Raw genomic sequence first — 56,191 nt, forward strand, 5'->3', positions numbered from 1 at the left:
GTGTCAGCGAGGCCGCCTGGCAATTGTCGGCATGAAATGAAGACGCCACCCGGCTTGCCGGGTGGCGTCTTTCCATGAGTGAGCGCTACCTGCTGGTGGCGCAGCGCAGGCGTCAGGGCAGCTGTTCTTCCTCGTCGTCCGCCTCCTTTTTCGGCGGGATCAAGTCCTCGCGGTCTAGATGCACGGTCAACAGCAGGGCTGAGGCCACGTAGATGGACGAGAAGGTACCGACCACCACGCCGATGATCAGCGCGATCGCGAAGCCCTCGATCATGTCGCCACCCAGCAGCAGCAGCGCCAGGAGGACCAGCAGGGTGGTGCCGGAGGTCGCCAGGGTGCGCGACAGGGTCATGTTGATCGCTTCGTTGAAGATCGCCGGCATGTCGTCGATGCGTGACTTGCGGATGGTCTCGCGGATGCGGTCGTAGACCACGATGGTGTCGTTGAGCGAATAGCCGATCACCGCCAGCAAGGCCGCCAGCACCGTCAGGTCGAACTCCCACTGGAACAGCGCGAAGGCGCCGAGCACGATGATCACGTCATGCATGAGCGCGAGCAGTGCACCGATGGCGAACTTGTACTGGAAACGGAATGCCACGTAGAGCATCACCACGCCCAGGGCCACCAGCAGGCCCATGCCGCTCTGGTCGCGCAGCTGATCGCCCACCTGGGCGCCGACGAACTCGGCGCGCACCAGCTCCACCTGCTCGCCGGCATCGCGCAGCATGCTGACCACCTGCTCGCCGACATCGGGGTCGAAGGCCTGCTGCAGGCGAATCAGCACCTCGGTGGAGGCACCGAAGGTCTGCACCGAGACATCACGGAAGCCGGCATTTTCCAGCAACTGACGAACTGCATCCAGACTCGGCGCTGTCGCATATTGCACTTCGACAAGGGTGCCGCCGGTGAAGTCCAGACCGAGGTTGAGCGTCTGGAACAGCAGCGCGGCGAAGGCCACCAGCAACATCAGACCCGATACCGCGAAGGCGATGCGGCGCTTGCCCATGAAATCGAACTGTCGAGTCACGAGGGTTTTCATTACCACCTCTTATATCCAGAGCTTCTTGACCGGCTTGCCACCGTAGGTCAGGTTCACCATCGCCCGGGTCACCATCAGGGCGGTGAACAGCGAGGTGAGAATCCCGATGGACAGGGTCACCGCGAAGCCCTTGACCGGCCCGGTGCCGATCGAGAACAGGATCACCGCCACAAGCAGGGTGGTGATGTTGGCATCGACGATCGAGGTGAAGGCACGCTCGTAGCCGGCTTGAATCGCCTGCTGGACCGACAGGCCGGTGCGCAACTCCTCGCGTATTCGCTCGAAGATCAGCACGTTGGCGTCGACCGCCATGCCCAGCGTCAACACAATACCGGCGATGCCGGGCAGCGTCAGGGTCGCACCGAGCATCGACATGACCGCGATCAGCAGCGTCAGGTTGAGGCCGAGCGCGACCGTCGCGAACGCACCGAACACCTTGTAGCGCACCAGCATGAACGCCACGACCAGCAGCAGGCCGATCTGCACCGAGAGCAGGCCGCGCTCGATGTTCTCGGCGCCGAGGCTTGGCCCGATGGTGCGTTCCTGGGCGAAGTAGATCGGCGCGGCCAGCGAGCCCGAACGCAGCAGCAGCGCGAGTTCGGCGGCTTCGGTGGGCGAGTCCAGCCCGGTGATGCGAAAGCTGTTGCCCAGCGCGCTCTGGATGGTCGCCAGGCTGATGATCCCGCGCTCGGTATAGGTCTCGCGCTCGACGACCGGCTCGCCATCCTCCATCACCGTGCGGTCGCGGCTCTTGTGCTCGATGAACAGCACCGCCATGTTACGGCCGATGTTGGTGCGCGTGGCACGGTTCATCAGGGTGCCGCCGGTGCCGTCCAGATCGATGTTGACCTGGGGGCGACCGTTCTCGTCGAAGCTGTGATTGGCGCTGGAGACGCTGTCGCCGGTGATGATCACATCGCGCATCAGATCGGCGCTGCGCGATTCGTCGTTGCGAAAGGGAAAGCTCTGGGTCTCGTTGTCCGGCGTGTCGGGACGCGCCTCGAGGCGAAACTCCAGGTTGGCGGTCGCGCCCACGATGCGCTTGGCGGCGGTGGTATCCTGAACGCCGGGCAGCTCGACCACGATGCGATCCGGGCCCTGACGCTGGACCAGTGGCTCGGCCACCCCCAACTCGTTGACACGGTTGCGCAGGGTGGTGAGGTTCTGGTTGATGGCGTAGTCCTGCAGCTCATTCACCGCCTGATCGGTCATGGTCATCACCAGTCGGGCGCCGCGGTCCTCGCCCTCATTGGCGTAGTCGAAGTCGGGAAATTCGTGGCTGATCAGGCTGCGTGCCTGGCCGCGGTCCTCGGCATTGGTAAAGACCATGGAAATGGTGCGGTCGTCGATCTCGGTGTCACGATAGCGAATCCGCTCGCTGCGCAGCGTTTCGCGCATGGCGCTAGCGTTGACTTCGAGGCGTTGCTCGAGGGCGGCCGCCATGTCGACTTCGAGCAAGAAATGTACGCCACCGCGCAGGTCCAGGCCCAGGGTCATCGGCGAGGCGGAGAGGCCCTCGAGCCAGGAGGGCGTCGATTCGGCCAGGTTCAGGGCCACCACGAAGTCCTCGTCGAGGATCTCGGCGATACGGTCGCGGGCGTCGAGCTGGTCATCGTCATCTTCCAGACGCACCAGTAACCGGCCTTCCTCGGCATCCATGGCCTTGATAGCGATGTCCGCGTCTTCCAGCGCGGAGCGGATGCGTTCGACCTGGCGCTCGTCGATACGCGCGTCGCCCTGAGCGCTGCTGACCTGCACCGCTGGGTCCTGGGGAAAGAGGTTGGGCAGGGAGTAGATCAGGCCGGTAAGAAGGACAACGAGTATCAGCAGATACTTCCACAGGGGATAACGGTTAAGCATGCAAGGCCTGCCTTGTAGCTAGCGTGGTGCGCTCGCAGGGAATAGGGGCTCGAGACCATCCGCGGATGGTCTCGTTCCGGATTCGTGCACCGTCAGGGGGGCGCACGGCGTAGCCAGCGTGCGTCAGATGGACTTGATGGTGCCCTTGGGCAGCACTTGAGCAACGGCGGCTTTCTGCACACTGATTTCGGTGCCCTCGGCGATTTCCATGGTCAGGAACTCGCTGTCGTCGGAAACCTTGGTGATCCGGCCCAGCATGCCGCCGCCGATGACGACTTCGTCACCCTTGGAGAGGCTAGCGATCAGCTGTTTGTGCTGCTTGGCGCGCTTGGCCTGGGGACGCCACAGCAGAAAGTAGAAGATCGCGACGAAGCCGACCAGCATGACAATCTGAGCGATACCGCCGCCCGCGGCGCCCGCGTCCTGGGCCATGGCCGGTGAGATGAAGAAGTCCAGCATGAAGGTGTGTCTCCTGATGGTTTGACGGAAAGTGGCGTGAGAGGGCCAAGGTAGGCGCGACAGGAACGCGGTTCGTGTTCACGCCGGCCGGTGCCATCCAGGATGGCACCGGCTCTTAAATCAGTTCGGTGCGGGAGGAACCGGCAGCCCACGCTGCGCATAGAAGCCTTCCACGAAGTTGGCCAATGTACCCGCTTCAATGGCACCGCGCAAACCGGCCATAAGCCGCTGGTAATGGCGTAGATTGTGGACCGTGTTGAGCATCGAGCCGAGCATCTCCCCGCAACGCTCCAGGTGATGCAGATAACCGCGCGAAAAATGCTGACAGGTATAACAGTCGCAGCCGGCCTCCAGCGGCCGGGTGTCGTGGCGGTGCTTGGCGTTGCGGATCTTCACGGTGCCATCGAAGGTGAACAGGTGCGCGTTGCGTGCGTTGCGGGTGGGCATCACGCAGTCGAACATGTCGATGCCGCGGCGCACGCCCTCCACCAGATCCTCGGGCTTGCCCACGCCCATCAAGTAGCGCGGATATTGTGCGGGCATCCAGTCGGGCAGGTAGTCCAATGTGGCGATCATCTCGTGCTTGGGCTCGCCGACCGACAGGCCGCCGATGGCCAGGCCATCGAAGCCGATCTCCAGCAGGCCCTCGAGCGAGCGGCGGCGCAGCTCGGGATACATGCCGCCCTGGATGATCCCGAACAGCGCCGAGGACGAGTCACCATGGGCCTCGCGGGAGCGCTTCGCCCAGCGCAGCGAGCGCTCCATCGACACCTCGGCCTCCTGCTCGGTGGCCGGGTAGGGCGTGCATTCGTCGAAGATCATCACCACGTCGGAGCCCAGCGCGCGCTGCACCGCCATGGATTCCTCGGGACCCATGAACACCTTGGCGCCGTCCACCGGCGAGCGGAAATGCACGCCCTGCTCCGTGATCTTGCGCGTCTCGCCGAGGGAAAAAACCTGGAAGCCACCGGAGTCGGTGAGGATCGGTTTCTGCCATTGTGCGAAATCGTGCAGGTCGCCGTGGGCCTCGATGACCTCGGTCCCGGGACGCAGCCACAGGTGAAAGGTGTTGCCGAGAATGATCTCGGCCCCGATCTCCTCCACCGCGGCGGGCGTCATGCCCTTGACCGTGCCGTAGGTACCCACCGGCATGAAGGCCGGCGTCTCTACGCTGCCACGGGGAAAGGTCAGGCGGCCGCGACGGGCACGCCCATCGCTTGCCAGGTGTTCGAAGGTCATGAAGCTTTCGTCACGCATGTATGTCTCGTGTCAGGAACGCTGGCGGGTTAGGAACATCGCATCGCCGTAGCTGAAGAAGGCGTAGCGTTCGGTCACGGCTTCGCGGTAGGCCACCATCGTGGTCTCGAAGCCGATGAAGGACGCCACCAGCATCATCAGGGTCGATTCCGGCAGGTGGAAGTTGGTCACCAGCGCATCGACGCAGCGCCACGCGTAGCCTGGATAGATGAAGATATCGGTCTCGCCGCGAAGGGGGGCGATGTCACCGCTGTCGCTCATCAGGCAGGCGCTTTCCAGGCAGCGCACGCTGGTCGTGCCGACGGCCACCACCCGACGTCCCGCCGCCTGGGTGGCGCGCACCTGCTCGCAGGCTTTCTCGTCGACCTCGATCCATTCGCTGTGCATCTGATGCTCGCGGATATCGTCGACGCGCATTGGCTGGAAGGTGCCGGCCCCCACGTGGAGGGTGACGAAGGCGCTATTGACGCCCTTGGCGGCGAGCGCCTCGAGCAGCGGTTCGTCGAAGTGCAGCCCCGCCGTGGGGGCGGCCACGGCGCCGTCGCGGCGGGCGTAGACGGTCTGGTAGCGCTCGCGGTCGGCAAGCTCGTCGGCTCGGTCGATGTAAGGCGGAAGCGGCATGTGGCCGTATCGCTCCAGCAGCTCGATCAGCGGTGTCTCGCCGAAAAAGCGCAGCTCGAACAGCGCATCGCGGCGGCCTTCGACCACGGCGAGAACGTCGCCCTCGAAGCGGATCTCGGTGCCTGGCTTCGGCGTCTTGCTGCTGCGCAGGTGGGCCAGGCCGCGATGGGCGTCCAGAGGGCGCTCGAGCAGCATCTCGACCTTACCTCCGCTGGCCTTGTGCCCGTGCAGCCGGGCCGGGATCACGCGAGTATCGTTGAACACCAGCAGGTCGCCGGGCTCGAGCAGCTCGAGCAGGTCGGTGAAGCGGCGATGCGCCAGGGCACCGCGCTCGCCCTCGACGCACAGCAGGCGGCAGTCACTGCGCTGCTGCGAGGGGTAACGGGCGATCAGCTCGTCGGGGAGATCGAAGTGAAAATCGGCACGCTGCATGAGAGGCGTTTCGGTCCGGTTGAGAAGATTGAGTTTGCAGCCGGGTCGCATGGCGATGAGCGGCGAAAGCCGGCAAGGATACCGTCTCAGGCCGATGAAGTCAGCCGAACGATTGACCTGGCACGCGTGCCACGTATAATGCGTTCGCGCTGCCGGCGTGGCGGAATTGGTAGACGCAGCGGATTCAAAATCCGCCGCTGGAGACAGTGTGTCGGTTCGAGTCCGACCGCCGGCACCATTAAAAATCAAGCTCTTAGCGGTTCCTTCCGAGCTTGATTCCTTGCGTTTTTTCTAACGTGGCAACCGAGAGCCCACCAATTTTTGGGCAGTTTTCCCGTGTCCGCTTGGTTTTCAGGTGCGGCGTGGCTACCTCACCGCTGTCCAGGATGCTTCGTCATTTCCCTCAACCCTTATTGACGGTTATAGTTGGTTTTCCGCATGTTTCATCGTCTCTCAGCGAGACGTGCTCTGCTAAATGGATGTGCCATGCGGGCAGACAAACTCGGAGATGAGAGAAGCCGCGTAAGACGCTCAAGCAGATGGGAACGGATACAGAATAACCAAACAAGTCGTGGATAGATGGTATCTGGGAGGTAGGGGTTAGAATTAGAGGATGGGATGATGGGTATTCAAGACAGGGATTATTACTGGAGGAAATCAGGGAGAAGAGAGCCTCGGTTTAAGAAGGTCAATGGTGCGTGGGTAAGAGTTGAGAAGAATAATAGGCCAAGAATAAAGAGGCTAAACAATAAAGCGACTATTAAGTTGGTTGTTGTGGGTATTTTAGTTATTGGTGCATTATTTTTTGCCGTATTGAGTTACCTTGGTTATAGCTAATAGTTTGGGGTCTATAAATTATAAATACAAATAGTGCTTTAGACTTCAGAGAAGAGGATGTATGAAGTTTTCGAAAACGTATGGCGTTAAAAGCGAAAGGTATGTAGATTTTTATGACGCAAAATATATGCTTGTAACTTGTGGTGTATTTGTAAACCATGTTGAAGAAAAGGTAAGTTAAAACTACCTGTCAATTAAGTTATGTTTTATTACCTTGCCGTCACAGATAAGGGCGTAGTGATGGCCGCTAGAAAACCTTGGATTATACCAGCGAAATTGCTTGCATTCGTCTCTTTTAAGTCGCTGTGATGCATAGTTGTTGGGATAGCCAAGGATGGAAATGGTGTCGGTCTCGGACATGCCAACAGCGAGTTGGCCGCGCCCACGAGCCTTAACGATATTGTTACGCTTGTTGATGCGCTCCAGGTAGGTTAAGCCGTCAGAAGCAGCCATCTCGGATTGGGGCTTAGTGTTGGACCTAGAGCGTGAGCGTAACGGCCGGGTATGCGCAGCAGGTGGCTGGTAAGTCGTGAGGGAGTCCTGACTGACTCGGGTCGAATTCTCACCGCAGGGGCTATCCTGGAAGATCGTTCGACCGTCGACATCACATCGATACACCTGAGCCTGGGCGGCAAGCGGGAGAAGCAGCAGCGCAGCCAGAAGTCGTTTCATTGCCCCTAATTCCTGTGTTTTTTAGCTATATTACTAATATACTTTATCAAGTACCAGTGTCCACAAGTTGACGACAAAAACGCAGGTAAAGGCGGATAGAGGCAATGCGGAGCTTCGTAAGCTGTTGCTAGGAAAGCCAAAGGCAAAAAATGGCATGATGCCGCCTCGATTCAAAATCCGCCGCTGGAGACAGTGTGTCGGTTCGAGTCCGACCGCCGGCACCATTAAAAATCAAGCTCTTAGCGGTTCCTTCCAAGCTTGATTCCTTGTGATGAACCTTCTAGGGGTGTTTCCTATCTGGTGAAACTGGACTGATGGCGCGGGCCGGAGGGTTCGGTGCTATCGGGTCAGTCTATGGTGGTGTCCCGGAAAGCGGCATTGATCAGGCAGTAAAGGCCGTAGCTGAATAGCCCCAGGGCGACTGCACCCAGTAACCAGGGGCCAAAGGGTTGTGCGGCAAGTACGTTCAGGGCGCCACCCAATCCTTCCGCCTGATTGGGGTCGGCATGCCAGGCCGCAAGGCATAGCAACCCGCCGATGATTTGAAAGACCAGACCGCGTGCCGTTAACCCCCAGCGGGTGACGACTTCCGCCAGGCGTCGTAATGTCGTGCTCATATCCTTGCGATACCAGTTGTCGAGATAGCTGCGCTTGTAGGCACGCACAAATTGCCGGAACCCGACGCCGATCAGCACGAGCCCGACAAGGGCGATGAGATAGATGCCTCCCTGATGCCCCATCAACTGCGCGGTACGATCCTCTGGTGAGCTGTTGCCGGAGGACATCGCCAGGCTACTCAGCAGGTCGACACAATAGACCCCAAGGCTTGCGTGCGTCAGGCTGCTGACCAAAAAGGCCAGGCGCGACACGATACCCTTGAGCCCCGCACCGAGATTTTCGGTATCCATCAATGCCTGGAGCAGACGCCACAAGGCATAGGCGAACAGGCCTACTCCCAACAAACCCAGCATGATATCGCCGAAAGGTTTCGTGATGAGCTGATTGATGGCCCCTTTCGAACCGACATTGTCGCCACCCAGACCCATGGCGGCCATGAAGGCGAATCCTCCGATCAATAGATAGACGACGCCCTTGGCCACGTAACCCGCCCGCGCCGCCAAGCTAACGCCTTGTCGCAGTGAGGCTATGGGTCTTGTCATGCGTTTTCCTTTATGTTGATCAGGCCAAGCTGGTCACCACGACTGCCAGGGTGCCGCCTGTCAACATATAAGCGAACAGCGCCATTAACCCATCATCGGCGAGCAGGGCGAGGCCGAACAGGGTCAGCGCCAGGCCGGCGCCGTTGGCGGTGAAGGGCACGAACTCCATGGGGGGCATGGCCATGGCGATCAGCAGACAGGTCAGCGCCACGGGCAGGTGGGCCGGCGGGCGCGTCAATCGCGAGAGCCGCGGCTTGAGCAGGCGGTCGACCCAGCTCGCCGGACGCTTCATCCACCCCATGGCTTTTTGAAAGCGCTCCCGCGATACCTGGCGCGTCAGTAGCCAGCGGGGAAACCAGACGTGCTTGCGTCCGGCGAGCAGTTGACCGGCTGACAGCACCACTAGAGTGGCCATCAGCGTGGGCACGCCGGGAAGATCGCCAATCAGCGGGGCCAGGGTAATCAGCCCTGCGATCAGCAGGAACGGTGCGAAGGAGCGCTGGCCGACGCTATCGAGGATGGCCTCCAGGCTTACCCTTTCCTCGCCTTCCCCGGCATGCTGTATCTGTTCGAGCAGGGCCGTCAGATCGGTAGGCGGGACTTCCGGCTCCATCCCGGGAGAGTCATCGACCATTCGACCTCCGAGTGAAAAAGAGGATGCCGCCAAGCAGCATCAGCGCCGGGCCCACGAAGCCGACGGGACTGGCGCCCTGCCAACCAATAATGATCAGCAGTATGCCGAGGAATTCCAGGGCGAGGGCGAAGGTCCGAACCGTCATGGCAGCGTCTCTGTCAAGGTTTGCCGCATAGTGTAGCGTCATGCGCAAGCGGGCTGCAGCCCTGCGGGGCTGTCGCCTTGTCTGGGGATGGCGTAAGGTAGTGGTAACATAGTCCTTTGCCCGTTCACGGGCGGAGGGCTTTTTTCGTTGGTTACCCCGAAAGCGTGAAATCATCGTTGACGATGTTCAGGAGGTTCCATGGCAACGCGCCCCACCATCATTATCAACCGACTCGATGCCGATCGGTTGCAACGGCTCATTGACGAGGCCGACGACAAGGACCAGGCAGTGGCCCGCTCGCTGGAAGAGGAGCTGGCGCGCGGCGAAGTGATTGATCCGGAGCAGATCCCTGCAGACGTGGTGAGCATGTGCAGTCAGGTGCAGTTCACCGACCTGGAGCGTGACCGGCAGATCATTCGTACGCTGGTCTATCCCCATGCACTGGCCACCACCGAGGACGGTATCTCCGTGATGGCGCCCGTGGGCGCGGCCTTGCTCGGCCTGCGCATCGGCGACACCATCGACTGGCCGCTGCCTGGCGGGCGTGAGGTGCGGCTACGCATCGATGCCATTCTCTGGCAGCCCGAGCGGGAAGGGCAGTTCCACCGCTGAGTCTTTACCAACCTCGACGTCTGGAGCTGCCTGCATGCCCCTCTCGCTCTGGCTGTCGCTGGCCATGATCTGCGCCCTGGGCGCCATGTCGCCGGGACCGAGCCTGGCACTGGTGCTGCGTCACACCTTGGGTGGTGGTCGAGCGCCGGGCGTCACGGCGGCGCTGTCTCATGCGCTGGGCGTGGGCTTTTATGCCCTGCTCACCGTCTGGGGGCTGGGGGCGATGATCGTGCGCCTGCCCGGGGTATTTCAGGTCATCACCTGGCTCGGTGCCGCTTACCTGGCATGGCTGGGCATCAAAGCGCTGCGCGCCGGGCGAGCCGGTGCCTTCGCGGCGACGACGCTGACCACCACCCGACGCCAGGCGGCGCGTGAGGGCATGCTGGTGGCGCTGGGCAATCCCAAATTGATCCTGTTCTTCGTGGCCTTGCTCAGCCAGTTCGTGACGCCGGACATGCGTATGTCGGACCGGGCGATCATCGTGCTGACGGCGATGGTCATCGACGGCGGCTGGTACGTGCTGGTGGCGCTGAGTCTTTCCCACTCGCGGGTGTTGCCGTGGCTGCAGGCCCGGGCGCACTGGATCAATCGCATTACTGGCGTGCTGCTGCTGGCGCTGGCCACGCGGGTGATGATCGGCCCCCTGACCGGCCAGGAACTGGTTGGGTGATGATGTCGTCTAATTGATACAGAGATTGGCCATTGGCCACTCGTGCTGGTGCTATCCTCAAGGTGTCTTCTGTAGCGGAAATCGTGGTCGATGCACGATCCATTACACAGAACGCGAGCGCTGGTGCTGGAGACCGACCTGGAAGTCGCCGCCGAGCTTTCCCTGCAACTCCGCGTGCTTGGTATGGAAAGCTGTCATTTCTACCAGGCCGCGGCCCTACTGGAAGAAGTCGCCCTCTATCCGCCGCCGCTGGTGATCATGACGCTCGAGTTCGGTGAGCAGGACGGCATCGCCTTGCTGCATCGGCTCGCCGAGGCCGATTACCGGGGCCGCGTGCTGCTGATCAGCGGGGTGGAGCGCAAGGTGTCGCAGATCGCCGAGCGGGTGGGTCAGACGCTGGGCTTGCAGATGCTCGGTTCACTGGAAAAGCCCATGCGGCTGGCCGAGTTGCGCCAACGTCTCGGCCGGTGGCGTGCCGTCCGCGAGACGCCTCCCCGCCCCGAGACAGAGCCGGTAGTGAGCACGCAGGAGCTCGCAATAGCTCTCGCCGGCAATGAGCTGACGCTCTACTACCAGCCTCAGTACGAGCTCGCCAGCGACCGCCTGAGCGGCGTCGAGGCGCTGGTGCGCTGGGACCATCCGCGCCTGGGTCTGCTTGGCCCGGACAGCTTCCTGCCCCTGCTGACTCGTGCCCAGGGCAAGCGCCTCACTCGCTACGTGCTGAAGCGTGCACTGGACGATGCCGAGCAGTGGCGTGAAGAAGGGGTTGTGCTGTCGCTGTCGGTCAACGTGACCGCCGACGACCTGACGAGCCCCGATTTGCTGGACATGGCACGCCACGCGGTGCCCGACAGCCCACAGCTGGTGGTGCTGGAAATCACCGAGAGTGCCGCGATGGAAGACGAACTATTGGGCAGCGAAGTGGCGGCCCGGCTGCATCTTGGCGGGCTGGAAATGTCGGTGGACGATTTCGGCGTGGGCTTCTCGTCGCTGTCACGCTTGCAGGTGCTGCCGATCAGCGAGGTCAAGATCGACCGCAGTTTCGTCAGCCACTTGCATGAAAACCCCCAGGATTCGGCGATCGTCGAGGCAGTGGCGCTGCTCGGCCGGCGGCTGGGCATCCGCGTGGTGGCCGAGGGCATCGAGGAGCTGCGTATCCTGCCACTGCTGGAGCATTTCGGCTGCACGCACGTGCAGGGCTTCGGCCTGTCGCGACCGGTACCCGCGAACGCCATTCCCGCGCTGGCGCGGTATCAGTTGCCGATTCGCTCGAGGATGGCGGCAAGCGGCGCGTCGCTCGGCAATATGCCGTAGGCCGGACTCGCCTCGCTGCCGAGACGGGCGCGACAGAAGGTCTCGGCGACGGCATTCGGCGCGTGGTGTAACAGCAGCGCGGCCTGGGTACACTGCGCCAGGCGCTGAGCCAACCAGCGGGCGCGCGGTTCGAGGTCTTCCACTGGCTGGCCGAATTCGCGCTCCAGTTCATTGAGTGCGGCATCGAAATTCGCCTGTTGCCCCCGCGCCTTCCCCAGCAGCTGGCGCAGGGCGTCGAGCGCCTCGGGGTGACGCGCAAGCACCCGCAGCACATCCAGGCAGATCACGTTGCCCGAGCCTTCCCAGATCGAGTTGACCGGCGCTTCGCGGTAAAGACGCGCCAAAGGCAGCTCCTCGACATAGCCGATTCCGCCCAGGCACTCCATGGCCTCGGCCATGAAGCCCGGCCCGCGCTTGTTGTGCCAGTATTTGGCCAGCGCCGGCAGTAGCCTGGCCAGCGCGGCTTCGTCCTGCTCGCCACGGGCCGCGGCGTCGAAGGCGCGCGCGGTACGCATCACCAGCGCCAGGCCGGCTTCTACTTCCAGCGCCAGGTCGGCGATTACCCCGCGCATCAGTGGCTGGTCGGCCAGCGGTCGGCCGAAGGCGTGGCGCTGGCGGGCATGGCGCCATACCTCGTCCAGTGCCTGACGCATCATGCCCACCGGGGCGGTGGCGGTATCCAGGCGCGTCTGCTGGACCATTTCGAGCAGGGTGGCGATGCCGCGGCCCGGCTCGCCGATCGGTTCCGCCCAGGCGCCGCGATATTCGATCTCCGCCGAGGCATTGGCACGATTGCCGCACTTGTCCTTTAGGCGTTGCAGTTCGATGGGGTTGCGCTGGCCATCCGGCGTGAAGCGCGGGACCAGAAAACAGCCAAGTCCGGCATCGCTCCGGGCAAGCGTCAGGAAAGCATCGGACATCGGCGCGCTGCAGAACCACTTGTGGCCGATGAGTCGCCAGCCGTCGCTGTCCGGTTCGGCACGCGTGCTGATGGCCCGCAGATCGCTGCCGCCCTGCTTCTCGGTCATCGCCATGCCGAAGGTCAGGCCGCTCTTGTCGCTGGCGGGAATTGCGCGGGGGTCATAGTCCCAGGCCAGCAGCCCTGGCGCCCAGCGGGCATGCACGACGGTCGAATGGCGAAGCACCGGCATGGCAGCGTGGGTCATGGTGATCGGGCAGCAGAAGCCCGGTTCGGCCTGGGTGAGCAGGTAGAGCGCGGCGACGTGGGCCTGGTGGCCGCCGCAGCCCTCTTCCTGCCAGGCCACGGCGTGCCAGCCATGGTCGATGGCCAGGTGCATCAGCTCATGGTAGGCGGGGTGATAGCTCACTTCGTCGAGTCGCCGGCCATAAGCGTCGAAGGCCCTCAGCACCGGCGGGTGGCGGTCGGCTGCCTGGCCAAGTTCGCGCACGCGGGCGCTGCCGGCCTCCTCGCCGAGGGCGGCGAGTCGCTGGGCGACCCACTGCGGGGCGTCGCGGGCGAGCGCTTCCTGCAGGGGCAGGTCCGCTGCCAGCAGGTCGCGGTCGCCGCTGACATCGGGCTGGTTATCCACCTCATGCGTGCCCTGGCGTGAGCGGGGCGCCTGGTCGGCCATGGGGAAACCTCCGACGGTGGTGCGCTTGTCTGAGCATGGTCGGCGCTATCCCAACGGTCAACGTAGCCAGCGGTCAACGTGGCAAACCAACGTGGAGAGCGGGGCAGGAGACGCACTAGGTGACGTGCCAGGCGCGACTGGTTAGGCTGAAGGCCTTTTACCGGGAGGCTCTCATGACCGCCGACATCTCCTTGCCCGCGTCGCTGCCGCGCCCGCATATCGCCGATGAACGCATCCAGCTGGTGGACGCGCGCAATCGCCCCTGCGGCAGCGCCATGCGGGCGACGATGCGGCGTTTTCGGTGCTGGCATCGCGCCACCTATATCGTGGTGCGCAACCGGCGGGGCGAGCTCTGTGTGCAGCGACGCACCTTGACCAAGGAAGTCTTCCCCGGTGGCCTCGATCTGGCTGCTGGTGGCGTGGTGGGGGCTGGCGAAGCGGTGCACGTGGCGGCGCGCCGCGAGCTTGCCGAGGAGCTCGGCGTCAACCATGCCCCGCTGCGCCACGTGCTGGAATTCGTGCATGCCGAGGGCGGCCATCACATCTTCGGCAGCGTCTTTGTGGTCGAGCATGACGGGCCGCTCGTACTGCAGGCGGAAGAGGTGGCCGAGGCCTTCTGGCTGTCGCCGGAAGACGCCCTGGCGCTTGAAGGCGTGACGCCGGATACCCGCCAGGCCGTGATGGCGCTGGACGAGACCGGCGCTCTCGCGGTGGCGCCATGAATCGCCAGGCGAAGGGGGAGAGCACGTTGCGGCAGCAGAGCAGGGCGCGAGATGAGGATCCAGCACGGCTCGAGAGTCTGGCACCAGTAGTGGCCGCGCTCGAGGCGGTGGTGCTCGGCAAGCCGCATGAAGTACGCCTGGCGCTGTGCTGCCTGCTGTGTCGCGGGCATCTGTTGATCGAGGACCTGCCGGGACTCGGCAAGACCACGCTGGCCCAGGCGCTGGCGAGAGTCACCGGGCTGGACATGCAGCGCCTGCAGTTCACCAGCGACCTCCTGCCCGCCGACGTGCTGGGCGTTTCAGTGTTCGATCCCCGCGAGGTGTGCTTCCGCTTTCATCCCGGGCCGGTCTTCCACGGCTTGGTGCTGGCCGACGAGATCAACCGCGCCACCCCCAAGACCCAGAGCGCGCTGCTCGAGGCCATGGAGGAGGGCAAGGTGACGGTGGAAGGCGAGACCCGGGCGCTTCCCGACCCCTTCTTCGTCATCGCCACCCAGAACCCGCAAGAGCAGGCGGGCACGTTCGCCTTGCCGGAGTCGCAACTCGACCGCTTCCTGATGCGTCTGTCGCTGGGCTACCCCAACCCGGCGGCGGAGCGCGAGATACTGCGCGGCAATGCCGGCCGGGTGAAGCTCGAGTCGCTGCCGGCGCTGTTCAATGCCGAGCGCATGCGGGCCTGGCAAGCGCGGCTGGCCGGGGTTCATGTCGCCGAGGCGCTGCTCGATTACGTGCAGGCGCTGGCGGCGGCCAGCCGGGAACATCCCGAGCTGGCCTGGGGCCTCTCCACCCGCGGCGTGCTGGCGCTGCTTCAGGCCGCGCGGGGCTGGGCGTTGCTGGCGGGGCGCGACCATGTGCTGCCGGAGGATGTCCAGGCGGTCTGGGTGCCGGTCACCGGGCATCGCCTGAGCAGTGGCCCGCGCGAGGAAGGCGAGGCGCTGGCGCGCCATCTGCTCGCCCGCGTGTCGGTAATGTCGGGATGATGGCGTGGGCTTTTTATGTCGCGTAGTAAGGCGCGTACTGAGGCCCATGCCGGGACCGACGCGGCGCCCGGTAAGCGCCTGCGTCGGCGCCTGTTCCGCCGCCTGACGGCGCCAATGGCCAGACCGCTTCCCCAGCGCCGGCTGTTCCTGCTGCCGACCCGCTTCGGGCTGGGCTGGATGGTGCTGGTCGTGGTGCTGCTGCTGTTCGGGATCAATTACCAGAACAGCCTGGCCTACGGGCTGGCCTTCTGGCTGTTTGCCCTCGGCGCGGTGGCGTTGCTGCGCGGCTGGCGTAACCTGCTTGGTGTGAAGATGACACTGCGCCTGCCCCGCGAGGTGTTCGCCGGCGGCGAGGCGCGGCTCGGGGTGATTCTCGAGGCCAGCCGGCCGCGCACCGCCCTCGAGGTGCATGGCGCCGCTGCGATGGCTAGTGTCGACCTGCCCGACGGCCGTGGCGAGACCGTCCTGGCGTTGCCCGCTCCCCGGCGCGGTCGGCAGCGCCTGCCGATGCTGCGCTTGCAGAGTCGCTGGCCGCTGGGGCTGGTGCGCGTGGTGGCCTGGCTCGAAACCGCCGAGACGCTATGGGTCTATCCGCAGCCGCTGGAGCTCGAGGCCGCGCATTATCGTCAGGCGGGGCAGGGCCGCGAGGAGAGCGACTTCGCCGGGCTGCGCCGTGCAGTACCCGGCGACAGCCCCACGCGGCTGGCCTGGAAACAATGGAGCCGCACCGGCGTGCTGGCCGCCAAGACATTCCAAGCGCCGCCGCGCCAGCAGCTCTGGCTTGACTACGCTACCTGCCGGGGCGACCTCGAGCGCCGCCTGTCGGTGCTCTGCGCTCGCGTGCTGGCGCATCATCGCGCCGGCGACCGCTTCGGCCTACGCCTGCCGGGCTTGACCCTGCCCCAGGGTGAAGGCGCGAGCCAGCGCCGCGCCGCCCTCGACGCACTGGCCCGCTTCCCGCCGTCCGACGCCATCCGTCAGGGTTTGCCCACGTGATCGGGCGGCGTATCGAGTTGCGTGCCATTCCGGAGCCGGCGGTACTGGCCGACGGCCGGGCGCTGGGCAACGCCATGCTGCGCCAGCTGTTTATCGGCCAGTGCCTGATCCTGGCGCTGCACCTGGCGTGGATGCCGCTCTGGCTGATCGCGCTTGCCGCCGCCGTGGCGGGCCATCGCTACCTGCAGTTGTGCGGCCGCTTGCCGCGGGCGGGGCTCGTGCTGCGCCTGACGGCGGTGGCTGGGCTGCTGGCGGCGTTGTGGCTGGAGTACGGCATCCTGTATGGCATGCAGGGGCTGATCGGGCTGTTGATCGGGGTCTACCTGCTCAAGCTGCTCGAGACCCACGACCGCCGCGATGCCCGGGTGGTGGTGCTGATCGGCATGGTCGCGACCGCCTCGGCGTTTCTGCATGACCAGGGCATTCCCATGGCGGTGGGCGCCTTGCTGATGCTGGGCTGGCAGGTGCAATCGCTGGTCCGGCTGGCCGGGGCGGGCAGTGCGGCCAGCGCCTGGCGCGAGACGGCCTGGCTGCTGGGGCTTTCGGCGCCGCTGATGGTGGCGCTGTTCGTCGGCGTGCCGAGGCTCGGGCCGCTGTGGGCGATGCCGCAGCTGGACAGGGCCTCCACTGGGCTGACCGACGAGATCGCACCGGGCGACATCGCCGCGCTCTCGCGCAGCGACGCCCGCGCCTTCCGGGCGCGTTTCAGGGGGCGCGAGCCCACGGTCAGCGAGCGCTACTGGCGGGTCTACACGCTGACGCACTTCGATGGCGTGCGCTGGTCGCGGGTCACGCCCCAGGCGCTGTCGGCGACCCTGGCACGCCCCCTCGCGGATTTCATGCGCGAGGGGCGGCGTTCCCCCTGGCAGGACGAAAACGACCCGCCGCGCTTTACCGCCGAGCTGTTGCTCGAGCCCGACAGCCGTCCCTGGCGCCCCTCGCTGGGCACGCCGCTGGCCACCGACAGCCGCCAGCGTTATCTGGCCGACGGCACGCTGGAGGGACGCGCGCCGCTGTCGTCGCGCACTCTGCTGACGGTCGAAAGCAGCGGGCAGGCGCCGGCCCACGCCGACCCCGCCGGAGCGGCCTTTCATGCCATGCTGCCGCCGCGGGGCAACCCGCGCACCCGCGAACTCGCCGAGCGGCTGTGGCGCGAAAGCGGCGGTGATACACGTGTTTATCTCGGGCGGGTGATGGCGCGCTTCGGCGAGGCGCCGTTTCGCTACACACTCTCGCCCCCGCGGCTGGGTTCCCGCGATCGCGTCGACGAATTCCTCTTCGAGAGCCGCGCCGGCTACTGTACCCACTACGCCTCTGCCGCGGCGGTGATGGCCAGGGCGGTGGGCATTCCGGCGCGTATCGTGGCCGGCTTTCTGGGCGGCGAGCGACACCCGGATGGCCATTTTACGGTGCGCGACTACGATGCCCATGCCTGGGTCGAGGTGTGGCTCGAGGGTGGCTGGCAGCGCCTTGACCCAACCGCAGCGATCGCCCCTGAGCGCATCGAGCAGGGCCCCCAGGCAGTTCGCGATGGTCGGGAGCGATTCCTGGCCGATGCGCCTTTCTCGCCACTGCGCCTGCGCGAGCTGGGCTGGGCCAACCCGCTGCGATTGGCGTGGGAGCGGCTGGAATATCGCTGGCAGCGCGGTGTGATCGGCTATCAGCGCGGTGCCCGCGGCGAGCTCCTGGCGCGCCTGGCGAATGGTTGGCAGGCGGTTCGGGCCTGGCTCGTCGAGGTGGCATCGGGGCGGGGCCTGGCGGCGAGCCTGCTGGGTCTTATGAACATCGCAGCAGGCACGGTGGCAGCGGCGTGGCTGGGCAGGCGGATGTGGCGTCGCTGGCGGCTCGATCGTGACGCGCGGGCCCAGTTGCTGGCGCTCCAAGCCTGGCTGGAACGGCGCGGCCTCGAGTCGCTGCCGGGGGAGTCGCCGGCGAGCCACCTGCGGCGGCTGGCGCCCCGCGCCGGGGCGGCGGGTCCGGCACTCGAGGACTGCGCCCATCACGCCGAGCGGCTGCTTTATGCGCCGCTAGACGAGGCCGAACGCCGCCAGCGCCACCGCCAACTGGCCGTGCGTGTCGCCGAGGTGCAACGACGGCTGCGAAGGCGTCGGGCATGACGATGCATCGCCTCGGACTGGCGTCCGGCGCGACAGCGTGGCATCTTGAAGTAAAACGACTATGAAGGCGCGCGCATGTCCATTCACGATCACCAATGCCGCACCGCCCAGGGTGAACCCTTCAACTTCGGCGCGCTGCGCGGCCAGGTACTGCTCATCGTCAACGTCGCCAGCCGTTGCGGCTTTACCCCTCAGCTCAAGGACCTCGAGCGGCTCTATGTGCGCTATCGTGACCGTGGCTTCACCGTGCTGGGGTTCCCTTGCAATCAGTTCGCCCGCCAGTCGCCGGAGTCGGCGCTGGATTTCTGCGATTTCAGCGTGCGGGAGTACCGCGTCACGTTTCCGCTGATGGAAAAGGTCAAGGTCAACGGACCGGGCGCACATCCGCTGTTTGAAGAACTCAAGCGTGAGGCGCCGGGCGTGCTGGGTACCGGCATGATCAAGTGGAACTTTACCAAGTTTCTGGTTGGGCGCGACGGGCGGGTAATCCGCCGCTTCTCGCCGCGTGACGGCGAGCTGGAACTGCGCGAGGCGCTGGAGCTTGCCCTCGACGAGACTTGAGCGCCGGACTTCAGGGCATCTCGCCGCGTTCCACCATCAGGCGGGCCATCAGCTCGTTCCAGCGATGCCGGGTCATCATGGTGGTCAATCCCGAGAACAGCATCCAGCTCTTGCGACGCCAGCCCTTGAGGCGCAGGTTGTGGGCTACCAACTGCTTCATCAGCTTGTAGTCGTCGAAGGCTCGCCATTCCCCCGCCACCGACATCTGCTGGCGTGACAGCACCGGCGCGAGCTCCAGGCGAAACACCCATTCGAGTTGCTGCAGGGTAAGATCGTGACGCTGGATGACCGCGATCATGCGGGCGTAGTCGGTCTCTCGCGGTTCGCGTTCAAGCCATAGTGGGGCAAGGGCCAGCCAGAGATCGCCGCGTTCATCGACCAGGCGTTGAGCGTTCATCGGGGTCTCCTGCCGTTGGTGGATATCGTCTGTGTGTCTCGAGCGCAAGGGCGGACAGTGCGCTCGTCCCTCGCTAGAATGGCACGCACGCTCATGGTAAAGCATCGGAGCACGCCGAAACATTTGAACGGGCCGCCTGCGGCCCGATCCCCAATAGTGAGGTCTGTCGTGATCATCAAACCCAAGGTTCGCGGATTCATCTGCACCACCACCCACCCCGTCGGCTGCGAGAAGAACGTGCTCGAGCAGATCGAGGCGACCCGTGCCCGCGGCCTGGACAAGGCGCTGACTGACGAGCAACAGCGACCGAAGAAAGTGCTGGTGATCGGGGCCTCCAGCGGTTACGGCCTGGCGGCGCGCATCACCGCGGCCTTCGGTTATGGCGCCGATACCCTGGGGGTGTTCTTCGAAAAGCCCTCGACCGAGACCAAGCCCGGCACCGCCGGCTGGTACAACTCGGCGGCCTTCGACAAGTTTGCCAAGGCCGAGGGGCGCTACAGCAAGTCGATCAACGGCGACGCCTTCTCTCACGCGGCGCGCGACAAGGCCATCGAGCTGATCCAGCAGGATCTTGGCCAGATCGACCTGGTGGTCTACTCGCTGGCCTCGCCGGTGCGCAAACTGCCGGACAGCGGCGAGCTCAAGCGCTCGGCGCTCAAGCCGATCGGCGAAACCTACCGCGCCACGGCCATCGACACCAACAAGGACGCCATCATCGAGGCCGAGGTCGAGCCCGCCACCGAGCAGGAGATCGAGGACACCAAGGCGGTGATGGGCGGTGAGGACTGGGAGCTGTGGATCGATGCCCTGGACCGCGCCGGCGTGCTGGCGCCCGGCGCGCGCAGCGTGGCCTTCAGCTACATCGGCACCGAGATCACCTGGCCGATTTACTGGCACGGGGCGCTGGGCAAGGCCAAGGAAGACCTTGACCGCGCCGCCGGCGAGATCGACAAGCGCCTCTCGTCAAGCGGCGGGAGCGCCAACGTGGCGGTGCTCAAGTCGGTGGTGACCCAGGCCAGCGCGGCGATCCCGGTGATGCCGCTCTACATCGCCATGGTCTACAAGGTGATGAAGGAGAAGGGCCTGCACGAGGGCACCATTGACCAGCTCAACCGCCTGTTCGGCGAATGTCTCTATTCTCGCGAAGGACAGGGCAATGACTGCCGCACCGACGAGGCTCGCCGACTGCGCCTGGACGACTGGGAACTGCGCGACGATGTGCAGCAGGCCTGCAAGGACCTGTGGCCGAAGGTGACCACCGAGAACCTCTTTGCGATCACCGACTACGCGGGCTACAAGCACGACTTTCTCAAGCTGTTTGGCTTCGAGCGTGACGACGTGGACTACACGGCCGACGTGGACCCCCAGGTCGAATTCGATGTCGTAACCTTATAAGAGCCTGATCCGCTGCCACCGCTGAGAACAACGCTGGGGAGGTTGTGATGAATACCGAGGAAAGCAAGACGCAGAAGGAAGAGCTCAAGCATCTCAAGGAAGTGAAGGAGCCGGAAGACTTCGAGCATCCCGAACCCGATGCCCGCCAGCCGGAAGCCAAGGCGCCAGCCAAGGGGTTTCAGCGCGTACTGCCGATCGTGATCGCGGTGCTGGGGATTCTGATCGCCGCCCTGTTGATCTATGGCGTCGGCGACTGATCGGCGCCACCCCGTCGCAAGGCTCGCCGTTGACGCGGTATGTCGGCGTCGTGGTGCTGCCCGGCTTCTCGCTGCTGGCTCAGGCCTGTGCAACCGAGCCGCTGGCGGTTGCCAATCAGCTCGCCGATCGAGCGTTATATCGTCTCAGCACCTTCGCCCTCGATGAGCGGGCGGTGGCCAGCCAGTCCCGGCAGTGGCTGCTTCCCCAGGCGGGGATCGGCGAGGCGCTGGCCGGGGTCGACATGTTGTTGGTCTGCGCCCAGACGCCGTTGGCGCCAGGCGATCTGGACCGCCTGTCGGGATGGCTCAGGTGGTTGGCGGCGCGAGGCGTGGTGCTTGGCGGCATCGGGGGCGGCGTCGAGGTGCTGGCCAGGGCCGGTCTGCTGGAGGGCTATCGTGCCACGCTACCCTGGCAGCGCTTCGAGGCGGTGGCCCAGGCCTGTCCCCGCATCCATCTCTCCCGGCAGTTGTTCGAGATCGACCGCGACCGCCTGACCTGCGGCGGCGGCACGGCGGCCATGGACATGATGATGACGTTGATCGCCGCCCAGCAGGGCAGCTCCCTTGCCGAGCGAGTCTCCGAGCACTTCGTGCTGGAGCGGGTGCGCATGGGCGATGAGCCCCAGCAGGCCTCGCTGCGGGCAAGGCTCGGCCACGCCCCCGAGAGCCTGCTCGAGGCGGTGGCGCTCATGAAAGCCAATATCGAGGAGCCGCTCTCCACCCACGAACTCGGCGAGCATCTGGGTATCTCGCGACGCCAGCTGGAGCGGTTGTTCAAGAAGTATCTGCAGGCGGTACCCAGCCGCTATTATCTGAACCTGCGCCTGCAGCAGGCGCGACGGCTGTTGCGTGACAGCGACCTTCCGGCCGGCGAAATCGCGCTGGCCACGGGGTTTTCCTCGGCCGCGCATTTTTCCACGGCCTACCGCCACCATTTCGGGGTGTCGCCCCGGGAAGAGCGTTTGATGTAAGGGTTGGCCACCCTCGATGCCGCAACCCAAGGAGCGCACTTGAGCATCCTGAGACCCCATCTCTTCCTGCTGCTGGTGGTGATGATCTTTTCCGGCAACATCCTGGTCGGCAAGGCGCTTTCCGACCTGCCGCCCTTCACCATCTCGATGGGCCGGGTATTCATCGCCTTGGTGATCATGCTGCCGCTGGGCTGGCATCAGGCGCGTGATGGCTGGCCGGTATTCCGGCGGCATTGGCGGCCCCTGCTGGGGCTGGCGCTATCGGGGGTGGCGTTCTTCAATGCGCTGATCTACGCCGCACTGTCCTTTACCTCGCCGACCAACGTCGCGATCCTTGAATCGCTGATTCCCGTGGTGACTCTGCTGCTCAGTGTGCTGCTGCTGGGAGAGCGCTATCGCCTGCTGCAGTGGGCGGGCGTGGTGCTGTCGCTTTGCGGTGCGGTGGTGGTGATCGCGGCGGGAGAGGGCGCTGCGGCAGTACCGGGCGGCATCAATCCTGGCGATCTGATCATGCTGCTGGCGGTGCTGGTCTGGGTGGGGTACTCGCTGCTGGTCAAGGAGCATATGGCGCGCTTCCCGCGCTACGGCAGCCTGCTGGTGATGCTGGCCATCGCCAATCTGGCGCTGGCGCCCATCGCCTTGTTGGAAGGCGCCTGGCAGGTATTGCCGCGGCTCGAGGCCGCCGAGCTTGCCGGCCTGGCGTATCTGGGCATCTTTCCGTCGGTCGTGGCGCTGCTGCTCTACAACAGTGCCCTGGCCGACATCGGCCCTTCCCGCGCCGCGGTCTACCTCAATCTGTTGCCGGTGTTCACCATGCTCGGCGCCTGGTGGTGGCTGGGTGATCGCATCCTGCCGGTGCAGGTGATCGGCAGCCTGGTGGTGATCGTCGGTGTCTGGTGCACCATCTTGCCGCGTCGGGCGAGACCCTCAAGGGCGACGCGCCAGCAGGGCGCGGACCAGTGAGCCCATCAGCACCGGAGTGTCCTGCTCGATGACGAAGCCGGCGCCCTCGAGGAGCGGTCGCGCCTGGCGCGTGATATCGGTGGCGATGGCCGACGTGACGGCATTGAAGCCGCGGCGAAGCGGCCCCGAAGGGCGGTCGTCGGCCTGGAACTTGTCCATCACGCACAGCTGGCCGCCGGGTTTCAACACCCGTCGCGCCTCGGCGAGGCCCTGGGCGGGGTCGGGCATGACCGCGAGGATCAGGTGCATGACCACCACGTCGAAGTAGCCGTCGGGAAAGTCGAGGCGTTCGGCGTCCATCGGTTCGGCCTGAACGTCCATGCCCAGCGCCTCGGCGCGCTGCACAAGGCGCTTGACCATCGCCGGGGCGAGATCCGTGGCGTGTATCTCCACGTCCCGCGGCAGCCAGGGCAGGTCGAGCCCGGTGCCGGCGCCCACCAGCAGCACGCGCATGCCGGGTTGCCAGTGCACCTGTTCCAGCGCGAGGCGCCGGGGCCGCCGGAAGGCACGTTCGGCCACGGTATCGTAGAGCGGGGCGTAGAGCGTGTAGCGCAGGCGATTCCAGCCGGTGGTGTTGATCATGCGAACTCCTTGCGGCATCGGCGGGGCTTTACCCTAGCCTACGCCATCGGCGATGGTGACAGGGGGCGTCTCGCTACCTACTGGTGGTTGGGGTTGCCTTCTGAAGTTGCCTTCTAGAGTTCTCTTTTTGACAAGTCGCCGTCCCATTGCTGAAAGCGCTTGGGTAAACCAGTGCTTATACTCGACCCTGATCTTCTGCGATTTGTTTTTTTACCGTTTGCCGATGCCGTTTTCCTGCCGATGGAGTGCCTTCCCCCATGAGCCAGACCCCGACCCGCGCCGACTTCGACCAGTACATGCTGCCCAACTACGCCCCCCAGCAGACCATTCCGGTGCGCGGCGAGGGCAGCCGGCTATGGGACCAGGCCGGGCGCGAGTACATCGACTTTGCCGGCGGCATCGCGGTCAATTCCCTCGGCCACTGCCATCCGGTGCTGGTCGAGGCGCTCATCACGCAAGCGAACAAGCTTTGGCATCTCTCCAACGTCTATACCAATGAGCCGGCACTCAAGCTCGCGCGCGCCCTGGTCGAGCGCACCTTCGCTGACAAGGCGTACCTGTGCTCGTCCGGCGGCGAGGCCAACGAGGCGGCGCTCAAGCTGGCGCGGCGCTGGGCCCATGACCATCACGGCGCCCAGAAGGATCGCATCGTCTCCTTCTCGCACTCCTTTCACGGCCGCACCTTCTTTACCGTCAGCGTCGGCGGTCAGCCCAAGTACTCCCAGGGGTTCGGGCCGGTCCCCGGCGGCATCGTGCACGGCGAGTTCAACAGCCTCGACAGCGTACGCGAGCTGATCGACGACCGGACCTGCGCGGTGATCGTCGAGCCGATGCAGGGCGAGGGCGGGATCATTCCGGCCACCCCGGCGTTTCTGGCCGGCCTGCGCGAGATGTGCGACAGCGTCGACGCGCTGCTGATCTTCGACGAAGTACAGACCGGGGTGGGCCGCAGCGGTGCGTTCTTCGCCTACATGGAATACGGCGTGACGCCGGACATTCTCACCAGTGCCAAGTCGCTGGGCGGCGGCTTTCCGGTGGGCGCCATGCTCACCACCGACCGCGTCGCCCCGGCCATGGCTGTCGGTAGCCACGGCTCCACCTATGGCGGCAACGCCCTGGCCTCCGCCGTGGCGCTGGCGGCGGTCGAGTTCATCGACACGCCCGAGGTGCTGGCGGGGGTCAGGGCGCGTCACGAATGCTTTCGCGAGCACCTCGAGGCCATCAATCGCCAGCATGGGGTGTTCCGCGAGATCCGCGGCATGGGGCTGCTGATCGGCGCCGAGATGGCTCCCGAGTACGCGGGACGCGCCAAGGAGATCCTGCCGCTGGCCATCGAGGAGGGGCTGATGGCGCTGATCGCGGGACCCAACGTGCTGCGCATGGCGCCCTCGCTGGTGATTCCGGAGGCCGATATCGACGAGGGCATGGTGCGCCTGGAGCGCGCCGTGGCCAGGCTGGTGGCGGGGCGGTGAGTCAGTTCGCCGAGACCGACAACGACGTTTGCTGCGGAGGTCATGCCATGCTGGTTGTACGTCCCGTCCGTTCGGCGGACCTGCCGGCCCTCGAGCGACTGGCGAGCAGCGCCTCGCCGCGGCTGACCAACCTGCCGGCGCACCGCGACCGCCTGGAGGAGCGCATCGCGCGCTCCCGGCTGGCGTTTTCCCGCGAGGTGGAGTTTCCCGGCGACGAGCACTACACCTTCGTGCTCGAGGACCTGCAGCGCGACGCGGTGGTGGGAACCGCCACCATCCGCGCCCAGGCGGGCTCGCGCGAGGCCTACTACACCTATCGCCAGGAAACGCTGATCCACGCCTCGCAACAGCTCAACGTGCGCCGCGAGGTGCCGACGCTGTCGCTGTCCCATGAGGTGTCCGAGGCGAGCCAGCTCTGCGCGTTCTCGCTGGATGCCCGCTACCAGGGCACCAGCGCTGAGAGCCTGCTGCGTCGAGCGCGGCTGATGTTCATCGCCCAGTACCCGGAGCGCTTCGCCGAGATCCTGGCCATGGCGTTTCCGGGTTACCTGGACGAACAGGGCGAGTCGCCGTTCTGGAACAGCGTGGGCCGGCATTTCTTCGTGCGCGACTACCAGGAGATCAATTATCTGGCCGGGGTGCGCTCGAAGAGCTTCATCGCCGAGGTGATGCCGCAGTTCCCGCTCTATCTGGCGCTGCTCACCCCCCAGGCGCGGGCCGCGATAGGCCGCGAGCATCCGGATCACGAGCAGGCGCTGGCCGAAATGCTCTCCGAAGGCTTCCTGCGCTCGCGCCACGTCGACATCTTCGATGCCGGCCCGGTGGTCAAGGGCGAGCGCGAACGGCTGGCGAGTTTCCGGCGGGCCGCCTGGCACCCCGTCCGCATTCGCCCGGCGCACACCCTGCCCGACGCCGAGCCGGCGATGGTCGCCAACCAGCAGCTGGAGGAGTTTCGCTGCGTGGTGGCCCGCTACGCCTTGTCGCCGACCGGCCAGCTGTTGCTCTCGGCCGAGCATGCCGAGCGCCTGGGGGTCGAGGAAGGGCGCGCGGTGCTGGCCTCGCCGCTGGCGCTGCCCGGGCGGGGAGCAGAGGGCGGCGACGAGCACAACCCGGGCTATGACGAGGGGGAGCTGTAATGCGCATTCGATCGATTGCCGAGGGTGACCTGGATGAGCTGCAGGCCCTGGCCCGCGAGACGGGCGTTGGCTTCACCTCGCTGCCCGACAACCGCGACTTCCTGGCGGCGCGCATCGCCTCGACGGTGAGCGCGTTCGAGGAGCGCACGCCGGTGGACCAGCGGCTCTACTTCTTCGTGCTGGAAGATGAAGAGACCGGCCGACTCGCCGGCTGCTGCGCCATCGAGGGCCAGGTCGGACGCGAGATTCCCTTCTATCATTATCGCCTGGGGACTCTGGCGCACTCGTCGGTGCAGCTCGATCTGCATCGCACCATCGACACGCTGTTTCTCAGCTCCGACCATACCGGCGACGCCGAAGTGGCCTCGCTGTTCCTGCGCCCCGCGTATCGCGGCGTCGATCGCCGCCATCAGCGAAACGGCGCGCTGTTGTCGATGATGCGCTGGCTGTTCATGGCCGAATTTCGCGACCGCTTCCCCGAGAAGGTGCTGGCGGAAATGCGCGGGGTCTTTGACGACCAGGGGCGGAGCCCGTTCTGGGACTGCCTGGGCAGCCATTTCTTCCCGCTGGATTTCGATGAGGCCGATCGCCTGACGGGCCTCGGCCAGAAGAGCTTCATCGGCGAATTGATGCCCAAGTTCCCGATCTATACTCCCTTCCTGAATGAGCAGGCGCGGGCCTGCATCGGCCAGGTGCACGAGCAGACCCGCCCGGCACTCGCCATGCTCAAGCAGCAAGGGCTGCGCTGGGAGGGCTTCATCGACATCTTCGATGGCGGCCCGACGGTCGAGGCCTATATCGACGATGTGCGCGGCGTGCGGCTGTCGCGCCACTGCCGGGTGGAAGTGAACCCCGAGCGCCATCCCAAGGCGGACCGACCGCGCTGGCTGGCGGCGACCACCGACATGGCAAGCTTCCGGGCCGCCTGGCTCGGCCAGGGGCCGGACGCGCACGACGTGGTCACCCTCGACGCGACTGAGGCCCGGCGGCTGGACGTGGCGACCGGCGACACCCTGCGAATCCTGGATACCGAGAAGGAGGCGTGATGAAGGCACGAGCAGAGTTGCTGATCGGCGGCCGCTGGTACGAAGGCGACGGTGAAGGCTTTGCCAAGCACGATCCGGTGTCCGGCGAGCGCCTCTGGGAGGGTGCGGCGGCCAGCGACGCCCAGGTAAATGCCGCGGTGGCGGCGGCGCGAACGGCCTTCCCGGTGTGGGCGCGCCTGTCGTTCGCCGAGCGCCAGGCGTTGACCGAGCGCTTCCGCGAGGTGCTGGAATCCCACCGTGAGCCGCTGGCTCGGGCGATCGCCCAGGAGACCGGCAAGCCGTTCTGGGAGTCGAGTACCGAGGTGGGAGCGATGATCGGCAAGGTGGCGATCTCGGTTCGCGCCTACCAGGAGCGCACCGGCGAGCGCCGCCGCGACCTGGGCGATGCCACCGCGGTGTTGCGCCATCGGCCCCACGGCGTGATGGCGGTCTTCGGCCCCTACAACTTTCCCGGCCATCTGCCCAACGGGCATATCGTGCCGTCGTTGCTGGCCGGCAACACGGTGGTCTTCAAGCCCAGCGAACAGACGCCGTTGACCGCCGATCTGGTCATGCAGTGCTGGCAGGAGGCCGGGCTTCCCGATGGCGTGATCAACCTGGTGCAGGGGGGCGCGCCAGTGGGCCAGGCGCTCTCCGCCGATCCCGGCATCGACGGCCTGTTGTTCACCGGTAGTGCCAAGGTGGGCGGCGTGCTGCATCGCCAGTTCGCCGGTCAGTTCGACAAGATCCTGGCGCTGGAGCTTGGCGGCAACAACCCGCTGGTGGTCAAGGATGTGCCCGACCAGGAGGCGGCGGTGCTGACCATTCTGCAATCGGCGTTTCTCTCCGGCGGGCAGCGCTGCACCTGCGCCCGGCGCTTGCTGGTGCCGGAAGGGCAGGTCGGCGATCATCTGCTGGACGCGCTGTCGGACGCCATCTCGCGCCTACAGGTGGCCGGCCAGTTCAGCGAGCCCGCCCCCTTCTATGGCGGCCTGGTCAGCCAGGCGGCCGCCGACGGGCTGCTCAAGGCTCAGGACGATCTGGAGGCGCTGGGCGGCGTGGTACTCTCGCGGATGGAGCGGCTCGCGCCCGGCACCAGCCTGCTGAGCCCGGCGCTGATCGATGTCACGGGGCTTGAGGTGCCCGACGAGGAGCACTTCGGCCCGCTGCTCAGGGTCACGCGTTACCGGACATGGGACGAGGCGATCATCTTGGCCAACGACACCCGCTACGGCCTCTCCGCCGGGCTGATCGGTGGCGAGCGCGCCGACTGGGACAACTTCCTGCTGCGCATCCGCGCCGGCATCGTCAACTGGAACCGACAGACCACCGGTGCCTCGGGTGACGCGCCCTTCGGTGGCGTGGGCGAGAGCGGCAATCATCGCCCCAGCGCCTATTACGCCGCCGACTACTGCGCCTATCCGGTCGCCTCCATGGAGAGCGAGGCGTTGAGCCTGCCCGACAAGCTGCCGCCGGGGGTGACGTTATGAGCCGTGAGGTCATGAGCGAGACGGCGTTTCGTGAGGTCAATTTCGACGGTCTGGTCGGTCCGACCCACAACTATTCGGGCCTGGCCCTGGGCAACGTGGCCTCGATGACGCACGGCGGGCTGGTGGCCAACCCGAAGGAGGCCGCCCTGCAGGGCCTGGCCAAGATGAAGTCGCTGCGCGACGCGGGTTATGCCCAAGGCGTGTTGCCGCCTCAGCAGCGCCCCGATCTCGGCATGCTGCGCGCGCTGGGCTTTTCCGGCAGCGATGCCCAGGTGCTGGCCCGGGCGGCGGGCGAGGCACCGCAGATTCTGCGGGCGGTCTGTTCGGCCTCGAGCATGTGGACGGCCAATGCCGCCACGCTGACGCCTTCCGTCGACGCGCCGGATGCACGCGTGCACTTCACACCGGCCAATCTCCAGTCGAGCTTTCACCGCTTTCTGGAGCCGGCCACCACCGGGCGCATACTGGCGGCGATCTTCCGCGACGAGACGCACTTCGCGCATCATCTGGCGCTGCCGGCGAGCCCTGCCTTCGCCGATGAGGGCGCGGCCAACCATACCCGGCTGTGTGGCGACTACGGCGAGCCTGGGGTGCACCTGTTTGTGTATGGCCGCCAGGCCTTCGGTTGGGAAGACGAGACCGGGGTGGTGCCGGCGCGTTATCCGGCTCGCCAGACGCTGGAAGCCAGCCAGGCGGTGGCCCGCCAGCACGGGCTCGCCGAACACCAGACGGTCTTCGCCCAGCAGCATCCCGACGCCATCGACGCCGGCGTTTTCCACAACGACGTTATCGCGGTGGGCAACGGGCCGGTACTGCTCTATCACGAGATGGCGTTCCTCGACGAGCAGGCGACCCTGGATGAGTTGCGCGACAAGATGCACGTGCCGCTGGTACCGATCCGGGTTCCCCTCGAGGCGGTGAGCCTCGAGGACGCCGTGGCCTCGTACCTGTTCAATTCGCAGCTGTTATCCAACCCCGATGGCAGCATGACGCTGGTGGTGCCCGGCGAGTGCCAGGAACGCGAGAGCGTCTGGCGCACCATCCAGGATTACTTGTTGGCCGGCCACAATCCCATCAGCGAGGTGGTGGTCAAGGACGTCAAGCAGAGCATGCGCAACGGCGGCGGCCCCGCCTGCCTGCGGCTGCGCGTGGTGTTGAGCGACGCCGAGCGCGCCGCGCTCTCGGGGCGTGTGCTGTTAGACGATATCCTGCACGATGAGCTCGTCACCTGGGTGGAACGCCACTATCGCGACCGCCTGGCACCTGCCGATCTCGCCGACCCGCAACTGGCGATGGAAGCGCTGGCCGCACTCGATGAGCTGACCGCGATCCTTGCCATCGGCGCCGTCTATCCTTTTCAGTTGTAGTTCGGTGGTAGTCCCGTGGTAACGGCCGTTTCGCCTCGGCGGGGCTGCCCTGATCTTTCCCACAGAAACTAGCGCTCCCGGCGTAGGTCGGGCGCCGGTTGGCAGATCGAAGACGAGGAGACACGGCGTTGACAAGCCTGATCTACTGGCTCGACATGGCGGGGGTGATCGTCTTTGCACTGTCGGGTGTGATACTGGCCTGCCGCTCGCGGATGGACCCGTTCGGCATGCTGGTGCTGGCCGCGGTGACCGGCATCGGCGGCGGCACCCTGCGCGACCTGGTGCTCGGCGTGCGGCCGGTGTTCTGGGTCAGTGACCCTACCTATCTCTGGGTGATCCTGGCGACGGTGGGGCTCTCCATCCTCGGCTTTCACTACATCCATCGCCTGTCCCGCGGCTTCCTGCCGGTGGCCGATGCCTTCGGCCTGGCGCTGTTCACGGTGATCGGCACCCACAAGGCGCTGCTGCTCGAGGCGCCCGGCGTGGTGGCGGTGCTGATGGGGCTGCTGACCGGCGTGGCCGGTGGCATGGTGCGTGACGTGCTGGCGCGTCGGGTGCCCATGGTGCTGCGCCAGGAAGTCTATGCCACGGCGGCCATTGCGGGGGGCGTGACCTATGTCTCGCTGGACGCCCTGGCGGTGCCCGGCGGCCTGAACGTGGCCATGGCGCTGCTGGTCACCCTGGGCCTGCGCCTTGCGGCCATCCACTGGCACCTGGCGCTGCCGACCTTCGCCTGGGTGGTGTTCCAGCGCACACCCGAGCCTTCGCCACCGTCCGAGAAGGGCGAACTGCCGCCACCGCCGTCCGCGCCGCCGCGCCCCAAGGTGCGGGTGCGCATGATTCGCCCCGAGCAGTCGCGGCGCAAGCGACGTTCCTGAGCCGGGCTAGCGGCGCTTCAATGCAAGGATGATCGGGTGGAAGACGCCCAGCTTACCAGCGCCGCGATCCCCAGGGCGGCGCTGGCGACTACCGTGGCCGTCATCAAAGGGTGCATCGAGGCCTCGGTATACAGGCTCGAATCGGCTACATGAGCGGCGTAATCGCCGCGCTCACGGTTATCCGTGGCGGGATCATGCAGCGCGAAGCGCTGGCGATATTCCGGCCGGCCGGATTTCTGGCGATTAAATAGCGTCTTTTCCATCATCTTGTCGGTGAGATGGGGCGCGTACTGTCCCAGTACGCTCAGCAACCTGCCGCCGCCACCGACGTAGATGTCGCGTCTTGGCACCTCAGCGCAGTGCAGGATGCTCCTGGCGACCACGCCGGGATCGTACAGGGGCGGGGGCAAGGTGGGTTCCTCGTTCAGATAGTTCTGGGCGTGTTGCGGAAAGGGGGTGGCGATGCTGCCGGGCTTGACGAGCGTGACGGCCACCGGCGCTCCCGCCTCTTCCAGTTCCATGCGCAGCGCATCGGTGAAGCCACGCACCGCCTGCTTCGATGCCGAATACATGCCCTGCAGGGGAATCGCCCGATCCGACACCAGTGACCCGAGGTTGATGATTGCACCGCCGTAGCCGTCATGGCGTTTACGCAGGTGGCGGGCGGCTTCGCGCGAGCCGTAGACCACGCCCCAGAAATTGGTATCGAACAGACGGTGAAAGTCTGTCGTGGGCACGTCCAGCAAAGGGCCGTAGAGCGATACGCCGGCATTGTTGATCCAAGTGTCGAACGCCCCGAAGCGCTCGATGGCGGCGTCGGCCAGCTGCGCCACCTGCTCTTCGTCGCCGACATCGACGACGACATGCAGGGTGTCGCTGCCGCGGCGCCGGGTTTCGTCGGCCAAGCGGATCAGTGACGCCTCGTCGCGTGCGGCCACCACCAGGCGGGCGCCGTGATCGGCGGCCATCCGTGCGGTCGCCAGGCCAATGCCAGTGGTCGCGCCGGTGATGACGAGGGTCTGCTCATGAAGGGGTTTCAAACGTAATGGCATCGCGCGCTCCTTGCTCGCCCACGCTCGGCGATATCGCTATCGGTCCATGGATGGCGTGGTCTCTCCCCGAGAATGTGTCGTCAAGCCAAGCAAATTGTCAGGCTAGGTGTCTTCAGGATAGATGCTGGGCGCCAATTGCCAAGCGGCCGGACATCCGCCGGCCGCTGGTATGTCTGGCAAGAGGAAAGCCAGAGTCATAGGGATGCCGGGCCATAGGAACGGCGTCCATAAGGAGTGCAGCGCGGGTTAGACGCTACCGCCGGCGCCGCCCACCATGCCGCTGCGCAGGCCGTCCTGACTGTCATGGGAACGGAGGTGCCGGGATACGGTGTCCTCCGGCGAGCCGGCCATCTCGCGGAACATGCCCATCGAGCCGAGCAGGGCGGAGGATTCGTAGGGTACGAACACTCGCTCGCCTTCCTGGGCCATGGTCGGCAGCGACTTGATATAGCTCTGTCCGAGCAGGTAGCCGACCACGGTGCGCTTGTTCTCCTCGTTGTCACCAATGGCGCCCAGCACCAGCTTGATTGATTCCTGCTCGCCCTGGGCGCGCAGGATGGCGGACTGCTTGTCGCCCTCGGCATTGAGAATCGAGGATTCGCGCTGCCCCTGGGCCTTGGCGATGGCCGCGGACTTCTCGCCCTCGGCTTCGGTCACGGTGGCGCGGCGCTTGCGCTCGGCGGCCATCTGCAGGCGCATGGCGGTCTCGACCTCCTCGGGCATGGCGATGTCCTGGACCTCGACCCGCGAGATCTTCACGCCCCACTTCGAGGCGGGCTCTTCCATGGCCGCCTGGATCGAATTGTTGACCTCGCCGCGCGACTCGAACAGCTTGTCGAGTTCCATCTTGCCGACCACCGAACGCAGGGTAGTCTTGGCCAGTACCTCGACGGCCTGGCTCATGTTGGCGACTTCGTAGACGGCACGTTTGGGATCGATGATCTGGTAATAGAGCGCGCCGTTGATGGTCACTGTGACGTTGTCGGTGGTCACTACCGGCTGGCCGGGGAAGTCCATCACCGTCTCGCGACGGTCGATGCGGGTCTCGTCGTTGGTGACGGCCTGGTAGTCCTCGCCCATCTTGCGGTAGCGAATCATGGTGATCGCACGCGGCTGCTCGATGAACGGGATGATGATGTTGATGCCACTCTCCAGCAGTCGGTTGAACGACCCCAGCCGCTCTATGACCACCACTTCGGATTGACGAATGATCACCAGCCCCTTGGCGATGATCAGGATACCGATGACGACAACGATCAGGCTGAGAATCAGCCCCGGACTTACGGGTAGTTCCATGCTTATGGCTCCTCGGGTGTTGCGAGTGTGACGATGGCGGTGGTGCCATCGAAATCTTGAAAGATGACGCAGCTGCCTTCCGGCAGTTCGGTTTCGCCGCTTTTTTCATTAGCGTCGGCGGCAAGCCGGATGCGATAGAAATCGCCGTTGATCTTGATGCCGCTGGCGTCGTCGAAGTCACGCCTGAGCGTCGTGTAGCGATGCCCCTTCTCCACGCCGGTGCCGGTGGTGCCATAGGCGACGCCGCGGGGCGAGAATGCCGGACGGATCCGCATTACCGCGAGTGGCACCAGCAGACCCGCGAACACGCCCATGCCCAGCAGTTGCCAGGGCAGGGCGAATCCTAACCAGGCGAGTACTGCGGTAAGCGCGGCGGCTGCCGCCAGAGCCAGCAATACCAGGGCCCCCGAGGCCAGCTCGCCAAGCCCAAGCAGCAGCGCGATGACCAACCAGGTGTAGGCAAGATTCCAGTCCATGGCGGCTCCCTGTGAGCGGGGATAAACGGGTGGGTATATTAGCGTCTTCGACCAGTCTACCCTGTGTGGTAGGTCAAGGTCGCACTTGTGTGCTGGGGGCGGCAGGCAAGCACGGGGCAATGCCAAGTGACCGGCGTATGAACCACTCAGCAGGATGACGCGATGCTCGGGCTTACCCTGAACCACCGGCGCATGCACACCGCATGGCTATGCCTGTTCTTGTGGCTGACCGGGTGTGCGACCGTTGCGCCGGATATCGAGCGTGAGCGTCATCGTCAGGCGGGGCTCGAGATCCAGGCGGTCTACGAGGCGGCGCTGCCCAGCTTACCGCTGGATAAGCAACGCCACTATGCCCAGCGTCTCTATCGCTTGACCGGCGAGGCACGCTATCTGGCCCCCAACCGGGCATATGGCCAGCGGCTGATGTGTCGTCTGGCACAGGATATTCAGGGTTTGGCCGAGTCCCGCCATGACAACTACCGTTATGCCGAAACTCGTAGCCAGGAAATCATTGCTGCCTACCCGCAGCGAACGGCCAAGCAGCGATCACGGCGAGAAATGCTGGCCGAATGGGACGAGATGGCCTTCGCCACCAAGCTCCTGTTCCGCCTGGTGCAAGCCGACTATCACGGGCTGCTGCCGGCGATCGCTAACCACGCGGTGGCGCTCGACTACCTGGCCGAGGTGGATTGGCGGCCCTTTCTGACCGACCCCGACGTGCTGGGTATCTATGCCGCCCAGGTAGCCAATCAGGTTCACTTTCTTCATCAGCTGGGCATTGTCGACCTGCACGCCGAGGTGGAGGCTGCTTTTCGACAGCGTTATCCGCCGAGCGAGGTCGGAAAGCTCGATGAAGCCGAATACCGCAACTGGCTCTATGGGCTGACGCACTTTGTCATCGCGGCGAGCCGCTATTATCAGCAAGGCGTGGACCCCCGCAGCGTCGACTGGGCGCTGAGCGCCTTCGAAAGCGAGGCCGACAATCTCCTGGCCCGCGCCACCGAGGATATCCAGGCCGAAGTGGCCATGAGCTTCCTGCTGGCGGGGCAGGAGCATCATCCATTGGTGCGCGAGATACGCGACGCCCTGGTCGACGCCATCGACCCGACGACAGGGATCATCCCCTCACCGTCGGGTAGCCTCGACCTGGCTGGGGGCGAGCATCGTAACGTGCTGGCGATCATGGTGTTGCGGTGGGCGAAGGCAATCTATCCCGGACCCCGGTTCGACCCTGGCGTCATGCCGGGGTGTCGATGGCTTCCTGAGTAAGAAGCGCCTCGAACTGTGGCTCCAGCTCATTGTGGATGTAACTGAAAAGGGGCTGCAATTCCTTCCTCATCCCTGCTTGTGCCTGCTCCCGGCCAATACAGTAGGCGCTGCGCTGGCCATGGAAATCGATGGTGTCGCCGACTTTCGTGAAATGAAAGCCAGCGATCGAGAGTAGCCTCGGCAGCCTGGGGTCCATCATGGCAAACGCCAGCTCCTTGTTTGACATGCAGCCCAGCGCATAGCCCGCCAGAAAAAGTCCGCTCACGAGTAAGGAAAAGGTGGCTCTTTCCTCATGGCTGAAGTCATGTGGGTTATCGGTGACACCGGGGACTTCGCTACCCTTGATCCTCGGCCTGAAGGCGCGTGCAATCGCCAGGCGAGAAATTTCGTAGTAACTCTCCGTCGGCAGTTTTGCGGGATGCAGAGAGGGGTGAGTCAGGCTTCGACCGCCGTAGCTTTCCATGGGCAGTCTGTCGAAAGGATCAGGACTCCCTGGTTCCGGCATGACCAGGCGGGTGCAAGCAGCGGCCAGCCCGGTGCGACGATGCTCGATGAGGCAGTGCAGGGCGTTCTGGTCATAGAGGTCGTACTCGAGTCGGCAAGCGCGGTCTGCTGGATCCTCGTAGGCAAGCTCCTCGCAATAAATCTCATACCTCAGTCGATAGATGCGCTGTTTTTGCTGCTTTGAGACCGCCAGGTGAAAGCGGAACTCCTGCATGAAGCGGGCGAGTTTGTTGCTGGTGCTTGGCTGCGCATCCCTTGCTGCGAGGCAAGATGCCATATTGTTAGTTCCTTATTTATGACTCTGCCGGGATGATATTAGCGTTATGTAGTGAATACTACTGTTTTCAATGCTCCCGGTCCTATCCCTATTCCCGTTAGCACTTATCACGAGCCCCTTCCCACGAGGCCATCAGGATGAGAAACCCTTACCCAGCGCTTCGGCTAATCGGAACGGACGTCCAAGGTGAAAGCCCTGCCCGTATGTGATGCCATAAGACTCAAGCATGGGCAATAACGCTTCCTGGTCAACGAACTCGGCGATGGCCTGCTTACCGAAACCGGCGGCGATATCGGCAATCGCCTTGACGATGACTCGGCTATCGGCACTGACGGGTAGGCTACGAATAAAACTGCCATCGATCTTGATGAAATCCACCGGGAGCTGTCCCAGGTAGTGAAAGCTGCTGAAGCCGACACCGAAATCGTCCAGCGCCGTTCGACAACCTAGATCACGCATGGCGAGCAGTACGCCACGAGCGGTAGAGAAATCGGTGACGGCTGCGGTCTCGGTAACTTCGAGAATCAGAGAGTTGGGGTCGGCGCCGCTGCTCAACAGCTCGTCGGCCAAGAACTGCTTGAGCCCCACGTCATGCAACGACTGACCTGAAAGATTGACGGCGAGGCTGATGCCCTTTTCCTGCAGCTGGCGCAAGGCCTGAAGGCTGTGGCGCAGCACCCAGCGGTCGATCTGGACGATCTGACCGCTCCGCTCGGCCTGCGGAATGAAACTCCCGGGCGATATGAGACTGCCGTCAGCATCACGCATGCGCAGCAGCACCTCGTAATGACGGACCTCGCGATTTTCAAGGCGAACGATGGGCTGCACCATCAATTCGAAGGCATCTTCTTCCAGCGCCTGGCGCACCCGTTCAATCCAGTACACACGATCCTGCAGCTCGTCCTTGGCATCTTCCAGGGCCGACAGCAGATGCCAGCGCTGGATGCCGCTGTCCTTGGCCTTGTACATGGCCACATCGGCACTGGCCATCAGATCGGCAGGCGTATCGCCGTGGGCAGGAAACATCGCAATGCCAGTGCTGGCGTTGGCTCGGTGACGCCTGCCGCCGGTATCAAAGCTGAGGTTATCCAATAGGTGAGTGATTTGCTGCGCGACGCGAATTGCCCTGGCCTCGTTGGCGCCGACCAACAAGAGCGCGAATTCATCACCACCGAGCCTGGCGATCACACCACGGTGGCCCAGCGCCTCGAAGAGCGTATCCGCGACCTGGCGCAACAGGCGGTCGCCGGCGTGATGGCCGCTGAGTTCGTTGACATCCTTGAACTGGTCGAGGTCAAGCAGCAGCACAGCGCCCTTGTGGCCTTCCTGCAGTGCGACGGCCAGGGCGTCCTGAAAGAAGCGACGGTTGTACAGCTCGGTGAGCGGGTCGCGCTCAGCCAGCCAGGTCAGGCGTGCCTCGGCCGCCTTGCGATCGGTAATGTCGAGACCCACCGATATCCTCACGGCCAATCCTTTCTGACTGGCCGGCAGCGGCGCGTGGTACCAGATAATGGTTCGCTGCCGGCCATCGGCGGTCATCAGGGGCTGTTCTTCCTGCAGAGAGGCTTTGGCGGGGACAACCGGAGAGGAGGGGGCGTTAGAGAAAACGTCGTCGAACAGACGCCCGACCAGTCGCGTCTCTTCGGTTGCCATGACCGACAGCGCATAGTCATTGACCAGGCCGATGCGCCCCTGTTTATCCTGGGTGACGATGAATACCCGCGCGGTATCGAGGAGGCTGCCAACAAAGTCTCGCTCCCGGGCAAGCTCCTCGACGCGCTCGGCCAGTTGGACGCCGCGGGCACTGATTTCGTCCTCCAGGGCTTCCAACTGGTCAGAGAGTTCCAGCGTAGTGCCTTCCAGCACATCGATCTCGTCGGGAAATCGGCTGTGCGGGCGGGGTATGCTGGCGCGCGCCTGGGTAAAACCACCGCGGGCCAGTTCCGGCAGTATATCGGCCAGCCGGCGCAGACGTGCCATTGGGCTCAAGAGGATAGCCAATAACAATAGTTCAGCAGCTAACCAGCCACCCAGGCCAGCCAGCATCAAGGTGCGGGTATCCTGCTGGATGGCGTTGAGCTGAGATGTAATATCAGCGATGAGCAACAGATAGCCCGTGCTGCGTTGGTCCGTATCATCTTCCATGCGCACGGCGGAGAGTTCGATATTCCGATCGCCTCGACTGAACTGCTGGGGCTGTCGTTCCAGATCGCTGACAGAAAGCTGTTCCGCTGCGCGGTGCAGCAGGGGCAGATTGTCTTCCTGGCGCGTCAAGGCGAGCAATCGACCATTCCATGCGGGCAAATAACGGTCTTCCGGCAGTGACTGAACGGCGACGCTGCTGCTGACCAACAGGCCGACATCGTTGTCGGATACCTGTTGAATTTGACGCGTCACGTCGGCCAGGGAGCGAGACAGCATGACGGTGCCGACACTTTCCCCGTCCACCAGCACCGGGACAGTAGCGTACTGACGGCAAGTCGTTGAGCAGCGCAGGGCGGAAAGCGGGGCTTCGGCCTCCATCACCTGGTCGACCCACGACTGGATGAGAAGGCTGTTATCGGCATAATGTTCCCCCCACTCGGCCAACGGTTCCCCAAGCTCGCTGAAGATCATGGCCTCGTCGATTCCCACCTCGAGCTGCAAGGTTGGCCACTGTGAGGAAAGCGCCTCGAAAATACCCTCCTGTGCGCCGTCCTCGATTGCAGGGCCGAGACGCGACGACGCGGCTGTCAGGGCTGCCAGCTGTTGCAGGCTGGCTTGCGAGCGGTTCAGTGCCAGCCGTATCTCCCTGACCTGGCGCAGATAATGGTCATCACGGCTCTCCTGAAACTGGCGCGTCAGGTTGGCATGGCCGAGCCAGGTGAACAGCACCACCAAACCCAACAGCAACAGGCTGCTCAGGGCGATCACTCGCCAGGTCAGGCTGAAGCGGTGGCGCCGACGCCGGTTAAAGGGGGGATGAACGTGCATGCAAGCGAGTTCCGGCCGATGTGCGGATGTCACGAAAGTGAGTTGTCAGAAGCGCAGCGAGAGCTGGAAGAGCAGCATGTTCCAGCGTCGGCGAGTCGCTGATGAGTCGGGATTATCCTGAAGAGGAAGCCAACCAGTGCCATCGACATGATGGTATTCTGCGGCCAGCATGACGCTGGGGTTGAGGTTCCATTGTAGCCCGAGGGTGATGTCCTGGGCATATTGTGAATGGGCTGGTCCTGCGCCGCTCGCTTCATAGGCCTTGCCTGAACGATCATCACGATTGCTGATCAAGCTGTCGTAGCGGATGAGCCACTGCCAGTCGTCCAGGAAGCGGCGATTATACTGCAGGTACCAGCTTTCTCCGGTGACATCGAAATTGACCTTTGGATTGTCGAATTCCTTAAGTCCCGAGTTGCGCAGGGCGTATTCGCCGGTCAGGCTCCATTTTTCGGCATTGTATTGAAGGGAAAATACCCAGGGCTTGAAGAAGAAATCGCCGTTGCTGAATGCGGGGGTATCGGAATCGAACCGGGCGTTGGCATCGGCCGCGCTAATGGCCGCCACGATACGCCCTCCATCATGTTCATAGCGAAGCTGGCCGATCAGTGAGTTCTTCGGGTCCAGCGAGCCGGGAGTGGTATCCAGGCGCAGTGTGCTTCTCAGGTCATCCCCGGCTTGCGGCTCGCCAACGCCCAGTTGCCCTCTGAGCACCCCCTTGGGAAGCCGTTCCTCCATGTACAGGGCAAGGCCGTCCCCGGTGAGTGCCAGCGAGCGCGTCCTGTCGAAATAAATCGACTGAGGCAACAGGATGCTGGGACGGGTAAATGCCACATCACGGGTCTGGTTATAAAAGCCGAACGGGTTCTTTACGCGGCCGATTTGCACGCCAAGGGTGCGATGCTGGTTCGAGAGCATCTGGTAGTCGACAATGCCGTAGTCGAGCTTGGGGCGAGCATCGGAACCGTCGCTCCCCGCGCGCCGACTCAATACCTGGGCGGCGATCAGCACATTCTGATGGGGACGCAGCGATGCGTTGGCACCGATCTCCGTGTACTTGAAACTGCCGTCATCGCTGCTGCTGGGGCCGAAGAAGTCATTATGATCGGTGATCACCAGCGCCTGGCTGAGAAAGCCATGCAATTGGAGGGTGTCGAGAACGGTTTCTTCGCCATGTGAGTCGCTACCCACACCTGCCAGCAAGACACCGGCCAGCAAGGCGGAAATCTTCACGTCATTCCATCGAAATAACTTGGATACGATCATCCAGGTACTCCCTTTCTAGATAACCCAGCGCACCTGGGGTAGTCGCGATCCGCTCCTGCATTTCCGCCTGGGTAGCGACGCGATTGGGCGCCTGACCGGTGCCCGAGAACACCATGCGATCCCAGGCCAGCTGTAGCTGGTGGGGGTAGACGGTCAAGTTCTCCTTGGCGAAACGGGCATGGACCGGGTGGTCATTGGCAAGCACATAAACGCGTGCGGCCTGGCCATCCGGCCAGGTGCGTTGACGCATGGCGAATATGGCCCGGGCGGTGTCACGATTCAATTGCTGCGTGCTGACGTCTGCATGGGCAACGAGAAATACGGGCTCGCCGGCTATTGCCGGCGTCCCTGTCAGCATGAATAGGGCAAGCAGGCTCGTCAGCCATGCCATGAGCCAAGCTCCCTGCCTGCCAAGGTACAGCGATCAACCGCTGCGTGAGCCGCGATGGCCACAACAAGCGAATGCTTCGCAAGAGAAGGGTTCGAGTGCAGCTTCAGCAATGCCAGAAAGGCTTTCCCGGGATAATGCGGGCCAGAGGGCATGCATAAGGCGATGAGCTCTCGCACACGAAGTGTGGATGAGTCGATGACGCTGTCTCCCTGCGATCCATGGCGCGATTATTAGCGGCGATCAATGCTGCTTGGAATTCTTCGTTAGATCATTTTGTTACGGTAAAGGCATTACAGCATTGCACCATAACCCCATATGGCTAGTCACGTGAAGTCATGCTTTGAGAATGAGATTCAGCGCGCCGACGCCTGAGTCCGCCAACCCTGATTGCCGGACACAGGCGTGATTACCCGAGAAATCATCAGCCGAAAACGGTAAAGCTCTCGGCATTCAGCCACAGGTGGGTGGCGACACTGGCGATATAGCCCAGGGCGATTACTGGCGCCCAGCGCAGGTGGCCCATGAAGGTATAGCTGCCGCGAGCCTGGCCCATCAGCGCTACGCCGGCCGCCGAGCCGATCGACAGCAGGCTGCCGCCGACGCCGGCGGTCAGGGTGATCAGCAGCCAATGACCATGCGACATGTCCGGCTCCATGGTCAGCACGGCGAACATCACCGGAATGTTGTCGATGACCGCAGAAATCAGTCCCAGGACGATATTGGCCCAGGTAGCGTTCCAGCCGGTGTAGAGCGCTTCCGACAACAGGCCGAGATAGCCCATGAAGCCGAGCCCCCCGACACACATCACCACGCCATAGAAGAACAACAGGGTGTCCCACTCGGCGCGGGCCACGCGGTTGAACACATCAAAGGGCACCACGCTGCCCAGGCTTTCAAGCTTCTTCCAGTCGCCGCGCTGGCTGTAGCGGGTGCGCTTCTTCTCCAGCGAGCGGGGCAGGGTGCGGCGCAGGTAGAAGCCAAAGAACTGCAGGTAGCCAAGGCCGGTCATCATGCCCAGCACCGGCGGCAGATGAAGCAGGGTATGGCAGGCCACGGCGGTGGCCACGGTGAGCAGGAAGAGCAGAATGATGCGCCGAGCACCCCGCTTGAGCCAGACATCCTCCTCGAGGCTGTCGGGTTTGCGGTTCTTGATGAAGAAGCTCATCACCACAGCAGGGATCACGAAGTTGACCAGCGAGGGCACCAGCAGGGCGAAGAACTCCTGAAACTCGATGAGACCGGCCTGCCAGACCATGAGGGTGGTGATGTCGCCGAAAGGGCTGAACGCCCCCCCGGCGTTGGCTGCCACCACGATATTGATGCAGCAGAGGTTGATGAAGCGTTTGTCACCCTCGGCGACCTTGGTGACCACCGCGCACATCAGCAGCGCCGTGGTCAGGTTGTCGGCAATCGGCGAGATGCAGAAGGCCAGCACGCCGGTGATCCAGAACAGCGCGCGGTAGCTGAAGCCCTTGCGCACCAGCCACGAGCGCAGGGCATCGAAGACCCGGCGCTCTTCCATGGCGTTGATGTAGGTCATGGCCACCAGCAGGAAGAGCATCAGTTCGGTGAATTCCAGCAGCGTCTGGCGGAAGGCGTGCTCGGAGTCCGCGGACATGCCGTTCTGCACGTAGACCCAGCCGATCAGTCCCCAGATGATGCCCGCCGCGATCAGTACCGGCTTGGACTTGCGCATATGGATCTTTTCTTCGGCCATCACCAGCGCGTAGGCAAGCACGAAGATGGCCACGGCCACATACCCGACCAGCGAGCCGGTCAGATTGAGCTCACCGGTCACCGCGAAGGCGGCGGGGCTGATGAGTATGGCCAGAATGGCAGGCACGAGGAGACGCAGCCACCGGGCAGATTGCCAGGGCCGTGAGGGGAGACAGCGGGTTGTCAGCATGACTGAATTGTCCCGAAAAGAAGGCGGAGGAAAGGGTGAGAAAGTCGCGCAAACTTTAGCATGAAATGTTGCATTGCAGTATGCGCGCGGTGCAATTTCTCGTTATCTCCGCCTTGGGGCGTTCACTGTCGGCGGCCTTTGCTCGGTCAGGGTCGGGTCTCCAGTGCATCCTGCCACTGGCTTGGGGCTAGGTCTTTCAGCCCCGCTGCCTTACCGGGGCGGTTTGCCTCGAACCATTGTCTTGGCTTCAACAAGCGAACTTGCGGGTCGCCATCGTCGAGTGCCACGCCCGCGGCCAGAACACCCAGGCGCGCATAGAGCGAGCCGTTCATTGTCTCGTCCTGGAAAAGAAGGTTGGCGAGCATTTCCAGCGCGCCACCGGTCAGGCGGGCATCGCGCAGCTCGAGCGTGTGATCGTCGAGGAGCAGGTCGGCGGCACCGCGCAGGTCCTTGACGGTCAGCTGGCGGCCCAGCCACGCCCACTCCCGGGCGCGTGCCAGGAACAGCCTAACCAGCAGGCCGCTGTCGCGCATGGCCATGTCGAGCCGGGCCTCCAGCTTGAGCGGGCGCGTCCACACCAGGCGACCCTCTGCCAGGGTCAGGCGTGCCCACCAGCCGGCCTCCTGGGTGTCGGTATCGCGGCGCTGGACATTGTCGAGGCGCAATTGGGATCCGGAGGCATCGAAACGGCGATCGTTGAGGTTGCCATCGCGAAGGCGCGCCTCGAGGCGTAGATCGCCGGACAGATGTTGATCGCCCAAACGTAGCCCGGCCGCGAAGGCCTGCAGCGTGACATCCCCATGCGCCCGCTCTCCTTCCAGGCGCAGGTCCACATCCAGGCTGGCCCGGCCTTCCAGCAGCTCGAGGCCCGCATCATCGGGCAGGTAGGTGTTATAGCGCGACAGGTCCGCCACCTCGGCAATGGGCAGGCGAATCCGGGTCGTGAAATGGTTCAGCGACCGGGCCTCGTCGTCGAGGCCGAAACGCGAGGTGCGTGTCTCGAGGCGGAAGTGACGACCGGTCAGGTGGGCGGCTTGCTCATCATCGTGACGCAGCACGAAGTGCGGCAGCGTGAGGGTCAGCCGGGCGCCGGGTGCTCGCGCCTCGCCGTCGATGACCGCCTCCAGGGTCCCTCGCCCGAGTGCGGTAGCATCCATGAAGCCCACTGCGAGATCATCGGCCTCGACCCACAGCGAGCTGTCCGGCAACAGACGGTCGTCGCCAAGACGCATATCGGAGCGAAAGCGGCCGCTGCCCTGCAGGGTCAGGCCATGCACCTCGGGCAGGAACGCGTTAAGACCGCCGAGGTTGGCGACGACGCCCTCGAGTTCCAGCTGGCCGTCGAGTCCGGACGTGGGAGCCGTCTGGCCCGGTACTGCCAGCGGGCCGAACTGGGCGCGCCGGGCGATGACCAGGGTGCGCAGGCGCTCTTCACCATCTCTGCCGGCCCCGGCGGTCTGCATGTCGAGCCGCGACCCGGAGAGGTCGAGTTGGCTGCCGTCGAGCCGAGCCTCGCGGATCGTCAGGTCGAGGTCCAGTTCGCTGACCAGCGATTCATCGAGGAGCTGTATCGCGATACGCCGGCCGGTCAGTGCGAGCCGGCCGCGTAGCCGGCCGGCCTCGATGTCAAGCTGGCCGTCGGTCACTGCCAGCCCCGATTGCAGCGCGATCGGCGCCGCCGGTGGCAGATAGGCCTGGAGCGCGGCGATGTCGGGCATTTCCGCGTCCTGCCAGGCAAGCGTTAACCGCGGAGAGGCTAACGGCATCGCCAGGTCGACCTCGCGGCTTTCTGCGATCAGGCTGAACCGGCCCCCTTGCATCAGCCGCTGCGCGTCGGAAAGGCGATCCACGCGTGAATCATCCAGATTGGCTTCGACGCGGGCCTGCGGGCCTTGCAGGGTATCGAGCCAGGTAGCCGTGAGGCTGCCCTGGCCCCAGGCGGTCAGGTCGAGGACGCTGATACGCAGCGAGTCGGTGTCCACGGCCAATTGGCTACCCGAGGCGACTTGCCCTCCTGCTATTCGCAGGCTGGCGGCGAGCTCGCCGCCTCCCTCAAGGCGCAGGCCATGGCCTCCCACGGTGTTCACCAGAAAATCGTCCAATACACTCAGGTGTCCAATATTGCCGCGCAGGGCGATCCGCCCATCGAGCGCGTGCGGTCCGCTCGTGCCGACCAGAGCAGCCAGCGGCTCCGTCGTCTCCAGGCGGGCGTCCTCCAGGATGAGCTCGGTAGTCAATGGCTGCCTATCGCCATCGCCACGCGCCGAGACGTGCAATCGAGTGCCCGTGAGATCCAGGCGTCGGCGCTGCGGGTCCAGCTCCGCCAGCACCAGGCCCAGGGTCAGCTCACCGAGCAGTGATTGGCCCAGCAGTGTCAGGTCAATCTCGTTACCTGCCAGTTGGAAGTGCCCCTCAAGGATGCCGCCCCGGTAATTGAGCTCGCCTTCCAGGCGCGCGCTGCCGCTTTGCAGCGACAGCGGGCCGCCCTCGGGCAGGTAGTGAGAGAGCTGGCCGACATTGGCCAGGCGGGCTCCCTGCCACTCGAGGTGGGCGGACTCGAGCCGGCGGGGCGTGTTGGCCAGATCGGCACCCGGCAGGCGCGCGGACAGCATGAAACGCTCGCTGGTCATGAAGTCGTCGGAGAGCCCGGCCCGCTGCATGGTCATGTCATCGAGGGTCACGGCGAGCGTCGCCGTCGGCCCGTCATCGCCCGACTCAATCCGACTGGTGATACGCCCGGCACCCATCAGGCGGTGAGCGTCGGGGGTCCCATCGGCGACCGTCCAGCGTAGCTCGTCGGCCTGCTGGTGGCGGGGCGGCGAGAGCAGCCGCCGTTCATCCAGTTCCACCCGTAGCGACGGCGAATCCATTACCAGTTCGCTGCCCGGCGCCAGCTCGCCCCGCTCGATCCGCAGGCGACCGCTGAGGTCACCGTGTCCGGCCAGGTCCAGCCAATCGAGGTCGCGCAGATAGGGTTCGAAGACCTCCCAGGCGTCTGCACTGGCCTCGAACGCCAGGTCGCCACTCACCAAGCGAGCCGCCGCCATGCCCGGCGTCTCGTCAGGATGCAATGAGGCCAGCGTGAGGTCAGCATCGAGGCGGATGTCGCTGGCCAGCACGGCGGTGCCGCGCCTTACCCGGGCTTCGTCGAGTTGCAGAACCAGACGCTCGATCGCCAGCTGTCCCTGTGCCAGGCTCAGCCCCGACAGCTCGGCCCGTCCGCTTCCTTCCAGGCGATAGGCGCCAAGGGCCAGGGAGCGTATCCCCTCGGCACTGACGTCCTCGATCACCAGGCGCCCCGTCAACAGCGCCAGGAGCGATACGTCCAGTTCGGCCTGTGCTGCTTCCAGCTGCAAGGGCAGGTCGTCATCATCGCGCTGCAGGCGCAGCGACTCGATCTCGAGTCGTCCGGGCAGCCAGCTCCAGCCCGACGTCCAGCGGATCGATATGCCGCTGCGCTCGGCCAGCCGGCCCTGCGCCCAGTCGCTGTTGAGCAGCCAGTTCGCCGCGGCCAGGTAGCCGAGGGTCAGCAGCACCGGCAGGGCGAGCAGCCACGCGAGGGGCCGCCGCCGGGGAAAAGGAGGGGGGCGATGACGGGACGGTTTGTCAGCGTGCGAGTTCGGCATGCGATACTCGAAAAGCGAAGTCAGGTCATGGTACAGGCAGGTCGGTCTGCGTTGCCGCGGGTTTTTATGGCATCATTTGGCCATTCCGGTGATTCAAGGCAGCACCCAACGCATGTTTCTCGATGATTTCCATACCCCCGTAGAGGGGCGCATTCGTATTTCCGCTCAGCAGGCGAGCCTCTTTGCCAAGCGTATCGCCGGTGACTACAACCCTATCCATGACCCCGATGCACGGCGTTTCTGCGTACCCGGCGATCTGCTGTTCGCCCTGGTGCTGGCCCGCTACGGTCTCGCCCAGCGCATGAGCTTTCGCTTCCTCAGCATGGTGGGGGATGGCACCTTGCTGAGCTTTCGCGAGGATGACGATGGCAAGATTCGCATCGTCGATGAGACCGGGAAATGCTGCCTGGAAGTCGAGCGAAGCGGCGAGATTACCCATGACGAGGCGGTCGTGGAGGCCTTCACTCGCTGTTACGTGGCCTTTTCGGGCAAGAACTTCCCTCACTACCTCAAGCCGTTGATGGAAGACAAGCAGGTGATGTTCAACCCGCGTCGGCCACTGGTGATCTATGACAGCATGGGGTTCTCACTGGACCGACTGGATGCCCCGTTGCCGGGGCTGAAGCTGACGGATTCGTCCATGGAGGTGATCGGCAAGCGGGCGGATGCCCTGCTCGATTTCCGTATCCAGGCCGGCGGTGAGCCGATCGGCAGGGGCAGCAAGAAGCTGGTCGTCAGTGGCCTGTGCGACTACGACGCCGATGCCATGGAGGCCATCGTCACCGAATTCTATCGCCTCAAGGCGGCCTTCGAGGGGTAGTCATCCCCACCGGGTGCGGCAGTGTCTCAGACGACTCGCAGTCGCTTGCCCAGCAGCATGCTGCTCCAGTCGGCCTGATTGGCGAGGTTGTTGAGCAGTATCGAGCCACTCATGCCGACTACCGCAAGCGCAAGGACATAGAGCCACAGCGGAAGCGCTACCTGCCAGGTGACGAAGTCCACCACCGAGAAGAACAGCGGGTGGGCGAGATAGATGCCGAAGGAGTTTTCATTGACCTTCTTTACCAAGGGAGGGGCCTTCCTTCCGGCGAGCCAGTTCATGGCCCATAACAGCGACAGGATGAACAAGGGCACGACCCAGGTTTCCTTCGAGGAGTAGGCAAGCTCCCCGCGCAGGGTGAACAGCACGATGCCGGCAACCATGGCGATCAGCCAGCCCGGATGCGAGAAGCGACGAATCCACGGCTGTGCCTGCAATGCCGGATAATACTTGACCACCAGCAACGCCAGAAAGAACAGATAGATCCACCCCAGCGGCGCGATCCAGTGCAGGTAGCCTGGTGGCTCGATGGACTGCCAGCGCCAGAAGGCCCAGTAAGCCATACTGATCGCCACGCTGATAAGCAGGCAAGGGCCGGCGGGCAGGTAGCGTTGAAGCTGGAATCGATTGTAGAGCCAGAACAGCACGTAGAATTGCATGGCAATAATCAGGAAATAACCGTGCCAGCCGGCGAAGACCAGATACTCGATCATGTGGTCGATGAACCCCACCCGCACATCGTCAGCGCTAAGCCGCAGATATTCGGCGATGGAATAAATCAGCCCATAGACCACATAGGGCACCATCACGTACTTGAGCCGTTGGGCGAGGAAATGGTGAGGTACCTCATTGCCGTAACGCGCGGAAAACAGAAAGATCGAGATGAAGATGAAGATCGGGGTGCCCAGCACGGTAGGAATGTAGGCCAGGTCGAGGCCGACGTGCTCGACGTAGTTTCTCTCGATTCGGTCGATCAAGTGGAAGAGAAAGACCGCCAGGCAGCCGTAGAAGCGTAGCCAGTATATTTCCTCGATTCGTTTCATGGTGTCTCCAGGCCTAGAGGATAATCGCCAGGCACCAGGCGGCGGGCCACTGGTCCGAGGGAATGCGGGGCCGGAACTCGGGAACATGACGGGGCGTCTGACCGCACGATAGCTAATGAATTCACTTTCCCCATCTCTTGCTGTTCGCTGGAAGTGGACGCGTCATAGGGAGAATGCTGATGTTGATGAAAATCAGTGTGGTCGCGCTTGCCCTGCTCGGCTTTTTTCAAGGGAGCCTGGCGAAGGCCGCGGGGCAGATCAGCGAGCAGGCATTCTTTTCGGAAACCCTCGGACGCGACTACCCCTATACCATCTATCTTCCCGACGGCTATGCGGTATCGCACCAGGCCTTCCCGGTGATCTACCTGCTGCACGGCTCCTTCGGCAGCGAAACCGACTGGGTACGCGGCGGTCGCTTGCGCCAGGCAGTCGACCGATTGATTCGCCAGGGCGTCATCCCCCCCTCGCTGATCGTCATGCCCGGCAGCCAGAGCTGGTGGATCGATGGCGCCAACGAGCAGGCCCGCACCGCCTTTCTCAACGACCTGATTCCGCATATCGAGGACAGTTGGCACGTGGTAGCCAAGCGGGAGTGGCGTGGAGTGGCGGGTCTCTCGGCGGGCGGCTTCGGCGCCGTTAACTTTGCCCTCGAGCATCCCGAGCGCTTCGGAGCGGCGGCGGCCTTCAGTCCGGCGATCTATCATCCGCTGCCTCCTGCCGATTCGTCGGCCTGGTATCACCCGGCCTTCGAGCGCGACGGTGAGTTCGACCAGGAACTCTGGGAGCAGCGCAATTACACCGCCCATCTTGATGCGTATTTGGCAAAGGACATCATCGTTCCCCTTTACTTGACGGCGGGTCATCGCGACAGGTTCAACACCGAACATCACGCGCGCCTGCTCAAGCGCTCGCTGGAACCCCACCAGCCGGGGCAGGTGCCCATGGACGTCTTGCCGGGCGGGCATACCTGGCGCGTGTGGCGGGCCAGCCTGCCGCGTGGATTCGATTTCATGTTTCGCTACCTCAATGGCCCGGTGGCGCTGGAAAGCGATGACACACTGGGCGCTACCCAGAGCGATGCCTCGACGCTGGTGTCCGCGACGCCGGCGGAATGACGCGTTCAGGCGTCACCTACGCCGAGCAGCAGACCGCCCAGCGCGCAGACCAGCACCACCACCCACGCTGGCAGCTTCCATACGCTGAGCAACGCAAAGCCGACCAGCGCCAGGGCGAATTCTGCCCGGCCAAGGATCGCACTCGTCCACACCGGGTGATACAGCGCCGCCCCCAGCAGGCCAACCACGGCCGCATTGGCGCCCCGCAACCCCGCTTGGATGCCGGGCCGGGCGCGAAGCGCGTGCCAGAACGGCAGGGCGGCCAATAGCAGCAAGAAACCGGGAACGAAGATGGCCAGCAACGCCAGCAGGGCGGCGATCATCCCCCCGCCTTCGATGACCATGCCCAGATAGGCAGCGAAGGTGAACAGCGGCCCCGGCACCGCCTGGGCGGCACCGTAACCGGCCAGGAAATCGTTGGCGCTCATCCAGCCTGACTGTACCGTCTCCGCTTCCAGCAGCGGCAGCACTACGTGGCCGCCGCCGAACACCAGGGCTCCGGCGCGATAGAACGCATCGATCAGCACGACGCCCTGACCCGCCCCGGCCATCACCAGTAAGGGCAGGCCGACCAGCAGAATCGCGAAAGTCGCCAGGCAGATCAGGCCGGTGCGTTTCGAGATCGGCATGGCCAAGGTGTTCGCATCGGCCACAGCGCCGTCGCGACAGCACCAGAGGCCGGCCAATCCGCCCAGCAGGATCGCCGCTACCTGCCCCATGGCCCCGCCCACGCCAATTACCAGCAGTACCGTCGCCACAGCAATGGTGGCCCGTTGCCGATCCGGACAGAGCTGGCGCGCCATGCCCCATACCGCATGCGCGACGATGGCGACGGCCACGATCTTCAGGCCATGCAGCAAGGCGCTGCCCAGCGGGCCCTCAAAACTCGCTGCACCCATGGCGAACAGCACCAGCAGTAGCGCCGAGGGCAGGGTAAACGCCGCCCAGGCGGCCAGCGCGCCGAGCGGGCCGGCGCGCAATAGCCCCAGGGCGAAGCCCACCTGGCTGCTCGCCGGGCCGGGCAGGAACTGGCATAGCGCCACCAGATCCGCATAGGCCTGCTCGTCCAGCCACCGGCGCCGGGCGACGAACTCGCCGCGAAAATACCCCAGGTGCGCGATGGGCCCACCGAAGGAGGTCAGGCCAAGCAGCAGGAAGGCGCGGAAGACCTCGCCAGTTCTGTGGCGGTCATGGGGCATGTCGCCTCCACGTCATCAGGGTGAGGAAGCTGGGCAAAGCCCAGCCGCTTGCGTATCTTGCCAGTCATTGTCTCGTCCGAGGATGACCAAACGATGATACGTACGCTACTGCTCGATGCCGATGGCGAGGTGATCCGGGGCGGGGAGGAGCTGCTGGCGCGCTTTCGCGAAACCCCGCAGAGCCGGCTATGGATCGACCTCCAGGGCGAGCCTCAGGCCCGCGAGCGCGAGCTGCTGGAGGCGTTCGGCTGCCATCCATTGGCCATCGACGACGCCCACCGCGAGCGCCATCCGCCCAAGATCGAGGAGTTCGAGCACCACACGCTGATTCTCTATCGGGGGATCTCGTCGTTCGATGCCGAGCTCAACTTCGTCCCCCAGCAGGTCGCCTTCTTTCTCGGCGAGCGCTTTCTCATCAGCCTGCATCCCGGCACCGCGTTGAGCATCGACCGCCTGATGGTGCACGAGGGCAGCACGCTGCTGCGTCGCTCCCCCGAGCATGTCGCGCTCAGGGTCATGTACGTCTCGGCGGGGTTCTATCTGGACAGTCTGCTCGAGTTCGAGAACCAGCTCAGCGATCTGGAGGATGAACTCATCGATGCGGGAAGCGACGCGCTGATGCGCCGGATCATTGCCTACCGCTCGCGGCTGGTAAAGATGCGGCGGGTCTTCAACTATCACGTCGGCATCACCCAGGAACTCACCGCCTACGATTACTCGCATCTGCCGCGCGACAACGAGGACACCCTGCACGCTATCAACGATGTGCATGAGCGCTTCGAACGGCTGCACAGCCTGACCCAGATGTACTACGACATCTGCGGCGACCTGATCGACGGCTACATTTCGCTGTCCTCGCATCAGCTCAATATCACCATGCGGGTGCTCACGGTCATCACCGCTATCTTCGTGCCGCTGACCTTCCTCGCCGGCATCTACGGCATGAACTTCGCGTACATGCCGGAGCTTGGTTATCGCTATGGGTACTTCATGCTGATGGGCTTGATGCTGGCTATCGGGCTGGGGCTGTTGTGGCTGTTCCGGCGCAAGCGCTGGCTCTAGCGGTGGAGAGTGTCCAGGGCTGCCTGTCTTTACTGGCGTTTAACCCACAAAAAAGCCGCCGATCGATGATCGGCGGCTCTTGGCATTAACCCTTCAGTACGCCGGCATGGCCGGCGCCTGGATCAGGCAGACTTGGCAGTCTTGGCGCTGGTATCGGTGCTGTCAGTCGCCTGCTTGGCGTTGCTCTCGGCAGCCTTCTGGGTCTTCTTGACGTTCTCTTCGGCCAGCTTCTGGCTCTGCTTGACGTTCTCTTCGGTCAGCTTCTGGCTGTCCTTGACGAAGTCCTGCTGCAGGGCCACGACCTTCTCGGCATCGCCTTTCAGGCGCTCGGTCAGGTCCTTGGCGACTTGCTGCTGGCCTTCCATGTACTCGCGGAGGCCTTCGGCATCCTTGACGTTCATGAGGTTGCGCAGCTGCGCCAGGCTGGTGTCGGAGTAAGCCTTGCCCGCGTCGAGCTGGGCGTTGATCAGCTTCTCGGTGTAGTCCACGGACAGCTCGGCATAGGCGCGAGCCGGAGCGAAGAACATGGATTCGAATTGATTGGTGATCTGGGTGGTGTCGAAGTTTTTCATGGTTGACCCTCCTGAGGGTTCTAAATATCTAGAAGGCCCTGGGTGTCTCCCGATGCCTTCCTCGTCTCTGTTGCAATGCACAATAGCAAAGCGATTGGTGCAGTGCAACATCAAGATGCGGAGTTTTATTCAGGAAGGCACAGGATTTTCTCGTCAAGGCGTTTCGCGACGCCCGGAACCCCCTGTTAGGTGGGGCAAAGTTTGCTATTGTCAGGCCTTGAGAGACTGGCCAACGCAAGGAGGCAGCCGATGGCTTCCGATACGCACAGCAAGATTCCCGAGACCATGGCAGCCATGCTGCTGACCGGCCATGGCGGCCTTGACAAGCTCGTTTATCGCCAGGACGTACCCACGCCCCGGCCTGCCAAGGGCGAAGTGCTGGTGCAGGTAACGGCGACGGCGAAGAACAATACCGACCGCAAGGCGCGCGAAGGACTCTATCCCACCAAGGACAAGGGCGAGGTGGCCTCCTTCGCCATGGGCGGCACGCCGACGCTGAGTTTTCCGCGTATCCAGGGGGCCGACGTGGCCGGCCGCGTGGTCGCCGTGGGTGAAGGCGTGGATATCGAACGCATCGGGCATCGCGGCCTGCTGGACTTTAACCTCTACCCCGATACGCGCCGTGACATTAACCTGATGCCTGACTATTACGGCCATGGCGCCGATGGCGGGTACGCCGAGTACATTGCCGTGCCCTCGGAACAGTTCCACCGGGTGGAAAACCCCGAGCTTGGCGATGCCGAACTCGCCGCCATGGGCATGTGTTCCTACCAGACGGCGCTGCACATGCTGACGTCGGCCGGCGTGAAGGCCGGCGAGCGGATACTGGTTACCGGCGCCAGCGGCGGGGTAGGCACGGCACTGATCCAGCTGTGCCGGATCATGGGGGCGATTCCCTATGCGCTCAGCCAGCCGGACAAGGCCACCGCCTTGCTTGAACTCGGCGCCGAAGCCGTGCTGGACCGCTCATCCATGGAAGGTTTCACCGACAAGGTGCGCGAACTGACCGGCGGCCGCCCCATCGATGCGGTCATGGACTTGGTCGGCGGCGAGATGACCGACCGCTTCATCGACGCCATGATCTTCGACATGGCGAGTCGCGAGAGCTACCCACGGCTGAGCATCGCCGGGGCCAGTGGCGGCAATGTCAGCGAGATCATGTGGACGCGCATCTATCTCTACCAGGTGCAGATCTTCGGGGTGTCGCACGGCACCCGCGAAGAGGCCGAGCAACTGGTGACCTGGATTCGCGCCGGCCAGCTGAAGCCGGTGCTGCACGCCGCCTTCAAGCTTTCCGACCTGCACGAGGCCGAAACCTACTTCGTCAATCGTGGCAGCAACTACCTGGGCAAGATCGTGATCGTGCCGGACTCACAATGGCAGGAACACGGTGCGCGCTATTCACTATCCGCCAACGCCCGTTAAGGATTTCCATGAGTAATGAACTGACACTGCAACTGATCGATACCCATGCCGGAGGCGATGTCAGCCGCATTGTGGTCGGTGGTATCGACCCGTTGCCCGGTACGACGGTCAGGCAGCAGATGGAATACCTGCGGGACGATGCCGATGGACTGCGCAAGCTGTTGCTGAACGAGCCCTACGGGATTCCCGAGATGTCGGTAGACCTGATCGTGCCCGCCACCGACCCCAGGGCCGAGACGGGCTACATCATCATGGAAGTGATGGGTTATCCCATCTACTCTGGCTCCAATACCATCTGCACCGCTACGGCGGTGCTGGAGAGCGGCATCGTGCCCAAGCAGGAAGGGCGTCAGCGCTTCATGCTGGAATCCCCGGCCGGGCTGGTGCAGATCGAGGCCCTGGTCGAGAACGGGGTGGTCGAGGCGATTACCTGCGAGGGCCTGCCCAGCTACATCGATACCTACCGGGCCAGCATTCACGTGCCCACTGTGGGCGAGGTGACCTATAGCATCGCCTACAGCGGCGGTTTCTACGCCCTGGTCGATGCCACCGAGCTGGGGTTCTCACTGATCAGGGAGGAGGAGCGACGCCTGAGCGATTGTGCCCACGCGATCGTCGAGGCGATCCAGGCCGAGAAGGGCTTTTCCCACTACACCCTGGGCGATGTCGGGCCGCTGCCGTTCCTTCATTTCATGGGGCCGGTGGAGCAGGTCTCCGATCATTTCTATCGCTCGCGGTCGACGACCTATGTGCATCAGGACGTGATCTGTCGCAGCACTACCGGCACCGGCACCTCCGCGCGCCTGGCGCTGATGCACTACGAGGGCCGTCTCAAGAAGGGCGACAAGCTTGAAACCGTCTCGCTGCGCGAAACGGGCTTCATCGGCGAGTTCACCAACTTGCATCAGGAAGGCCCCCATCAGGTGGTGGAGAACACCATCACCGGCAAGAGCTATGTGCTGGCACGTTCCGACATCGTCATCAACTGCGAGGACTCGCTGGTGGAGTGCCTCGGCCTGCATCATATCCTCAGCAGCCGCCACTCCGGGGCGGATTGAGTGGTCGTCTCCAGGCGCACCTAGACGGCCTCTCTTTCGTCCACGGTCATTTGGCTCCAGCGAGCGATCTCGTCGATTGTTTACCTACGAATGATGGCAGTATTGACGTCCATTATGCGCACGCAGCAAATAGGCTCGAGAGGTGCAGGGCGTGTCAATGGGTTTTGCGATTTAGCAGGGGTGAAATGGACCATAATGTCCACGCCTCATCAATCATTAACCTTGGTCTGTGCCCTGCTACGGCCTTTCAGGTGAGCTATTGTGCCTAACTGAAGGCCGCCAGGACTCTCTTTGCAAGGCAGGCTAGCCATAGGGCCTGCCTTTTATAGGCGGCGACTTGCCTTGCAGCGCTTGCTGGTTATCACAATAAAAAAGCGACCCGGGGTGGGTCGCTAAGTGCAGCGGGCCTGGTATGTTTAAAAAACTAGCAGGTTGATTATAGCTCGGCAAGCATCATCCATAGAAAAACAGGCTTTTCTTTACGCTTATACTTCTAATTCAAAAAATTGAAGGTAACGCATTTAGCTATGTTTTAAATTCGGCATGCTAGATATTTAACAATTGTTTTTCACTCGTAGCATGGTCTCGATGAGGATATTTTACTATAGAGAAACAGTAAATAGCGATTGAAGTGAATGGTCTCAACATGGCGATCCACCCTGAAAAACCGCTGCCGTCTCACATCCAGTTTGTGTCAGCGGCGGCTCGCTTCTACGCTGACAGACAGGGATGAGGGTTATCCCTGTTTTCACTCTTCCATGGAAAGGAGGCTGATATGACCCGTGGTCTTGGCGGACATTCCCCTGCGAACGTGACGCACCATCTCAAAGGCACCGATTTTCCTGCCTCGCGCGCGGATATTGAGCAACAGGCCCAAGAGAATGGTGCCGACGATGAGATTCTTGAAGTGGTTCGCAACATGCCTGACAGAGAGTACGAAGACATGGCAGACGTATTGAAAGGAGTGGGTGAGGCCGAGTGACACTCGCGCAGACGTCGCGAAACAAGGGAATCGTCAATGTCGCAAGCGAGATCGGCCGTTAACGAACAAGGCCAGAGGAAGTTCCTCTGGCCTTGTGATACACGTTCGAAACAGTGACATTGAAGCGATCAGGTCACCGTCATACGCTTGCTTGGCCCATCAAGAATTGCGGCCGCCTCCTCTGCTGTGTTCGCCGCCTTTCTTGCCAGCCTCAGAGGCCTTTTCAGGATCATTGGCGAAGTTACCACCGCTCTGTTGGCCACCCTTTTGACCCGCTTCAGAGGCTCGCTCCGGGTCGTTGGCGAAATTACCACCACTCTGTTGGCCGCCTTTATGGCCTATGTCTTCATAAAACTCCCTGTCATGGCTCTGTGATGTCGCTTCGCCACCTTTCTTGCCCGCTTCACTTGTTGACATACCCTTATCGTCTTTGCGTTTATCAGCCATGATAGTCTCCTTACAGTCGTCCTTAACAAAAGTTAATACATTTTGGTAACGCTTAGCTCGCTTACCTTGCGAAGCATGTATCAACCTGGAGTTTTTAGAATAGACGCTATTCGGTAGCTTGCAAGCCTTTAGTTTCCTGATACGTGTTTAAACGTTAATTTTTTAATTTCTGTGTTACTTATTTAAATCTGAGTTAACGATATCAGGAGTGGCGCTGGGTATCCTGCATCAACATTGGCTTGACACGGCGAACTACTACCCTTCGTTGAGTCGTACATCATGGGCCATATGCTATACAAGGTGGACACAGATGCCTCACGCCTGGAGAAGCGGCAACCAATCACCTTGCTCTCCGATGCCAAGCACTACCCGCCAGCGATAATGTCAGCCATCGAAACGGCTAACGAGTCGGTGTTATTCGAACAATACCTGTTTGCGTCCGGACGCCTCGCTGATCGTCGGCGCCTTGGTCCAGGTCGCCGATCGTGGCGTTCATGTCCAGGTGCTCCTCGACCGCTACGGTGCCAAAGGCCAGAAACACCGTGACTGAGCGCGGCTCATGCGGGCAGGGATGGCCCTGCGCTTGTTTAATCCGCTCTTTATGGGCGGCTGAGCATCCTCCTGACTCGCGCTCATCGCAAGCGGGTACTGGTGGATCGCTGCGTGGCCCTCACAAGGGGCTGTACTACGGTTAACCCGCTGGTATATCGAAGCGTAGAAAGCGCCCCTGATAAAAGGAAAGAAATTCTTTTAAGATATTGAAATATATAATAATTTTTTTTACCGCAATGGCGAGATACTAAGAGCAAAATATACCTA

The 56,191-nt window shown here is 63.6% G+C and carries 50 protein-coding genes and 1 tRNA gene; 26 read left to right on the forward strand and 25 right to left on the reverse strand.

Annotation, left to right across the window (positions count from 1 at the left end; translation table 11 throughout):
• Positions 1–112 precede the first annotated feature (112 nt).
• The 5 genes from secF to queA all read right to left on the reverse strand — a co-directional run bounded on the left by secF (position 113) and on the right by queA (position 5,668).
• Positions 113–1,039: a protein translocase subunit SecF gene (gene secF, locus BM341_RS09895; protein WP_089795438.1), complete on the reverse strand. Its 927-nt coding sequence runs from the start codon at positions 1,037–1,039 to the stop codon at positions 113–115.
• Between the two features lie 9 nt (positions 1,040–1,048).
• Complete coding sequence (gene secD / locus BM341_RS09900; protein ID WP_089795440.1) at positions 1,049–2,899, reverse strand: protein translocase subunit SecD; 1,851 nt, start codon at positions 2,897–2,899, stop codon at positions 1,049–1,051.
• Between the two features lie 123 nt (positions 2,900–3,022).
• Complete coding sequence (gene yajC / locus BM341_RS09905; protein ID WP_089795442.1) at positions 3,023–3,358, reverse strand: preprotein translocase subunit YajC; 336 nt, start codon at positions 3,356–3,358, stop codon at positions 3,023–3,025.
• A gap of 120 nt (positions 3,359–3,478) precedes the next feature.
• The gene (gene tgt, locus BM341_RS09910; protein WP_217646210.1) at positions 3,479–4,597 is read right to left on the reverse strand and encodes a tRNA guanosine(34) transglycosylase Tgt; all 1,119 of its coding nucleotides are present in this window, start codon (positions 4,595–4,597) and stop codon (positions 3,479–3,481) included.
• A 30-nt stretch (positions 4,598–4,627) separates the two neighbouring features.
• Positions 4,628–5,668, reverse strand: a complete 1,041-nt coding sequence (queA, locus tag BM341_RS09915) for a tRNA preQ1(34) S-adenosylmethionine ribosyltransferase-isomerase QueA (RefSeq protein WP_089795446.1) — start codon at positions 5,666–5,668, stop codon at positions 4,628–4,630.
• Between the two features lie 151 nt (positions 5,669–5,819).
• Between queA and BM341_RS09920 the strand changes: the two genes are divergently transcribed.
• A tRNA-Leu gene (locus BM341_RS09920) sits at positions 5,820–5,906 on the forward strand.
• Positions 5,907–6,688: 782 nt separating this feature from the next.
• Here BM341_RS09920 and BM341_RS09925 read toward each other — a convergent pair.
• The 4 genes from BM341_RS09925 to BM341_RS19250 all read right to left on the reverse strand — a co-directional run bounded on the left by BM341_RS09925 (position 6,689) and on the right by BM341_RS19250 (position 9,116).
• Positions 6,689–7,177: a DUF4124 domain-containing protein gene (locus BM341_RS09925; RefSeq protein ID WP_089795448.1), complete on the reverse strand. Its 489-nt coding sequence runs from the start codon at positions 7,175–7,177 to the stop codon at positions 6,689–6,691.
• A 347-nt stretch (positions 7,178–7,524) separates the two neighbouring features.
• Entirely contained in the window at positions 7,525–8,337 is an 813-nt protein-coding gene (locus BM341_RS09930) for a DUF1206 domain-containing protein (RefSeq protein ID WP_089795450.1), read from the reverse strand.
• A 19-nt stretch (positions 8,338–8,356) separates the two neighbouring features.
• Positions 8,357–8,971 (reverse strand): exopolysaccharide biosynthesis protein, encoded by a 615-nt coding sequence (locus tag BM341_RS09935; protein WP_089795452.1) that lies wholly within the window; start codon positions 8,969–8,971, stop codon positions 8,357–8,359.
• Positions 8,961–9,116, reverse strand: coding sequence for a hypothetical protein (locus BM341_RS19250; RefSeq protein WP_175507843.1), 156 nt, complete (start codon positions 9,114–9,116; stop codon positions 8,961–8,963). The genes BM341_RS09935 and BM341_RS19250 overlap by 11 nt, the downstream gene beginning before the upstream one ends.
• A 198-nt stretch (positions 9,117–9,314) precedes the next feature.
• On the opposite strand from BM341_RS19250, the gene rnk reads away from it, so the two are divergent.
• The 3 genes from rnk (at position 9,315) to BM341_RS09955 (ending at position 11,712) form a co-directional block, all read left to right on the forward strand.
• Entirely contained in the window at positions 9,315–9,728 is a 414-nt protein-coding gene (gene rnk, locus BM341_RS09945; protein ID WP_089795456.1) for a nucleoside diphosphate kinase regulator, read from the forward strand.
• 34 nt (positions 9,729–9,762) lie between these two features.
• Positions 9,763–10,398, forward strand: coding sequence for a LysE family translocator (locus tag BM341_RS09950; RefSeq protein WP_089795458.1), 636 nt, complete (start codon positions 9,763–9,765; stop codon positions 10,396–10,398).
• Between the two features lie 90 nt (positions 10,399–10,488).
• Positions 10,489–11,712, forward strand: coding sequence for an EAL domain-containing response regulator (locus tag BM341_RS09955; protein ID WP_089795460.1), 1,224 nt, complete (start codon positions 10,489–10,491; stop codon positions 11,710–11,712).
• Here BM341_RS09955 and BM341_RS09960 read toward each other — a convergent pair.
• Positions 11,652–13,304 (reverse strand): acyl-CoA dehydrogenase family protein, encoded by a 1,653-nt coding sequence (locus BM341_RS09960; RefSeq protein WP_089795462.1) that lies wholly within the window; start codon positions 13,302–13,304, stop codon positions 11,652–11,654. The genes BM341_RS09955 and BM341_RS09960 overlap by 61 nt on opposite strands.
• A 173-nt stretch (positions 13,305–13,477) precedes the next feature.
• On the opposite strand from BM341_RS09960, the gene BM341_RS09965 reads away from it, so the two are divergent.
• The 5 genes from BM341_RS09965 to BM341_RS09985 all read left to right on the forward strand — a co-directional run bounded on the left by BM341_RS09965 (position 13,478) and on the right by BM341_RS09985 (position 18,680).
• Positions 13,478–14,026 (forward strand): NUDIX hydrolase, encoded by a 549-nt coding sequence (locus BM341_RS09965; protein WP_089795464.1) that lies wholly within the window; start codon positions 13,478–13,480, stop codon positions 14,024–14,026.
• Complete coding sequence (locus BM341_RS09970; RefSeq protein WP_089795466.1) at positions 14,023–15,006, forward strand: AAA family ATPase; 984 nt, start codon at positions 14,023–14,025, stop codon at positions 15,004–15,006. Before BM341_RS09965 ends, BM341_RS09970 begins: the two co-directional genes overlap by 4 nt.
• A gap of 15 nt (positions 15,007–15,021) precedes the next feature.
• Positions 15,022–16,002 (forward strand): DUF58 domain-containing protein, encoded by a 981-nt coding sequence (locus tag BM341_RS09975; protein ID WP_089795468.1) that lies wholly within the window; start codon positions 15,022–15,024, stop codon positions 16,000–16,002.
• Positions 15,999–18,119 carry a transglutaminase TgpA family protein gene (locus BM341_RS09980; RefSeq protein WP_089795470.1) on the forward strand — a complete coding sequence of 707 codons (2,121 nt, stop codon included), beginning with the start codon at positions 15,999–16,001 and terminating at the stop codon, positions 18,117–18,119. Before BM341_RS09975 ends, BM341_RS09980 begins: the two co-directional genes overlap by 4 nt.
• A 75-nt stretch (positions 18,120–18,194) precedes the next feature.
• Positions 18,195–18,680 carry a glutathione peroxidase gene (locus BM341_RS09985; protein ID WP_089795474.1) on the forward strand — a complete coding sequence of 162 codons (486 nt, stop codon included), beginning with the start codon at positions 18,195–18,197 and terminating at the stop codon, positions 18,678–18,680.
• A 10-nt stretch (positions 18,681–18,690) separates the two neighbouring features.
• On the opposite strand, the gene BM341_RS09990 is transcribed toward BM341_RS09985, so the two are convergent.
• Positions 18,691–19,077: a DUF7079 family protein gene (locus BM341_RS09990; RefSeq protein ID WP_089795476.1), complete on the reverse strand. Its 387-nt coding sequence runs from the start codon at positions 19,075–19,077 to the stop codon at positions 18,691–18,693.
• A 168-nt stretch (positions 19,078–19,245) separates the two neighbouring features.
• Between BM341_RS09990 and fabV the strand changes: the two genes are divergently transcribed.
• Genes fabV through BM341_RS10010 form a run of 4 tightly spaced genes read left to right on the forward strand, consistent with a single transcriptional unit; the run spans position 19,246 to position 22,663 of the window.
• Entirely contained in the window at positions 19,246–20,472 is a 1,227-nt protein-coding gene (gene fabV, locus BM341_RS09995) for an enoyl-ACP reductase FabV (RefSeq protein ID WP_089795478.1), read from the forward strand.
• Positions 20,473–20,519: 47 nt separating this feature from the next.
• Positions 20,520–20,729, forward strand: coding sequence for a hypothetical protein (locus tag BM341_RS10000; RefSeq protein WP_089795480.1), 210 nt, complete (start codon positions 20,520–20,522; stop codon positions 20,727–20,729).
• Between the two features lie 29 nt (positions 20,730–20,758).
• Positions 20,759–21,700 carry a GlxA family transcriptional regulator gene (locus tag BM341_RS10005; protein WP_245784237.1) on the forward strand — a complete coding sequence of 314 codons (942 nt, stop codon included), beginning with the start codon at positions 20,759–20,761 and terminating at the stop codon, positions 21,698–21,700.
• A 39-nt stretch (positions 21,701–21,739) separates the two neighbouring features.
• The gene (locus BM341_RS10010; protein ID WP_089795481.1) at positions 21,740–22,663 is read left to right on the forward strand and encodes a DMT family transporter; all 924 of its coding nucleotides are present in this window, start codon (positions 21,740–21,742) and stop codon (positions 22,661–22,663) included.
• On the opposite strand, the gene BM341_RS10015 is transcribed toward BM341_RS10010, so the two are convergent.
• Positions 22,628–23,245 carry a class I SAM-dependent methyltransferase gene (locus tag BM341_RS10015; protein WP_089795482.1) on the reverse strand — a complete coding sequence of 206 codons (618 nt, stop codon included), beginning with the start codon at positions 23,243–23,245 and terminating at the stop codon, positions 22,628–22,630. The genes BM341_RS10010 and BM341_RS10015 overlap by 36 nt on opposite strands.
• Before the next feature lie 257 nt (positions 23,246–23,502).
• Here BM341_RS10015 and BM341_RS10020 point away from each other — a divergent pair, with 257 nt between their 5' ends.
• The 6 genes from BM341_RS10020 to BM341_RS10045 all read left to right on the forward strand — a co-directional run bounded on the left by BM341_RS10020 (position 23,503) and on the right by BM341_RS10045 (position 30,613).
• Complete coding sequence (locus BM341_RS10020; protein WP_089795484.1) at positions 23,503–24,717, forward strand: aspartate aminotransferase family protein; 1,215 nt, start codon at positions 23,503–23,505, stop codon at positions 24,715–24,717.
• 47 nt (positions 24,718–24,764) lie between these two features.
• Entirely contained in the window at positions 24,765–25,853 is a 1,089-nt protein-coding gene (locus BM341_RS10025) for an arginine N-succinyltransferase (protein ID WP_089795633.1), read from the forward strand.
• A complete protein-coding gene (gene astA, locus BM341_RS10030; RefSeq protein ID WP_089795486.1) occupies positions 25,853–26,899 on the forward strand; it encodes an arginine N-succinyltransferase in 1,047 nt (348 codons plus the stop codon). Before BM341_RS10025 ends, astA begins: the two co-directional genes overlap by 1 nt.
• Positions 26,899–28,368 (forward strand): succinylglutamate-semialdehyde dehydrogenase, encoded by a 1,470-nt coding sequence (astD, locus tag BM341_RS10035; RefSeq protein ID WP_089795488.1) that lies wholly within the window; start codon positions 26,899–26,901, stop codon positions 28,366–28,368. The genes astA and astD overlap by 1 nt, the downstream gene beginning before the upstream one ends.
• A gap of 11 nt (positions 28,369–28,379) precedes the next feature.
• Positions 28,380–29,735, forward strand: a complete 1,356-nt coding sequence (gene astB, locus BM341_RS10040; protein ID WP_089795635.1) for an N-succinylarginine dihydrolase — start codon at positions 28,380–28,382, stop codon at positions 29,733–29,735.
• Positions 29,736–29,863: 128 nt separating this feature from the next.
• The gene (locus BM341_RS10045; protein ID WP_089795490.1) at positions 29,864–30,613 is read left to right on the forward strand and encodes a trimeric intracellular cation channel family protein; all 750 of its coding nucleotides are present in this window, start codon (positions 29,864–29,866) and stop codon (positions 30,611–30,613) included.
• A 17-nt stretch (positions 30,614–30,630) separates the two neighbouring features.
• On the opposite strand, the gene BM341_RS10050 is transcribed toward BM341_RS10045, so the two are convergent.
• From BM341_RS10050 to BM341_RS10060, 3 genes are all read right to left on the reverse strand, one after another.
• Positions 30,631–31,665: an SDR family oxidoreductase gene (locus tag BM341_RS10050; protein ID WP_089795492.1), complete on the reverse strand. Its 1,035-nt coding sequence runs from the start codon at positions 31,663–31,665 to the stop codon at positions 30,631–30,633.
• Between the two features lie 246 nt (positions 31,666–31,911).
• A complete protein-coding gene (locus BM341_RS10055) occupies positions 31,912–32,961 on the reverse strand; it encodes an SPFH domain-containing protein (RefSeq protein WP_089795494.1) in 1,050 nt (349 codons plus the stop codon).
• A gap of 2 nt (positions 32,962–32,963) precedes the next feature.
• The gene (locus tag BM341_RS10060) at positions 32,964–33,437 is read right to left on the reverse strand and encodes an NfeD family protein (RefSeq protein ID WP_089795496.1); all 474 of its coding nucleotides are present in this window, start codon (positions 33,435–33,437) and stop codon (positions 32,964–32,966) included.
• A gap of 162 nt (positions 33,438–33,599) precedes the next feature.
• Here BM341_RS10060 and BM341_RS10065 point away from each other — a divergent pair, with 162 nt between their 5' ends.
• Positions 33,600–34,706: a DUF3541 domain-containing protein gene (locus BM341_RS10065; RefSeq protein ID WP_245784238.1), complete on the forward strand. Its 1,107-nt coding sequence runs from the start codon at positions 33,600–33,602 to the stop codon at positions 34,704–34,706.
• Here the strand turns inward: BM341_RS10065 and BM341_RS10070 are convergent.
• From BM341_RS10070 to BM341_RS10095, 6 genes are all read right to left on the reverse strand, one after another.
• Positions 34,675–35,487 carry a PEP-CTERM/exosortase system-associated acyltransferase gene (locus BM341_RS10070; protein WP_089795498.1) on the reverse strand — a complete coding sequence of 271 codons (813 nt, stop codon included), beginning with the start codon at positions 35,485–35,487 and terminating at the stop codon, positions 34,675–34,677. The two genes, BM341_RS10065 and BM341_RS10070, sit on opposite strands and share 32 nt — an antisense overlap.
• A 132-nt stretch (positions 35,488–35,619) precedes the next feature.
• Positions 35,620–38,460, reverse strand: a complete 2,841-nt coding sequence (locus tag BM341_RS10075; RefSeq protein ID WP_089795501.1) for a bifunctional diguanylate cyclase/phosphodiesterase — start codon at positions 38,458–38,460, stop codon at positions 35,620–35,622.
• A 45-nt stretch (positions 38,461–38,505) separates the two neighbouring features.
• Complete coding sequence (locus BM341_RS10080) at positions 38,506–39,726, reverse strand: hypothetical protein (protein WP_245784239.1); 1,221 nt, start codon at positions 39,724–39,726, stop codon at positions 38,506–38,508.
• Complete coding sequence (locus BM341_RS10085; RefSeq protein ID WP_217646206.1) at positions 39,695–40,117, reverse strand: hypothetical protein; 423 nt, start codon at positions 40,115–40,117, stop codon at positions 39,695–39,697. Before BM341_RS10085 ends, BM341_RS10080 begins: the two co-directional genes overlap by 32 nt.
• A 421-nt stretch (positions 40,118–40,538) precedes the next feature.
• Positions 40,539–42,023, reverse strand: coding sequence for a sodium:proton antiporter NhaD (gene nhaD / locus BM341_RS10090; RefSeq protein WP_089795503.1), 1,485 nt, complete (start codon positions 42,021–42,023; stop codon positions 40,539–40,541).
• A gap of 146 nt (positions 42,024–42,169) precedes the next feature.
• Entirely contained in the window at positions 42,170–45,649 is a 3,480-nt protein-coding gene (locus BM341_RS10095; protein ID WP_089795505.1) for a DUF748 domain-containing protein, read from the reverse strand.
• A 112-nt stretch (positions 45,650–45,761) separates the two neighbouring features.
• On the opposite strand from BM341_RS10095, the gene BM341_RS10100 reads away from it, so the two are divergent.
• Positions 45,762–46,469 (forward strand): DUF3581 domain-containing protein, encoded by a 708-nt coding sequence (locus tag BM341_RS10100; protein ID WP_089795507.1) that lies wholly within the window; start codon positions 45,762–45,764, stop codon positions 46,467–46,469.
• A 26-nt stretch (positions 46,470–46,495) separates the two neighbouring features.
• Here the strand turns inward: BM341_RS10100 and BM341_RS10105 are convergent, their stop codons facing one another.
• Positions 46,496–47,512, reverse strand: a complete 1,017-nt coding sequence (locus BM341_RS10105) for an acyltransferase family protein (protein WP_089795509.1) — start codon at positions 47,510–47,512, stop codon at positions 46,496–46,498.
• A 179-nt stretch (positions 47,513–47,691) separates the two neighbouring features.
• Here BM341_RS10105 and BM341_RS10110 point away from each other — a divergent pair, with 179 nt between their 5' ends.
• The gene (locus BM341_RS10110) at positions 47,692–48,627 is read left to right on the forward strand and encodes an alpha/beta hydrolase (RefSeq protein ID WP_245784240.1); all 936 of its coding nucleotides are present in this window, start codon (positions 47,692–47,694) and stop codon (positions 48,625–48,627) included.
• Positions 48,628–48,632: 5 nt separating this feature from the next.
• On the opposite strand, the gene chrA is transcribed toward BM341_RS10110, so the two are convergent.
• Positions 48,633–49,826: a chromate efflux transporter gene (chrA, locus tag BM341_RS10115; RefSeq protein ID WP_089795511.1), complete on the reverse strand. Its 1,194-nt coding sequence runs from the start codon at positions 49,824–49,826 to the stop codon at positions 48,633–48,635.
• A 93-nt stretch (positions 49,827–49,919) separates the two neighbouring features.
• Between chrA and BM341_RS10120 the strand changes: the two genes are divergently transcribed.
• Positions 49,920–50,888, forward strand: a complete 969-nt coding sequence (locus tag BM341_RS10120) for a magnesium transporter CorA family protein (RefSeq protein ID WP_089795513.1) — start codon at positions 49,920–49,922, stop codon at positions 50,886–50,888.
• Positions 50,889–51,010: 122 nt separating this feature from the next.
• On the opposite strand, the gene BM341_RS10125 is transcribed toward BM341_RS10120, so the two are convergent.
• The gene (locus tag BM341_RS10125; RefSeq protein WP_089795515.1) at positions 51,011–51,460 is read right to left on the reverse strand and encodes a phasin family protein; all 450 of its coding nucleotides are present in this window, start codon (positions 51,458–51,460) and stop codon (positions 51,011–51,013) included.
• A 249-nt stretch (positions 51,461–51,709) separates the two neighbouring features.
• Here BM341_RS10125 and BM341_RS10130 point away from each other — a divergent pair, with 249 nt between their 5' ends.
• The 3 genes from BM341_RS10130 (at position 51,710) to BM341_RS10140 (ending at position 54,925) form a co-directional block, all read left to right on the forward strand.
• Positions 51,710–52,885, forward strand: coding sequence for a zinc-binding dehydrogenase (locus tag BM341_RS10130; RefSeq protein WP_089795517.1), 1,176 nt, complete (start codon positions 51,710–51,712; stop codon positions 52,883–52,885).
• 8 nt (positions 52,886–52,893) lie between these two features.
• On the forward strand, positions 52,894–53,943 hold the full coding sequence (locus BM341_RS10135) for a proline racemase family protein (protein ID WP_089795519.1): 1,050 nt from the start codon (positions 52,894–52,896) through the stop codon (positions 53,941–53,943).
• A 775-nt stretch (positions 53,944–54,718) separates the two neighbouring features.
• Positions 54,719–54,925, forward strand: coding sequence for a DUF2795 domain-containing protein (locus BM341_RS10140; RefSeq protein WP_089795522.1), 207 nt, complete (start codon positions 54,719–54,721; stop codon positions 54,923–54,925).
• 159 nt (positions 54,926–55,084) lie between these two features.
• Here the strand turns inward: BM341_RS10140 and BM341_RS10145 are convergent, their stop codons facing one another.
• Complete coding sequence (locus BM341_RS10145) at positions 55,085–55,372, reverse strand: con-10 family general stress protein (RefSeq protein WP_089795524.1); 288 nt, start codon at positions 55,370–55,372, stop codon at positions 55,085–55,087.
• Positions 55,373–56,191 lie beyond the last annotated feature (819 nt).

Origin of the sequence: Halomonas korlensis (assembly GCF_900116705.1) — a bacterium.
Taxonomy (GTDB): Bacteria; Pseudomonadota; Gammaproteobacteria; order Pseudomonadales; family Halomonadaceae; genus Halomonas; species Halomonas korlensis.

Excerpts from the sequence above, each read along its gene's own strand:
- BM341_RS10110 (WP_245784240.1), top strand. The coding sequence starts at position 47,692 with ATGTTGATGAAAATCAGTGTGGTCGCGCTTGCCCTGCTCGGCTTTTTT.
- BM341_RS09935 (WP_089795452.1), bottom strand. The coding sequence starts at position 8,971 with ATGGTCGATGACTCTCCCGGGATGGAGCCGGAAGTCCCGCCTACCGAT.
- BM341_RS10120 (WP_089795513.1), top strand. The coding sequence starts at position 49,920 with ATGATACGTACGCTACTGCTCGATGCCGATGGCGAGGTGATCCGGGGC.
- BM341_RS09955 (WP_089795460.1), top strand. The coding sequence starts at position 10,489 with ATGCACGATCCATTACACAGAACGCGAGCGCTGGTGCTGGAGACCGAC.
- BM341_RS10085 (WP_217646206.1), bottom strand. The coding sequence starts at position 40,117 with ATGGCATGGCTGACGAGCCTGCTTGCCCTATTCATGCTGACAGGGACG.
- BM341_RS09930 (WP_089795450.1), bottom strand. The coding sequence starts at position 8,337 with ATGACAAGACCCATAGCCTCACTGCGACAAGGCGTTAGCTTGGCGGCG.
- BM341_RS10100 (WP_089795507.1), top strand. The coding sequence starts at position 45,762 with ATGTTTCTCGATGATTTCCATACCCCCGTAGAGGGGCGCATTCGTATT.
- BM341_RS10065 (WP_245784238.1), top strand. The coding sequence starts at position 33,600 with ATGCTCGGGCTTACCCTGAACCACCGGCGCATGCACACCGCATGGCTA.
- BM341_RS10020 (WP_089795484.1), top strand. The coding sequence starts at position 23,503 with ATGAGCCAGACCCCGACCCGCGCCGACTTCGACCAGTACATGCTGCCC.
- BM341_RS10145 (WP_089795524.1), bottom strand. The coding sequence starts at position 55,372 with ATGGCTGATAAACGCAAAGACGATAAGGGTATGTCAACAAGTGAAGCG.
- BM341_RS09960 (WP_089795462.1), bottom strand. The coding sequence starts at position 13,304 with ATGGCCGACCAGGCGCCCCGCTCACGCCAGGGCACGCATGAGGTGGAT.
- BM341_RS10050 (WP_089795492.1), bottom strand. The coding sequence starts at position 31,665 with ATGCCATTACGTTTGAAACCCCTTCATGAGCAGACCCTCGTCATCACC.
- astA (WP_089795486.1), top strand. The coding sequence starts at position 25,853 with ATGCGCATTCGATCGATTGCCGAGGGTGACCTGGATGAGCTGCAGGCC.
- BM341_RS10000 (WP_089795480.1), top strand. The coding sequence starts at position 20,520 with ATGAATACCGAGGAAAGCAAGACGCAGAAGGAAGAGCTCAAGCATCTC.
- astB (WP_089795635.1), top strand. The coding sequence starts at position 28,380 with ATGAGCGAGACGGCGTTTCGTGAGGTCAATTTCGACGGTCTGGTCGGT.
- BM341_RS09985 (WP_089795474.1), top strand. The coding sequence starts at position 18,195 with ATGTCCATTCACGATCACCAATGCCGCACCGCCCAGGGTGAACCCTTC.
- BM341_RS10095 (WP_089795505.1), bottom strand. The coding sequence starts at position 45,649 with ATGCCGAACTCGCACGCTGACAAACCGTCCCGTCATCGCCCCCCTCCT.
- BM341_RS09990 (WP_089795476.1), bottom strand. The coding sequence starts at position 19,077 with ATGAACGCTCAACGCCTGGTCGATGAACGCGGCGATCTCTGGCTGGCC.
- BM341_RS10080 (WP_245784239.1), bottom strand. The coding sequence starts at position 39,726 with ATGATCGTATCCAAGTTATTTCGATGGAATGACGTGAAGATTTCCGCC.
- BM341_RS09965 (WP_089795464.1), top strand. The coding sequence starts at position 13,478 with ATGACCGCCGACATCTCCTTGCCCGCGTCGCTGCCGCGCCCGCATATC.
- queA (WP_089795446.1), bottom strand. The coding sequence starts at position 5,668 with ATGCAGCGTGCCGATTTTCACTTCGATCTCCCCGACGAGCTGATCGCC.
- secD (WP_089795440.1), bottom strand. The coding sequence starts at position 2,899 with ATGCTTAACCGTTATCCCCTGTGGAAGTATCTGCTGATACTCGTTGTC.
- BM341_RS10075 (WP_089795501.1), bottom strand. The coding sequence starts at position 38,460 with ATGCACGTTCATCCCCCCTTTAACCGGCGTCGGCGCCACCGCTTCAGC.
- BM341_RS09925 (WP_089795448.1), bottom strand. The coding sequence starts at position 7,177 with ATGAAACGACTTCTGGCTGCGCTGCTGCTTCTCCCGCTTGCCGCCCAG.
- tgt (WP_217646210.1), bottom strand. The coding sequence starts at position 4,597 with ATGACCTTCGAACACCTGGCAAGCGATGGGCGTGCCCGTCGCGGCCGC.
- rnk (WP_089795456.1), top strand. The coding sequence starts at position 9,315 with ATGGCAACGCGCCCCACCATCATTATCAACCGACTCGATGCCGATCGG.
- BM341_RS10130 (WP_089795517.1), top strand. The coding sequence starts at position 51,710 with ATGGCTTCCGATACGCACAGCAAGATTCCCGAGACCATGGCAGCCATG.
- BM341_RS10060 (WP_089795496.1), bottom strand. The coding sequence starts at position 33,437 with ATGGACTGGAATCTTGCCTACACCTGGTTGGTCATCGCGCTGCTGCTT.
- BM341_RS10125 (WP_089795515.1), bottom strand. The coding sequence starts at position 51,460 with ATGAAAAACTTCGACACCACCCAGATCACCAATCAATTCGAATCCATG.
- astD (WP_089795488.1), top strand. The coding sequence starts at position 26,899 with ATGAAGGCACGAGCAGAGTTGCTGATCGGCGGCCGCTGGTACGAAGGC.
- BM341_RS19250 (WP_175507843.1), bottom strand. The coding sequence starts at position 9,116 with ATGACGGTTCGGACCTTCGCCCTCGCCCTGGAATTCCTCGGCATACTG.
- BM341_RS09970 (WP_089795466.1), top strand. The coding sequence starts at position 14,023 with ATGAATCGCCAGGCGAAGGGGGAGAGCACGTTGCGGCAGCAGAGCAGG.
- BM341_RS10025 (WP_089795633.1), top strand. The coding sequence starts at position 24,765 with ATGCTGGTTGTACGTCCCGTCCGTTCGGCGGACCTGCCGGCCCTCGAG.
- BM341_RS10135 (WP_089795519.1), top strand. The coding sequence starts at position 52,894 with ATGAGTAATGAACTGACACTGCAACTGATCGATACCCATGCCGGAGGC.
- BM341_RS10070 (WP_089795498.1), bottom strand. The coding sequence starts at position 35,487 with ATGGCATCTTGCCTCGCAGCAAGGGATGCGCAGCCAAGCACCAGCAAC.
- BM341_RS10105 (WP_089795509.1), bottom strand. The coding sequence starts at position 47,512 with ATGAAACGAATCGAGGAAATATACTGGCTACGCTTCTACGGCTGCCTG.
- BM341_RS10015 (WP_089795482.1), bottom strand. The coding sequence starts at position 23,245 with ATGATCAACACCACCGGCTGGAATCGCCTGCGCTACACGCTCTACGCC.
- nhaD (WP_089795503.1), bottom strand. The coding sequence starts at position 42,023 with ATGCTGACAACCCGCTGTCTCCCCTCACGGCCCTGGCAATCTGCCCGG.
- BM341_RS09975 (WP_089795468.1), top strand. The coding sequence starts at position 15,022 with ATGTCGCGTAGTAAGGCGCGTACTGAGGCCCATGCCGGGACCGACGCG.
- chrA (WP_089795511.1), bottom strand. The coding sequence starts at position 49,826 with ATGCCCCATGACCGCCACAGAACTGGCGAGGTCTTCCGCGCCTTCCTG.
- BM341_RS09950 (WP_089795458.1), top strand. The coding sequence starts at position 9,763 with ATGCCCCTCTCGCTCTGGCTGTCGCTGGCCATGATCTGCGCCCTGGGC.
- BM341_RS10055 (WP_089795494.1), bottom strand. The coding sequence starts at position 32,961 with ATGGAACTACCCGTAAGTCCGGGGCTGATTCTCAGCCTGATCGTTGTC.
- yajC (WP_089795442.1), bottom strand. The coding sequence starts at position 3,358 with ATGCTGGACTTCTTCATCTCACCGGCCATGGCCCAGGACGCGGGCGCC.
- secF (WP_089795438.1), bottom strand. The coding sequence starts at position 1,039 with ATGAAAACCCTCGTGACTCGACAGTTCGATTTCATGGGCAAGCGCCGC.
- BM341_RS10140 (WP_089795522.1), top strand. The coding sequence starts at position 54,719 with ATGACCCGTGGTCTTGGCGGACATTCCCCTGCGAACGTGACGCACCAT.